The sequence below is a fragment of the Halalkalibacter okhensis genome (assembly GCF_000787375.1).
GTDB lineage: Bacteria > Bacillota > Bacilli > Bacillales > Bacillaceae_D > Halalkalibacter > Halalkalibacter okhensis.
Window position 1 is genome coordinate 57,672 of the sequence record NZ_JRJU01000010.1, and the last position, 57,671, is coordinate 115,342.

Below are 57,671 nucleotides of genomic sequence, written 5' to 3' on the forward strand. Positions count from 1 at the left end.
CACATGCATTTGTTACAGTCAACGACGTTCAAGACGTGATCGGAGAAGGATTTACGTTGGATGAAAATAAAAAACCACTACATCATTAAAAAAAGCCTGGAGCAAATGCTCCAAGCTTTTTAGTCATCACTATTCATACCAATATACATGAGAATGAATCGAACGAGTTCTAGTAGAGCCACAAGTGCCCCAGCAACATATGTTAATGCTGCAGCATTTAACACTTTACGTGTTTCACGCTCTTCATCATTACGAATCACACCGGTTGATACAATTTGTTCCATTGCACGGCTACTTGCGTTGAATTCAACTGGCAACGTTACAACTTGAAACAGTACAGCAGCTGCCATTGCAACAATACCAAGTAGAATGAAGCCTGAAGCTTGCATTAAAATCCCAGCCAGAATTAAAAAGAACGACGCGTTTGACCCAAAACTTGCTACCGGAACAAGAGCATGACGAAAACGTAAAAATGCATAGTTTTCAGCATCTTGGATTGCATGCCCGACTTCGTGAGCGGCAACAGCAGCGCCCGCAACCGATGTCCCAAAATAGTTGTCCGTTGAAAGTCGAACCACTTTAGAACGAGGATCGTAATGGTCCGTTAACGTACCACGCGTTTCTTCTACTCGTACATCATACAAGCCGTTATCATCTAATATCTTTCTAGCGACTTGTGCTCCTGTCATTCCAGAAGAAGCCTGGACTTGTGAGTACTTTTTGTACGCACTCTTCACTCTCATCTGTGCCCAAATAGGAATAATGAGAAGAAGAATAAAATAAACGATAAAACCCATCGAATGTACCACCCCTGTTGTTAGATCTTATCTAATATATTAAATTGAACATCAAACAAAGTCAAACAAAATGCCTATTAAAGCAGTGTTTCCAAGCATTTCTCACAATTTTGTCACAACCTTATTCTTTCACACGCACTTTTTGTTTTTCTGCTTTGTATTTTTTATATCCTACATATGAAAGAGACATCGTAATCATCCCGCCAATCGTAAACATCACCCACCATAGAGATGGGTCTGCACTATCTTCTTTAACACGGTTATAAAGATTGGTCCACTCTGCTTCCATTAATTCAATGTGTGGGACCACTTTATCTTTATCTAGACTTTCCGATCTCATACGTTCAAGAAAGGTCACTTGAGAATCAATTTTTTGTAAATCCTGTGGCTCAAGATTTATTAACAACGCCGGTCGTATCATTTTGTAATGACGTAAAAAGTCATTAAATCGATGTTGATACGCCTGATTCTCATCTGATTTAACAGCCTCTTTCATTTGTGCTAATGATTGCATGACTGATTTTTCCGTGTGTAACCAAAGAGGATGGTGCTCACTTGATAAGGCATCCACAGCTAGACGAAAGGCTGTTACTTTATAAATACGTTGGTCTAGGGCCATACCTGTAGCTGTTACCGCTTCAACAGCCTCTTCAAACGATCCAGTAACCGTTCGTAACGAAGTCATAGTTATTCCTTCTTGCTGAAAATCAACGTCTAAAAATGTAACTGAAAAATAATCCAACAATTGCTTAGCTTCTTCAAATTGTTCTTGTTTGACTAACTGAAGGATTTGGTCTGATGTGTGATTTAGCTCTTTCCATGTATGTAGCGATGTCGATTCATCCGCTTCAATACTCATAGGAAAACTTAAAACGAGTGCGGCAACCATTGCCATGATTACTTGACGCATGTTTGTCCCTCCTTCTTCTCCATAACATCCTATGACCAAATGGACAAGAGTAGACCAAGAAAGAGAGACAAACTATTATTTGATTTCAAGAGTGAATCGATTTTTTCTTACCCCCAACAGATAAACAACTGTAATTGAAAAAATACTCAGCCAAAATGTAAAATAACCTATTAAGTTTATGTCCGGCATTAGTCGAGCTGATACCCAAGGATGCATCATAAACACATAGTCGATTATGTCATTATGTAAAGTCCATACTGCGGCTACAATTAGATGCCAAGCCTTCATGCGGTAGTATGGAGCATATAAAACTGCTTGTATGGCCATACCTGCATGTGAGAAGATTAACAAATAGTTATTGAACGTTAACGTATCTCCCGCCCAACCACCTGCCAAATTCATGGCTACAGCCCAAATCCCATATTTAATTAACGTTACAGCTGCTAACGCTTCAACTATAGGCCAATTGCGGCCCAATAAAAACGCAATTAACACAAACACAAAAAATAAACTAGCCGTTGGACTATCTGGTACAAATAGCAGGAAATGGGCCGGGGTTATTTCAAGTTGAGATTGATACCAAAGATAACCCGCTATTGTCCCAGGTACGTTTATGAGCAATAAGACCACAATGACCCATTTTTGACCAAACAGTGAGAGTGCATGTTTCCCCATCTTTTCCCCACCTTTTAAAATTCGTAACTCACATTGTACAAAAAAAGCTGACTGTAACAGTCAGCTTTTTCATTTATTCATCTTCAGGATTACCGTGCGCTGAGATGTATTCAGCAAGAATTTCAAGCTCTTCATCGGTTCCTTCAAATAGACCAGCAGGCATTGCGCCAATACCGTTAGTAATAACTTCCATTACTTCTTCAGGAGATTTCTCCGTATCTAGAAGTGATGGACCACCCGCTCCACCGGTCATTGTGTCACCATGACAACCAATACATGAGTCATGAGAAGAGTAAATAGCGTATCCTTCTACGTCTGTATTAATGTCAGCTTCTTCTACAATTGCACCTTGCTCAGCAGCAGCTTCCCAGTCATGCTGGTCAACTGACTCCCAAGTTAAGTAAAAAACAGAAATAAAACCAAGTATCATCATACTTGTCGCAATCGGGCGTCTAAATGGACGACGCTCTTTCCCAGTATCTAACCAAGGTGCTAGCAAAAGTGCACCAAAAGCAATTCCAGGCATGACGATCGTACCGATGACATTAAAGTCACCTGATGCGTATTGATATTTTAGTAACTGATACAAAAATAAGAAATACCAGTCAGGTAACGGAATATATCCAGCGTCAGTCGGGTCAGCCATACGCTCAAGCGGTGCTGGGTGAGCAACCGTAATGAGGAGGTAACCCATTAAAAATACTGCACCAACCATCCACTCTTTAAGTAGGAAGTTCGGCCAGAACGCTTCTGTCTTACCTGGATATTCCGAATAATCCTTTGGAATATTGGGTTTGCGATTGTTTGCCTTGACACGAGAATCACCGACAAACTTCATCCCTTTACCACGTTCCATCTCGTTCCCTCCTTTTCAATTGTCAGCTTTTTAGCATAGTGTAAATTTTACAATGGTCCAGAAATACCTTGTTTACGGATCATATAGAAGTGAGCCGCAAGTAAACCAAGCAATGCTGCTGGTAAGAAGAAGACATGGATTGCAAAGAAACGCGCAAGAGTTGCCGCACCAATTATTTCACCGCCGGCAAGCAACGTTTTCGTAAATCCACCAACAATCGGTACACTTTCAGCAATTTGAAGTACAACCGCTGTTGCGAAGTATGCCTTCATATCCCAAGGTAATAAGTAACCCGTTACTCCTAATGCAAGCATAACAAAGAAAATAAGGACACCAACTACCCAGTTTAATTCACGAGGCTTCTTGTACGAACCCGTAAAGAAGACACGTAACGTGTGTAAAAACATCATAACAATAACTAAACTTGCGCCCCAGTGGTGCATACCACGAACGATTACACCGAAAGCGACTTCATTTTGTAAGTATGCCACTGATTGATAAGCGTTGACGATATCTGGTACGTAATACATCGTTAAAAACATTCCAGATAAAATCTGAATGACTGTAATAAAGAAGGTTAACCCTCCAAAACAGTACACGAACGCAGAGAAGTGGTGAGCCGGATTAACATGCTCTGGTACTTCATGATCGGCAATATCGCGCCACATTGGCGTAATATCGAGACGCTCATCAACATAGTCGTAAATTTTTTGAAGCATCGATTACGCCCCTCCTTATGTTCGCTGATTAATTTGACCTAAGTAAACTTTTCCATCTTCCACTACGACATCATACACATCTAGTGGACGTTGTGGAGGCGTACCCGGAAGGTTCATTCCTTCTTTGTCAAATCTCCCGAAATGACATGGACAAAAGAACTCATCCGGTTCTTGTGTTCCATACGCTACTGTACAACCTAAATGCGTACATGTTGGTGATAAAGCTGTTACCGTGTTATCACGTATGTAGATGTACGCTTCACGAGTTACTTCAGATTCATACCATGCATCAACTTGATTAAATGAAAACCTAAATTTTTGCGGCTCTTCCGTTAACTCGTCCACATCACATACTAACCTTAGGTCTGACTCTGCACCAGCCTTTAGCGCAGGATCAAGTGCAAATCGAGCCATTGGCATTAACATACCGGCTGCCATAAAACCACCAACACCTGTAAGTGTGTACGTTAAAAATTGTCGTCGTGAAACTCTGTGGTCTTTTTCACTCACTCGTTTTCCCCCCTTACACAATAAGGTAAACCCAATAATGGGCACAAAATAAGCACATATTATACTAGGACATACCCATGATAATACAACGCGAATGAATTCGCAACAATTTCCGCATTCTGGCACAAATTCGGCATAAATTTGAACACAACTATGCGGAAAGTATCATTGACTATCATAACAGATTCTGATACATAATCAAAACTCATTGAAAACTCACGAATGATCGAGTTTTCCATATTCATTCATCCATAAAAAACAAGCTTCTAAATACCCCTAAAGAGGTTAAATAAAAGCTTGGAATACATAAACAATATCGAATTACTTCGCTTGCCACTGGTTCGTTAATATAGGAATAAGCTGTTTCATTTGATCACTAATGACGTCTTTTTTATAATTCATGTCCATATGTTCAAGGGGAATCGTTGGCATCCATAATAACATTCCAACTAATTCTCCTTCAACCGTTTTCCACTCTCCATCAGAGGTCAAGTAAACAATATGATTGATTCCTCCTGCTCGCAGCTCTTCTTTCCACTCGCTTAGTCGAATGATTCGCTTATCAAAGCTTTCTGTTTTCAAATAAGTAAATGATGGGAATTGGACAACCCTCCCATGAAATTGTTTTTCAACTTCACTGGTAATTATTGAAATAAACTCGCCCATAGCGACCGTTTGTTTCACTTCTCTCTGCCAAGATAGGGGAATAAGCGGAATGATCGCTGTATCAACGTATTCTTTCGCTTGTAAATAAGTATCCATTTCAGTTGCTTGCCATTTCATATGTACACACCTTCCGTATTCAACACAAATTTCAAGGGTGACTTTTTAGCCATCCTCCCACAGTGTTTCGATCTCACTGCAGAGAAAGGAAAAATCACCCCAGGCCTCTATTTTTCTTCTAATTCCTTTAATTCTAGCACTAAATCATTAAATCGCTTTTGATCTTGTTCATCAAGTGCACGATCAATATCTAATAACAATTGTTCTTTTTTAAATGACTTTAAAGAACGGTCTAATAACCACTCTGCCTCTTTTTGAAAAGCGACTGCAAGTTCTATATTCTCAGGAATATGTGGGTTGTCTTCTAAAACAACTAAGTATGGTGGGTATTGCCTAGCTCCAGTAAAATGAAGTTCGATATAAATGTCCTCCGTCTGATTCAAACGAATATCGTGGAACGCTTTTTCTGCATCGGTTGTAATGTGCTTTTCTTTATGGAAAGAAAATGGGATGCTGTCCACTCCCTTTGCTGAGATAATTAAAGCTTTTGGAGTATGCGCAGCCTGTTCAACAAAATGTACTCTTTCCATTAACTCATCATCACTCATTAAATAATTTAGTAGCCATGCACACTCACGTCTCTTTAATTCAAACTGTTGCAAAAAGGTTTTAAGAAACTCCTTTTTATCTACAACTGGAATGATGTTGCCCACGCTTCACCCCTCCTTACATCGTTCTCATTTCATGACTATTCATTTGATGGATTGTATGATGTTAGTATTCGCTAAATTTTTTGATTTTCCTTTCCGAAAACGAAATTCCTATATATTTTCAAGAAGTTCAACAATATCGCCCCTTTCAGGTTGAAACTCAAGTACTTTTTTGAAATTCGTGATTGCTTGATCCCTCAAGCCATATTCGAGCAGAAAATAACCGTATTCTTCTAAGAAATCGACATCGTCTTGGAAAGATTCCTTAATTTCTTGATACCTCTCATATGCCTTTTCATAATCGTCCTGTTCTTTTAACGCGGTTGCTTCATACCAAGTATACAGTGAGTCCTCCTCACCATAGTCACGCATATGCTCCATAAGTTCGAGTAATTCTTCATATGATTCTGTATGCTTTAAGTAGGCAGCGAGTGTTTGGACCGCCTCGATATTGGACGGGTTAAGAGCAATCACTTTTCGCAAGAGCTTTTCACCTTCAACTGGGTTTTGTTTCTTAAAGCTTAATTTCCCTGCATGAATATAAAGAGATTCGTTAAACTCATCAACCTTCATTCCTTTTTCTAGCGTTTCAAATGCATCTTCAAGTTTCCCTTCCGCCTCATACGCTTTCGCCAAATATGGATAAAGGCTTGAATAATCCGGGTCTAATGCCATTAGTGCTTCTAATTGCTCGATCGCTAAAATCATATCACCTACTTGATAAGCCGTAAATCCATAGCCAAAAAGTGCATTAGGATCGAGGTGATTTTTTAATCCTGTTTCGTAGTATTTTAACGCATCTTCAAATTGGCCACTAGCACTATACGCATCGGCTAACAATAGTTCTACATGAATATTAGGTAATCTATCGCTTGCATGAACGGCTTTTTTCAAATAAGGAATGCTTTTTATGTAGTCCCCTCGTTCTAAATAAAATTCCCCTAGACCATAAGAAATAATCGTCTCATTAGGCGCAGCCTTTGCAGCAAGAAGTAATTTCTGTTCAGCCACTTCATCAAGAGATTGCATTTGATACAAATCAGCTAATAGAAGCTGTGCTTGTAAAAAGGCAGGGTCATTTTCTTTAATTTCTAACAGCAATTCAATTGCTTCATCTTCCTGATCCATGTCAATTAATAGTTCAGCTGCAAACGCATAAAGACTACCTTCATCAGGATAAAGCATTAACAATTCATCAATTATTTTCTTTGATTTTTCCACGTGCCCTAATTCATGATACAATTCTGCAATTTCATGCTTTAATTGGTGGTCAGCGTTTTTCTCCAGTTTTTCTAACTGCTCAAGTCCTTGTTCTACGCTGCCGCTTTCAATCGCACTAATTGCCTTTTCAAGTACATTCATTTTAAATCCCCCATCATCTAATTACCAGCATACGTACATACTTTCTACATTAATTAATTTATACCCTTTTAAAAAAAGAAGAAACCATCACTCAAATGAATGACGGTAATAAATCATTAAGATCATCACAAGTAATTTTCTTGTTGATACGCCTCAGCTGATACATCTTGTAAAGACAAAAACCTCCCTGGTCGGATCACGTCAATAAGACGCCCATATCCAGGCTTCAATGATATCGTTTCATATGTTTTAACAATTTCACCTTTTAAAACGACCACATCAGGTTCTTTTTCATAATAAACAATCCTGTCTCCTCGTGCAACTTTTTGATCGATGGATTGAATGTGGTCTTTCCGCTCATCACGAAACAAAAGATAATCAGCATCACTTCCTGCAAGCATTGTTCCTTTATTTGGATACAGCCCCATTTTTTGAAGCAAAGGTTTATTCCAACATGTAAGCACCTCTAATGGGTCTGTTGTGTGAATTTGAAAGTTCGAGCAATAAGCCATCCATTCCTTTAACAATGCAATCTCTAAGCGATCCGATGATGGAGCTATGACCGGAATGAGTACCGTTGGATAAGTTAATAATGTTTGGGATATATGTGTCCAAGGTATGGCTTTTAGCTGCTGAAATGACTGAATTTCCACTCTAACAAACGGAATACGGAACTGTTGACACACTCGAAGGACTGCAGGTCGCAATAATGAAATGGGAATCGTCATACCAACTACATAATCTAATGTACTACTTGCCATTTCATGCTTGGCTCGTTTAAAGACCGCCTCAATTTCTCGTGCATATTGGATTTTAGGAGCAACCGCCACAGCCGTGCAGCCTTTTTTAATAAGTAAGCTCTGTCTATTCTGATAGTCTTGAAAGTCCTTGGACTCAAGCAGTTTGTCATCATACATAACGCGTCCATTGGTCATCAAAATACCTGACATCGTAACCCTTTGTTTGTTCCATTTATCAAAAGAAGTTGTGACATAATTAATTTGACCGTTCTCAATTAAATACGAGCGTGTTTCATTTCGTTCTTCATCAATTTTAATAACCTTGTCTAATAAATACATCACCATTCCTCCTAAAATGACTTGTTATAGACAAGCTATGACTGAAAATGAAAAAAGAGAACAGAAACACCCTTTTTCTTTTGCAGGATCCAAAATCAGAATTTTTTATATTTGTATTGACATTGTGATAATTCTGTTTATAATAATAAGTAAGCGTATGGTTTCTCTCCACTCCTATCCATACAATTTTTAGCTTTTTGCTAAGGCCTCATTTGAAAACGCTTTCGTTTTCGGATGAGGATTTTTTTTGTTCTTTTGGATCTACGAAAAACACTCCCCTCCTAACTACCATTTAGGCTTTCACCCCCATTTCCTGAACCCCTTAACCTACTAAATCAAAGAAAAGGATGACGCATGCTTATTCATACGTCATCCTTACAATTCTACTATTTATCTTGCTGTAACTGTTTAATATGCTCAAAGAAGTTAGGATACGATACGGCAATGGCATCACTTCGGCCAATTTGAACATCTCCATCGGTGATAAGACCCGCAATCGCTAAGGCCATTCCGATTCGGTGATCTCCGAAACTACTCACTGATGTCCCCTTTAATGAGCTCGGACCCTCGATGATCATTCCATCATCTGTTGCTTGAATCTTGGCACCTAATTTAGAAAGTTCACTTACAACCGTGTCAATCCGATTTGTTTCTTTCACTTTTAATTCCTCAGCATCACGAATCACGGTTTTCCCTTCTGCTTGAGTTGCTAGTACGGCAATTACAGGGATTTCATCAATCAGTCTAGGGATCAGATCTCCACCTATCTCAATCCCCTTTAATGCCGATGTGGAAATGGTAATATCTGCAATCGGCTCTCCACCAACCACTCTTTCATTCTGAATAGTCATGGTCGCCCCCATATTTAGCAACACATCAATAATTCCTGAGCGTGTCGGATTCATACCAACGCCTTCAATGGTAATGTTACTATTTGGAACAATCGCAGCAGCAACTAAGAAAAAAGCCGCAGACGAAATATCTCCAGGTACAACGATGTGCTGAGCTTTTAACGATTGGCCTCCTTCAACAGAAACCGTTAATCCATCACGCTTTACTTCAACACCATATGCCTCAAGCATTCTTTCTGTATGGTCTCGAGATAAGGCCGGCTCTGAAACAGATGTAACACCTTCACTTTGCAACCCAGCGAGCAAAATGGCTGATTTTACTTGCGCACTTGCCACTTTGGATTGAAACTTGATTCCTTTTGTAGCCCCACCTCGAATAGAAAGAGGAGTATAATTCCCGTTCTGGCGCCCATCAATATCAGAACCCATAGAACGTAATGGCTCTGTTACACGAGCCATCGGCCGTTTTGCTATTGAATCGTCTCCAATAATAACAGAGTGAAAGGGTCTAGTTGCTAATATACCTAGCATTAAGCGCGTAGTCGTCCCAGAGTTCCCTACATCAAGTATTTCACTTGGTTCTGTAAGGCCATCCCAGCCTTTTCCTTCAATCGTCACTTTATCTTCTGTTTGTTCAATAGAAACACCTAACTTACGAAAACAAGAAATCGTACTTAAACAATCTTCTCCTGGCAAAAATCCCTCTACTGTTGTTGTTCCTTCTGCGATCGCCCCAAACATAACGGCACGATGGGAGATTGACTTATCTCCAGGAACTTGAATGGTTCCATTTAATCCTACTTGTGAATGTTTCACAATTGCAGTACTCATCTTTTTCCTCCTACCTATCTTTTCAATCCCGAAACTAAAGCGACCATTTTATAAAATATACGTATCATACATCTCTTGATGCAGATGTATTTGAGCTCGTTCTCGGTCTTCTTCAGAACGAAAACTAAGCCGAAGAACCCCCATTATATCTTCACGCGTTTCTAAAATACGAATATTCGTTAAACTTATTTGATTCTGAGCAAGTATACCTGTCACATCTGAAATCACACCAGGATGGTCAGGTACATCAACAAATAAATCATAAAAAGATGGGATTGCCCCTTTTTTCCGTACAGGTAATCCATCTCTAAAATCTTTTGCTTCTTGAAAATATGTAAATATAGCATCTCCACTTTCTTCTTCAATCATAGCCTTCACACATTCCATTTCACGACTCCATCCTTCAAGTAGTTGCAATAAACTATCCTTATTATGTAATAGGATATCTCTCCACATCGTAGGATTGGATGAAGCAATACGTGTAATATCCCTAAAACCTCCAGCAGCTAACCTCGAAACAAGCGGGTCTTCTCCCTCTATTTTTGCGATTTGGTGAACAAGGCTAGCCGCAATTACATGTGGAAAATGACTAATAGCTCCCGCTAAGCGGTCATGCTGGGAAGCTGTTAGTTCGATAAACGTTGCTTTCGTTCCTTTTAACCAATTTTGTAACTGGATAACGGCTCGTACATCCGTCCCTTCTGCTGAGGTCAAAATGTAAAAGGCGTTCTCAAATAAATGGGGTCTCGCTGCTTCTACACCACTTTTATGCGACCCAGCCATTGGGTGCCCACCGATAAAGGTGACTTGTTTTTGTTGTAAATGTTTAGCCTTATTAACAATACGTTCTTTCGTGCTCCCAACATCGGTGACAATCGCTCCAGCTTTTAATGGAAACTGTGCAATCTCTTGTACCAGTTGCTCTGTTTTTAAAACGGGTGTAGCAAAAATAATTAAGTCCGCTCCATCAACTCCTTCTCTTAATGAAGGTGTCGCTTCATCAATCACTTTTAATGATAACGCTACTTTTAATTGTTCACCTGAAATATCGTAGCCTCGAATGTGTACATCATGCTCTTTTCGAATAGCAAGTGCGATGGATCCACCAATGAGTCCAAGGCCTACGACAAATACCGTTCGCTTCATGCTGTGCTCCCTTCCCTGTGTTAAGAAAAAACGCCCTTTATAAATGAAGCAACTAAAAAAAGTACAAATAAACCTTTTCCATGCCGCGATTAACTAAAAATGGCAATCCTCTATGAGTAACCCCTGATAGCTGGCTTTTGGATGTGGAATACTTTTCATACCAATAGCAGCGGCTTTGTTCATTACTTCGAGGGCACTGAAAAAGAAAACGCTTTTCCAGTGCCCTCACCCATCATGAAAGACGATTTTCCTTCGACTTCTTATTGTCCAACTGGCTTTGAAGTCAACATCTCTTCTAACACAGTGAACAACTCTTTATTTTCTTCTTCAGTTCCAACTGAAATTCGGACGCACGTTGGAAAACCTAGCGCCTGACCTGATCGAACAATAAATCCTTTCTTTAGTAAAAAGTCAAAGATCTCATCACCCGGTCGGTTAAAATCAATTAAGATAAAATTCGTTTGCGATGGGTAATAGTTTAAGGCATGCTGCTTGCAAAACTGTTCAAACTGTTTCAAAGCTTCGGTATTTTTTTCAACACAACTGGATATAAAGGCATCATCTTCAAGTGCTGCAACTGCTGCCACATGAGCAAATGTCGTATTATTAAATGGTGGCCTTACAGGGTCAATAAGTGAAATTAACGATGGGTTAGCGACTCCATACCCAATCCGTAGTGCAGCTAGACCATAAGCCTTTGAAAACGTACGTAAGACCATTAAATTATCGTACTTTTCCAATAACGGTAATGTTTCTGGGTAGTCCTCTACTGTAACATATTCATAATAAGCTTCATCTGAAACAACAAGAACATGTGAAGGAACACGTTCTAAGAAGCTAACAAATGCTCTTTCATCAACATATGTACCAGAAGGATTATTTGGATTACACACCCAAACAATTCGAGTATTGTCATCAATCGCCTCTAACATCGCATCCAAATCATGAACACCATTTACTGAAGGTACTTCCCGAACTTCAGCACCTTCTATCGTTGCATTTAGCTTGTACTGCGAAAAGGTAGGATCGGCAGTGACCGTATTTGTTTCAGGACATAAAAATGCTCGGCAAAGAAATTGAATAACTTCATCTGACCCATTACCAAACACAAGTTGGTTCTCATTTACACCAATTTTAGCTGCTACCTTTTCTCTAATTACTGCTGCATATCCATCTGGATAAACCGCTGTTTGAGTTGCTGCTTCTTGAATCGCTTTTGCTGCATTCGGCGATGCACCATATGGGTTTTCATTTGATGCAAGCTTGACAACTTTCGCAAGCCCTAACTCTCTTTTGACTTCCTCAATTGGTTTACCAGGTTTGTAAGAAGGTAAGCCGTGTAATTGTGATTTTGCTTTCATAATAACACCTCATCCAATAAAAAATATGCATCTATCTATTATGTTACGACGAAATGAGCGAAGTGACAAACTTTTTTATTTCATAGAGAGCTGAGTTCCTTGTTTCCTTATTTTTTAATGCTTCTTCCCTCTCTCCAATAACCGCCACTAATGCACTACCTACAACAACACCATCAGCATGTTCTCTCATCACCTTCACTTGTTCGTTCGAAGATATGCCAAATCCAACAGCTGTAGGAATCTTACTTGCTTCACGTACCGTCTTTAAAAAATCATATACGCGTGGATCAAGTTCATTACGAACACCCGTAACCCCTAAAGATGAAACACAATATAAAAATCCTTTTGACCGTTCTGCAATTTTTAACATTCGTTGCTTAGAGGTAGGAGCAACGAGCGAAATGAATGACAAATGATGATCCTCACAAAGTTGAGCTAAATGCTCACTTTCTTCATATGGAAGATCAGGTACTAACAATCCGTCGATCCCTAACTCAGCTGCTTCATTAACAAATCTTTCTTCCCCATACTGTAATAATGGATTAAAATACGTAAAAATAATGACCGGGATCGTTAACCCACTTTTTCTCATTTGCGGTACTAGCTTTAAAGCTTTTTCTAAAGACATACCGCCTTTTAAAGCACGCTTTGATGCAGCTTGAATCGTAGGTCCGTCAGCCAAAGGATCCGAATACGGGATTCCTAGCTCTAAAATAGTAGCACCAGCTTCTTCTAATGCTAAAGCTATTTCAATTGTTGCTTCAGCTGAAGGATCTCCAGCTGTAATAAACGGGATAAACAATGATTGATTAGTACTTGTAGCAGCTTCCATTCGCTTATTCGCCATGTATATCACCTCTAAAACGCTTCATTAATGTGTGTACGTCTTTGTCACCTCTACCTGATAAACAAACGAGAAGTGAATCATCTAGCGTTAACTCTTTTGCACGCTCAAATGCTTTTGCTAATGCATGTGCCGATTCAATCGCTGGTATGATCCCCTCTTTCTCCGATAACAATTTTAATGCATCTAATGCTTGTTGATCACTAACAGCCTCATAAGAAACTCTTCCACTACTCGCTAAGTATGCATGTTCTGGACCTACACCTGGATAATCAAGCCCTGCAGAAATCGAATAGGGCTCCGTGATCTGTCCAGCTTCATCCTGTAATAAATACGTTAGGGAGCCGTGGATTACTCCTTTTCGGCCATGTGTCATTGTTGCAGCATGTTGATCTGTATCAACCCCCATTCCTGCTGCTTCCACACCGATTAGCTTAACAGGATCCTCTAGGAACGGATAAAACATCCCGATTGCGTTACTTCCTCCGCCGACACAAGCTACAATTTCCGACGGCAGTTGTCCTACTCTTTCAACAAACTGCTTTTTCGCTTCGTCTCCTATAATACGTTGAAAATCTCGAACCATCTTTGGGTAAGGATGTGGCCCCACGACCGAGCCAATTAAATAAAACGTGTCTTCGGCATTGGCCACCCAATAACGAATCGCTTCATTTGTTGCATCTTTTAATGTTTGACTGCCTGATGTTGCCGGTACGACTTCCGCTCCTAATAATTCCATTCGAAAAACGTTCAGAGCTTGTCGCTCCATATCTTCTGCACCCATAAACACTTTACATTCAAGTCCAAACTTAGCTGCAATCGTCGCTGAGGCAACCCCATGCTGCCCCGCTCCTGTTTCTGCCACGATTTTTGTCTTTCCCATTCTTTTGGCTAACAGTGCCTGACCCATCGCATTATTAAGCTTGTGCGCTCCCGTATGTAAGAGGTCTTCTCGTTTCAGATAAATTTTGGCTCCTCCTAAAGATTGACTCAAATTTTCCGCATAAGACAAAGCCGTCGGTCTACCAGCATATTCTTGTAAATGAGTAAGGTACTCTTTGGCAAACGAGTCATCTGCACTCGCTTCATCTAATGCCTGTTCTAGTTCTTCAATGACACTCATTAACGTTTCAGGGACATACTTCCCACCGAAATCACCGAAGCGCCCCCGTTTATCTGGGTACGTTGTTGTCATATTGCTTCACCCTTTCTTCTAGCTGCCTTATTAGGTCTCTTGATTTTTGTCCATTTTCTTCAATTCCACTCGATACGTCGACACCATCAGGGGAATATTGTAAAACTTCTTCCACATTCTCCGGACGAATGCCTCCAGCAATAAAGACCGGTACACCTTGACGCTTCCCTTCATCTAAATATTGAGGTATATAGTCCCAATCAAATGAGACTCCACTTCCTCCCCATTGACCTTGCACCTTACAATCAACGATATAACCTGAGACAACGCCTTGATAGCTCTCCATTCGTTTAATCGCATCTTGCTTATGATGGATCGCTTTCCATATCGGCAAATCAACTCGACTCTTTAACTCGCTTAGTTGCTCAACTGATTCATTGCCATGACATTGAATCACGTCAATAGGGAGATCCTTAATTGCAGCTATGATCGTTTCTATTGACTCATTAACAAAAAGAGCAACAAGTTTTTTATCATTGAAATTTCTATGTTCACTAAGCCACTCTTGTACTTGCTTTCTTACAACCTGCCTTTTGCTCTTAGCAAATACGAAACCTATATAATCAGCACTACTTGAAAGTGTCACCATCGTATCGTGTGCGGAATGATTCCCACATAATTTAAGAAGAGGCTGCAACGCTTTCTCCTCCAAACAATGCATGAATTCCTTTTTCAGGACTTTCCGCTCTCATTAATGATTCTCCTACTAGTACACCTGCTGCCCCTACGTTTTTAACACGTTCAATATCAGCACTTGTATGAATGCCGCTTTCGCTAACAAATAAACTACCATCAGGAATAAGTGTGGCCATTTCCTCCGTTTGTGTTAGCGATGTTTCAAATGTTTTTAGATTTCGATTGTTAACTCCGATAATTTCCGGAGCAAAACAAGAAAGGAGTTCAACTAATTCCTCTTTTGCATGAACTTCAACTAAACATTCAAGTCCAAGACTATAGGCGTAATCATATAATGCCTTTAACTCTTTAATCGGTACCGTTCCTACAATCAAAAGCATAGCATCAGCACCCATGTTCCGCGTCTCATCAACTTGCTTTTTATGAATGATAAAATCTTTTCTCATTACCGGAAGGGCAATTTCTTTTTTTATCGTAGAAAGATAATCGCGGTGACCTTTAAAATAAGTAACATCTGTTAAAACAGAAATCGCATCGGCTCCACCTTTTTCATACCCTTTTGCAACCTCCACTGGGTTGAAATTTTCACAAATGATCCCTTTAGAAGGAGACGCCTTTTTCACTTCGGCAATAAGACCTGTGGATCGATTTGAATTGCTTAATGCTTTATATAAAGAAAACTGAGGCACTTCTACATATTCGGGCAAGATTAATTGCTCAATTTCTTCACGCTTCGTTACTAATATTTTCTCAAGCATATTGCTGTTTCTCCTTTTGCAATGATTGATAATGACGATATACAACACCTGATTCAATTGCATGTTTAACTTGTTCTACACCTTGTTGGATAGACTGAACTTTATTGGTTGTATACAAAGCAGCAGCGGCATTGAATGTTACAATACCTGTAGCTGAATCGTTTGCTTCTGCCTTTAAGATCTTCTTAATTAACATCGCACTTTCATGTGGCGAGCGTACTTGAATCTCCTCTAATGTACCACGTTTTAAGCCAACGTCTTCAGGCGAAATTGTATAGATTAATTGATCGTCTCCATTGATTTCAATCACTTTTGATGTCGTAGTTATTGATAATTCGTCAAGACCTTCACCACCTGTAACAAGGAGCGTCTTTTTTGTCCCCAGCCTCACTAATGTTTCTGCAATTTTTTCGCAAATTCATGATCGTACACGCCAATTAGTTGGTGATTTGCTCCAGCTGGATTCGTAATCGGGCCAAGCAAATTAAAAATGGTGCGAAATCCTATTTCCTTTCTTGGTGTAAGTGCATGCTTCATGGATTGATGATAAAGTGGTGCAAACAAGAAACAAAGATTAGAATTTATTAGCGCATTTCTAGCTTCTTCTTTTGTATGCTGTGTTGGAATCAAGAGTTCTTCTAATACATCCGCACTTCCACTCTTGGAAGAAACGGCACGATTTCCATGCTTTGCAACGGGTACGCCCATGGCAGATAATACAATCGCAGAAGCTGTTGAGATATTAAACGTACTTAAATCATCTCCGCCTGTTCCGCAAGTATCAACTACAGAGATATCATTGGTATCTAAACGGAGGGCATGAGCACGCATCGCGCGAGCAAATCCAGTCATTTCATCAACGGTTTCACCGCGGAAACGCATGAGTGTTAAAAGGCTCGCAATTTGACTAGGTGTTGCAGCACCTTGCATGATCTCATTCATTGTTTGCTCGGCTTCTACTTCCGTCATTGTGTGTCCATTCATACATGAACGAAGAATGTCTTTAAGCATGAGTGGTTACCCCTTTCTCCCCAAACATTTTTTCGGCTAATTGTGCAGCTCGAATCAGTGCCTTTGCCTTATTTTGAGTTTCCTCGAACTCTTTTTCTGGAACAGAATCTGCAACGATTCCAGCTCCTGCTTGAATATAGGCTTTTTTATTTTTAATAACCATTGTTCTAATCGCAATACATGAATCGATGTTCCCGTCGTAACCAAGATAACCAATTGCCCCTGCATACACGCCCCTTTTCGTCGGTTCTAACTCCTGCAAAATTTCCATCGCTCGAATTTTTGGGGCTCCTGAAACGGTCCCTGCTGGAAAAGAGGCCATTAATGCTTCCAACGGTTGCGTCCCTTCTCTAAGTCGTCCAGTCACTTTTGAAACGATATGCATGACATGTGAGAATCGTTCAATTGCAAGCATGGTAGGCGTTTGAACAGTCCCATATTCTGCAATCCGACCGACATCATTTCGAGCTAAGTCAACTAACATATAATGTTCTGCGCGTTCTTTTTCGTCAGCTAATAACTCTTTAGCTAATTGCTGATCCTCTTCTTCATTTCGACCTCGTTTTCTTGTTCCTGCAATAGGATGAATTTCTACATGACCATCTTGCACTTGAACTAGTCTTTCTGGTGAACTCCCGACCACTTCCATCTCATCAAACTTTAAATAGAACAAATAAGGTGACGGATTAACCATTCTAAGAACACGGTACACTTCAAGCGCAGAAGCAGACACGTTCATTTCAAACCGCTGAGAAAGCACAGTTTGAAACACGTCCCCAGCTACAATATAATCTTTTATTTTCTCTACATCTGCTAAAAATGCTTCTTTTTCATAGTTAGAAGTAACATGTTCAAACGACACTTCTTCATCCGTATTAGGAATGTTTTTTAGCATTAATGCATTGACTGGTTGTTCTAATAATGAAGAGATCCGCTTAATTTCTGTTCTAGCGGCGTGATACGTATTAACTAATGATTCTTCTTGGGTTGGCCTTGCGTGAACTAATACGGATAATTCTTTATTTTGATGGTCATAGGCAATCAACGTTTGACAAAATAAAAATTGATAGTGAGCTAAACGATTGATTTCGCTACTTGTTGCAAGAGTCGGTTCAATTGTCTCGATGGCATCATAACTCATATACCCTACTCCACCACCGCGAAAAGGAATGGGAATATCTAATGGCTGCACATTAAGAAAAGTCATTGTTTCCTCAAATGCTTCTTGAAAGGATTGCTTTTCAAGAACGATATCACGATGTTTTGAATAGGTTCGATACACTCCATGTTCCTCAACTAATTCAAACATAGGATTTAATCCGATGAAAGAATATCTAGACCATGATGACTGTTCATCTCTACTCTCTAATAAAAATGAAACTTGATCTCCTAATTGATGAACAATTTGTACAGGCGTCAAACCATCAGCAAAAAATCGTTGAAAAACTGGAATGGTATTATAGGTTTCTGCTGCTTTTTCAAACTCTAAAAAAGTTGGGGTTATCATTTGCAATCACTCCTTAATGGGAATGAATGAAATGAGTGGGAGGGGCATGGGGTATAGCCAACTAACCTAAAGGGGTACTTTAGATTTGGCTACTTTTATAATATTAAAACCTCCTAAACAAACAGCGTTTAGGAGGTTTATAGATAGACGTATCCCTCAACTAAACTCAGCTCTCCTCAACTCAATCTCATTCTCTACTAATCTAAATATTCATTCTTTTTAAACTAAATTATAACTATACTAGGCTCGAAGAAATTCTATTTTCTTCATCTCATCTGCCCCTAGTCTAACCTTTTCCTAATCGTTCGTCAAGGCTAAATCAGGTCGAAGTTTTATTGCTTTACGCAAATAGGCATGTGCGATTTCTTCTTGAGCGATATCGGTATTGACTGTCATTAATACTCGAATACAAAGTGGCAAACTACCTGGAACAGGAATTTCCTGCGCACACACAACGGGTACATATGACCAACCATCAAATTCTCTTAATACTTTGGCCGGAAAGGCTGCTGTCACATCCTCTGTGACTGTAAAAAGGACTTGAGCTACACTATTTGGGTCAATGTGATTCGTTGTAATTAATACTTGAACAAGCTCCTTTGAAGCTTCAACAATCTCACTCTCCGTATTTGCTTCAATTGTAATAGCTCCACGTATTCCTCTAACCATTGTTTTCCACCTCCATCTGTTCAACTAGTAATTGTTCAATGATATTAGGTGGAACCTCGACTAATAGCGCCTCTTCAATCTCTCGTAGTAAAACCATTCGAATCGTTCCTGATTCTGCCTTCTTATCATTTTGCATTTTTGTCACGAGTCTAGAAACATTTAGTTTGTTTGAGATTCGCGTTTTATAGCCTAGTCGCTTGAACCATGCTTCATATTTTTTTACGTCTAAGTCTATTTCAAAGATCTTTTCACTAAGTTTTAAGGCAAAAATCATACCGATCGCAACAGCTTCACCATGAGTTACAACTCCGTAACCTGATTCCGCCTCAATCGCGTGGCCAAGAGTATGGCCAAAATTTAAATAAGCTCGCACACCAGACTCCAATTCATCTTCTGCAACTATATCAGCTTTAACAGCAAGAGACTTCTCTAACATTTGATTCACTAACTCTAGTGGAAGTTCCTCAAACGACGTAACTTCTGCTTGTAACCAGTTCAAAAATGAGTTATTACGAATAAACCCATGTTTAATGACTTCAGCAAACCCAGAACGCCATTCTTGCTCTGGTAACGAATAAAGAGCCTCCGTATCATAAAAGACCGCTTCTGGTTGATGGAAACTCCCAACCATATTTTTTCCCAGTGGGTGGTTAATAGCTACTTTGCCTCCAACACTACTGTCATGAGCAAGCAATGTAGTCGGAACTTGTACAAAACGGATACCGCGCATATATGTAGAAGCTACAAAGCCTGCTAAATCACCAACAACTCCACCGCCTAATGCGACGATAACCGATTTTCTATCTAGTCTACTTTCCAACGCTTTTGTCATAACCTGTTCGTAAACCTCAAATGACTTGGAAGCTTCTCCGCTTTTAATAACCGTTGTGTAAATAGGAAGCTTTTCATGAAAGCTCCCTACTATATCATCTAAATAAAGCGGAGCAACAGATGAATCCGTAATAATGAGTACAGATGAAATAGGACTTGTCAAAACGGATTCCATCATTTCGCCAATCTTTGAACGTAATCCGCCATCAATATACACTTTATACGTTTTTGACTTCACTTCAATTAGAACGTGATTCATTAAAACTCCCTCGCTTTTGCTTGGTGACGGTCTACATTTTCTAAAATCGTGCCCATTTGATCTTGTCCGAACGTTTCAAGCAACGCATTAGCAATTTCCCAAGCGATGACGGATTCAGCCACAACAGAAGCAGCTGGAACCGCACAACTATCAGAGCGCTCAATGCTCGCCTCGAATGGTTCTTTTGTGTCGATGTCAACACTTTGAAGAGGTTTATATAACGTAGGGATTGGTTTCATTACCCCACGCACAACAATTGGCATCCCAGTTGTCATTCCACCTTCTAATCCGCCTAAGCGATTTGTTTTTCGACTATAGCCTTTTTCCTCATCCCAGGTGATTTCATCATGCACTTGACTTCCTGGAAGATGTGCTGCTTCAAAACCAATTCCAATCTCGACACCTTTAAAAGCATTAATGCTCATAATTGCAGCCGCTAACTTTCCATCAAGCTTACGATCATAATGAACATGACTCCCCAATCCAATAGGGACATTTTCGACGACGACTTCCACAATCCCACCGATTGAATCGCCGTCTTTTTTGGCTGCATCAATTGCCTCCATCATTTTCACGCTAGCTTCTTCATCTAAACAACGCACCTGTGAGGCTTCTGAACGATTTTGTATATCTTCGACAGAATCATAGTGAACATTTTCTGCTTTCACTCCACCGATTTCAAGAACATGTCCCCCTACTTTTATCCCAAAAGCAGCAAGGATCTTCTTCGCTACAGCACCTGCAGCCACTCGCACAGTTGTTTCTCGAGCAGACGAGCGTTCTAATACATTCCGCATATCTCTGTGGCCATATTTTATCGCTCCATTTAGGTCAGCATGTCCTGGACGCGGTCGGGTTAATTTTCGTTTCACTTCTTTTTCTTCTTCTTCATTAAGTGGTTCTGCACCCATAATTTTTGTCCAATGTGTCCAATCTTTATTCTCAACTACTAAAGCGATAGGTGCACCTGTTGTTTTCCCGTGACGAACTCCACTTACAATTTGGACTTGGTCCTTTTCTATTTGCATCCTTCTGCCACGACCGTATCCTCCTTGTCTGCGGGCTAAATCTTCATTAATATCACTTGCGACCAACTCAAGTTGAGCTGGTACTCCTTCAATAATCGTCGTGAGTTGTGGACCATGTGACTCACCAGCTGTTAAATATCTCATCTCGACTCCTCCAATTTCAAAAACACTTTTCTCTTTATCGCTTTTATGCGTTAAATTATAACATAGTTTATAGAGTGCTGTCTCAAAAAATTTAGACAATTTCGTTATTATTTAGACATTTTATCAAACAAAGCTTCATTCGTCTAAGAAAATATTTATAGCTCTATTTTTAAAAAGTTATACTTTTTTATAAAAAAACGTATCTTCAGGTTCAAATTGATACAGTGTTGGATTAAAGATTTGCTCAGTACTACCAACAAATAATACACCACCTGGCCTTAGTGCTTGACTAAATTTATGGTAAAGTTCATGCTTTGCTTCCTCTGTAAAGTAAATCATAACATTACGACAAATGATTAAATCAAATTGATTAGCGAAGCGGTCAGCAAGTAAATTTTGCTGCTTAAATTCAACTGTTTTTTTTATTTCCGCTTTTACTTGATAGCCCATTGGTACTTTTTCAAAATACCTTGGTACCATCTCTGCCGGAACTTCTTTTAAAGAACGTTCTGGATACAACCCAAGTTTAGCGCGGTCAAGAATGGCACGATCTAAGTCCGTTGCTAATATGGATACATTGGTTAACGGCATAAACTTCGACATGATCATTGCTAACGTATACGGCTCTTCCCCTGTAGAACAGGCAGCACTCCAAAGCTTTAACCTTGAATGATTTTGTAACAATCGTGGAAGGATCTTCTTTTCGAGCACTTCCCATCTCTTTGCATTACGATAGAACTCAGATACGTTAATTGTCATGCGGTCAAGAAACTCGTTAAATAGATTCTCATCACCCGTCATCGCTTGGTAAAATGATTGAAAATCTGGATACCCTCTTTTGTTTCGTAAAGATTCCAATCGTCGTTTCATTTGCGCCTCTTTATACAAAGACAAATCGATCGCAGTTTTCTTTTTCACATGTAAAATAAATTGCTCATAGTCCTGATTCATATATGTAACCTCTCGTTAAGTAATGGCTTAATCATACGATGTATGACTGAAAAATGCTATGATAATTTATAAATTAAGACTAGCAAACAGATGATTTAAATTAAAAAGACTACCTATTTTTATTCACAAAAAAAGCTCATCCAATAGGACGAGCTTTCTACAGCGCTTACATTATACCCACTTATTAACTTCTTTTTCATAGTTATTAAGTTCTTGTTCATTAAAGAAAAGAGAAATTTCTCTTTCTGCACTAGCTTGTGAATCTGATCCATGGATCACATTCATCGATACTTGTACACCATAATCTCCACGAATGGTTCCAGGCGCAGCTTCAGCAGGATTTGTTTGACCCATCATCGAACGAGCCGTTGAAATCACATTCTCGCCTTCCCAGACCATAGCAAAAACAGGCCCTGATGTAATAAAGCTAACTAACTCTCCAAAGAAAGGACGTTCCTTATGTTCACCGTAGTGAGTTTCAGCCAATTCTTTTGAAAGCGTCATTAACTTTGCCCCTACTAAAGTAAAACCTTTCTTTTCAAAACGCGATACAATCTCACCAATTAAATTACGTTGCACACCATCTGGCTTAACCATTAAATATGTACGTTCCATTTGTTGATCGCTCCTTAGAGTATGTAATAAAACCACTATTAGTATAGCAAATATCTAGTACGCTCACAATATAACTTGTGAAATATTTCAAAGAAAACACTTCCATTTCCAATTCATTAAGGAAACCGCTAGATAAGAATCGTTAGTAAAAGGGCACTGCCAAAGATCCTGATCGACCTTTGACAGTGCCCTTTTATTAAAATTTACGTTTACCGATATAGGCAGCAATTTCTCTTAAGTATGTTTTTTCTTCCGTATCAGGTAATCTTTCTAAAGCTTGGTAGGCTTTTTCTAAGTATTGATCACTAATTGAGATTGAATATTCAATTCCCCCTGATTTCTTAATCGCTGTTAAGATCGGGGATACATCAATATCTTCAGGATAATTTGTAGCAAGCATCTCTTTAATCAGCTGTCTAATTTTTATATCATTATGCATCGCATAAAGAGCAGGTAATGTTACATTTCCTTGGCGCAAATCTCCACCAGCTGGCTTTCCTAATTGTTCTTCTGTCCCCACGAAATCTAATATATCATCAGTGATTTGAAAAGACATCCCAACATTGTAGCCAAATTGATACAGATTTCTTTGAATGTCTCTATCTGCATTAGCAGCAAGAGCTCCTAACTCACAACTAACGGCAATTAATAACGCTGTTTTTCGTTTAATTCGTCTCAAGTATACCCGAAAATGTTGTCCCCAATTGTACTGATCTTTAATTTGTTCAATTTCGCCTAGACACATTTCGACCATCGCATTCGATAAAATTTGATGGATTTGCGGGTTCGCAAAGAACGTTGATGTTTCTAAGGCTTTGCCAAAAATAAAATCTCCTGTATACATCGCTACACGATTATCCCATTGAGACTTAATGGTTTTTTTCCCACGCCTAAGTTCAGCATCGTCTATCACATCATCATGAACAAGTGAACCCATATGAATCAATTCAAGCGGGACAGCAATATGCTTTAACTTATTGATATCATATTGTCCAAATCTAGCTGCTAGCAAGACAAAAACAGGACGAATTCTTTTTCCACCTGCTCTAAGCAATTGTGTTGCAGCCTCTTGTAACACTTCATTCTTTGCTAAAACGGTCTCTTCAAGTTCTTTTTCAATAATATTAATATCTGATTGAAATTGCATATAAATTTCTGCTAGTTTCATGTCGTCCACCTTATATCGTAAGACGATGTCAAATCGTCCACTTAGTGTTCTTTCTTACTCACTTTTAACCTCATCCCAAATATGTAACTTTTTAATGGGCTGAGATAAATAATTCATTTGATAAAGAAGGTCAAAGTAATAAGACAATCCTTCTTGTTCCTTTTGACCAAAATCATTACAAAGCTTTTGAAAATAGTGATCCCAAAACACCTTATCGCCACCATGTGTTTTTAAAATATCAGCTATCATTGGCTGATAGTTTTTCGATTCACTTTCTAATTTGCTTTGCAAAAACGACCGATAAATAAGTCCTACTAAGCTAGGATGATCACGCAATGTTTCATTTCTCACCGCAAATACAGCGAACGTCATTGGCAACCCTGTTTGCTCATACCAAAGTTCGCCCAAATCATAATGATAAAGAGACGTTGTATACTCACGTCTTGCCACAATCGCGTCGTCACCAATTAAGAGACACGCATCATGGTCGTGTAACATACTTTTGACATTTGGATTCATCGTAGTATAGGAGATTTGCAACGAATGAAAGTGCTCCAAGACTATTTTTAAAAGATGGACAGAAGAAGCAGAGCTCCATGTTAAAGCCACTTTCTTCCCATTTAACTCATGTAATGGTACCTTCGAGAATAGAAAGATGGAATTAACCGCACCATATGAGGTAACAGACAAATTGGGAAGCAACGTATATCTTGTCGCATTTTCTGCATAAGCAAATGAAGAAATCCCACCAATATCAATTCGTCCCTTAGACATTTCGTTATTTAATTGTGCAGGAACTTGGGGAACAAATCGACAATTATGCTCAATAAGCTTCTGTTTATCTAAATGATAAAAAAACGGTAGAATATTTGTATAGGAAATCTCACCAATAACGACACTCATCTTTCTTCCCCCCAACGTGTAAATAACTCATGCTCTACACCTAAACTATCTAGTGCCTTGCCAACAAGAAAATTCACTAGATCATCCATTGTCTTTGGTAAATGATAAAACCCAGGCATTGCAGGCAAAATCTTAGCTCCAACTTTTGAAACTCGTAACATATTTTCTAAATGAAGCTGATTTAAAGGGGTTTCCCTTGGGACTAATACAAGTTTACGACCTTCTTTTAACATAACATCAGCCGTACGTTCTAGCAGATTCCCCGAAGCACCATGAGCAATCCCTGAAAGGGTCCCCATCGAACACGGAATGATGATCATTCCATCATTTTGGTAAGAACCACTAGCAATTGGCGCTCCATAATCATGCAAATGATGTGTGTGAAGTTCACCACCATATTTACCGAACAAATCTTGAATGACTCTATCTCGATCATCTATATTTAAAAGAAGTTCTTCTTGAAAAACACGCCACGCAGCTTCAGTTAATATTAAGTGTACTTTATATGATTCAGTTAAAAGCTGTTGAACTAAACGAACACCATAAATAGCTCCGCTGGCTCCTGTAATCCCGACCGTATAAATTCCTCTCATACTACTGCTTTCATTCATAGTAGTACATCTCCCATCGCAAAAACGAACATAACAATACTTAATATTCCGTTCATCGTGAAAAAGGCTACATCTAACTTGGACAGATCATCCTCTGAAACAAGAGAATGCTCATAAATCATAATCGCACCAGCTATAAGTACACCCATAAAATACAACCAACTAAGTTCAGTAAAGAAAAATAAGCCGAGAAAGCTTAGAAAACTAATAACATGCAGAAAACGAGCAATCTTTAATGCTCGTCCAATGCCAAAGCGGCTAGGAATAGAAAACAATCCATGTTCGCGATCATATTCTGCATCCTGAGTCGCGTAAATCACATCGAATCCAGCCGTCCATAAGGCAACCGCTAAAAACAAAAGAAGAGCCTCCCACGTTAATGTTCCTGTGGCACCAACCCATCCACCTAATGGAGCAATTCCGATTGTAACCCCTAGAACAATATGGCACATCCAAGTAAATCGTTTTGTGTACGAATAAATAACAAGAAAAAAGACAGCCACCGGTAGTAAATAAACGGCAAGCATATTTAGCTTAAAGGCTGCATAAAATAACAATCCGAATGAAATAATGATAAATAATAACACTTCTATTTTTGAAACTAACCCCGCAGGAATCGCTCTTGTTGCCGTCCTTGGGTTATGTTTATCTATCTGCTCATCAATCACTCTGTTCAATGACATAGCTGCACTTCTTGCCCCAACCATTGCTACTGTGATCCAAATCCATTGAGAGACCGTAGGCATTGTCCCATCAACAATATATGCACCCAACATTGCACCAAAAAAAGCAAATGGCAAAGCAAAAACGGTGTGCTCAAATTTAATCATTTCTAAGATGATTTTCAACTTTCTAATCACGAAATATCTGCTCCAATTCTGCTAGTTTCCAACTGATTTTTTCCCTAAATGCATTGCTGCTACTCCACCGGAGTAAGGTTTCACTTCTACATCTACAAAACCCGCCTCACGAAACATTTCTGCCAACTTATCGCGATTTGGAAATGACATAGTTGATTCTTGAAGCCACGAATACTCTTCATAACTCTTAGCAAATAGCTTTCCAAATAACGGCATAACTTGACGAAAATAAAAAAAGTATAACTGTTTAAATACGGGAATGGTTGGTTGAGACGTTTCTAAACAAACAACGGTTCCACCTGGCTTTACTACACGATGCATTTCTCGTAACACCTTCATGTAATTCGGAACATTTCTTAAACCGAAGCCAATCGTAACAAAATCAAAGCGATTATCTTCATACGGAAGGTCCATCGCATTGCCATGACGTAAGTTTACTTGAGCCAGCTTCTTTTCCTCTATCTTCTCTTGGCCAATTTTCAACATATTTTGACTGAAATCAAGCCCTTCTACATGTCCTTTTGGACCAACCTCTTCCCCTAAGGCAATGGCCCAATCTGCTGTTCCACAACAAACATCAAGTGCTTGATCGCCCTTTTGAACATTCATCCTTCTCATTGTATCCTTACGCCAAGCTTTATGACGTTGGAAGCTAATAACTGAGTTCATAATATCGTATTTTTTATAAATGGATTCAAAAACTTGATGGACTCGTTCTTCTTTCGTTTGTGTCATCTTGCTCACCCTTCTTCTGCTGCAATTTCTTGATATCGCGAATGCCCTAATAAATCATCGACGTGTTCAATAATAAAGTTCTCAAAAGTGTTAAGCTCTTTGCTATTTGTTAATAGCCTGTCTTTCACATCTTCTATCCTTCGTTCAACACTTTGAAGCTTATCTTCCCCAGGTGATCGCTCAGATAGAATCGCTTCTATGAGAACACTTTCTTTTCCATTTAACCATTCAGTTTTTTCACGAACAAGTTTTTTTAAATAAAAGAAATCTCTTATAACAGCTTTCCAGAACGGCTGTTCAAAATAATTTGCCATTTTTTGCATAAGGGCTGATTCAATTTGTGCCGTAGTTTGTTCCAGGTCATCATACTTCACATTTGTTAGATCATATAAATTCATTTTTGACTCATTAATTTCTTGAATAGATTGTCCATAGATCCGAATCATAGGAACATGCTTTTTTTCCGCTAGCAAAAAATAGAAAAGGCTAACATAGTAGTCACCTGCAAGTACGGTTAGCTGTCGGTTTTTTCGCAACTCGTCAGAAGTAACTGGATGAAGGGAGACCTCATCATGCATATCGAATGCAGCTTGAAGTAATAATGCTGAAATCGTGAACATTTTTGCTTCTGTATTTGGCAATCGCTCATTCATCATAGCTATTAAGAATCGAACCTTATCATCATCTATTTCTGGTTCAGGAACATACGATTGCAAATATAGATGCTCAGTTAAGCTATAAAAGCTCCTTTTGATTTCTTTAACTTTCTCATTAAACTTACTTTTGTTCATATAAAAATCCCCCAAATTCCGTCCTTCATTGTTGTAGTTGCCTATTTAAAAACCCCAATCATTATATCATAGGTTCTACAATAACCTATTATGTAAAAGTGTCATTCTTCCGTATCCATTGTTCCATGACTTGTTTGTATTATAGCCTTGCCTCGTACTTTTACAGCTGAGGTGTGTTCTGTAAATTGAGCGATCATCACTTCGCCTTTATCCAGTTTTTCAGAATGGTGAAACCGAGTATCCGATCCGCGTGTTAAACCAATCACATTCACACCGTTTTCTTTTGCTTTTATGACAAAAAATTCATTTTGATTACTCATCTCAACTCTCCTATTTTCACGTAATTCAATACTACCTATTCTAACATGATCTATCTTACCATGGATTAGAAATTTTCGCTTCTTGCTGCGCTAAAAAGTAAAGCCTCCAAGATGCTTATATTCAATAAGGTATACTGCCGATGTTAAACGATTTCAAATCAAGGCACTTCTAATAAATCTTAGCATAGACATGATTAATAAAGCAAAAAGAACCCCCTTTTTGAGGGGGCACTAAAGAAAGATTTGTTTCACCTTTTTCAGTGGCTTCGTTAGGGAGTTCTTTATGACATGGCATTTCACCTTTATAGGATAATGGCAATCAAACCACCAGAACCCTCATTAATAATGCGCTCTAATGTTTCTTTTAATTTATAGCGTGCATTTTCCGGCATTAGAGATAATTTTGCTGATATGCCTTCGCGAACAATCGAATTTAGAGATCTTCCGAATATATCTGAGTTCCAAATAGAAAGCGGGTTCTCTTCAAAATCCTGCATTAAGTAGCGTACGAGCTCCTCACTTTGCTTTTCTGTCCCGATAATTGGAGCGAACTCCGACTCAACATCGACTTTAATCATATGAATAGATGGAGCAACCGCTTTTAACCTAACTCCAAACCTTGAACCTTGGCGAATAATCTCTGGTTCATCAAGACTCATATCGGATAGAGCAGGAGCGGCAATTCCGTACCCCGTTTGTTTTACCATTCTAAGAGCATCAGCTACTTGATCGTACTCTTCTTTCGCATGAGCAAAGTCCTGCATTAATTGTAAGAGATGATCTTTGCCTCTAATCTCTACTCCAACCACTTCTTTTAATACTTGGTCATATAAATCATCTGGAGCATATAAGTCGATTTCAGCAATTCCTTGACCCATTTCAATTCCAGCTAAACGAGCATCGTCAATAAACTCATATTCAGTAAATTGACCGACAACGCGATCTACATCACGAAGCCTTTTAATATCTTTAACTGTCTCGCGGACAGATTCTTCATAGCTTTGACGTAACCAGTGATCTTCTCTTAATACCATAACCCAGCTAGGAAGATTCACATTCACCTCATGTACAGGGAACTCATACAATACCTCACGAAGCACATTATTAATATCTTGATCTGTCATGCTCTCAATACTCATTGCAAGACAAGGAATGTCATATTTTTCTGCAAGTTGCGTTCGAAGTTGCTCCGTGTCGGGATGATGTGGTCTGACACTGTTCACAACCATAATAAACGGCTTGCCAACTTCTTTCAATTCCTCTACGACACGTGCCTCTGATTCTAAATAATCTTGGCGTGGAATCTCACCAATGGACCCATCCGTTGTTACAACAACGCCTAAGGTTGAATGCTCCTGGATTACTTTTCTTGTTCCAATTTCAGCTGCTTCTTGAAAAGGAATAGGTTCCTCATACCATGGAGTGTTAATCATACGAGGCCCATGCTCATCCTCATATCCTTTTGCACCTGGTACTGCATAACCAACACAATCCACAAGACGAACATTTACATCCAACCCGTCGTCGACATGAATAGAGATGGCTTGATTTGGAACAAATTTAGGTTCTGTTGTCATAATGGTCTTTCCAGCTGCACTTTGCGGCAACTCATCTTGAGCTCTCGCTTTTTCTGATTCACTTTCAATATTCGGGAGAACGACTAGCTCCATAAATTTCTTAATGAATGTCGACTTCCCTGTCCGAACCGCACCTACAACTCCGAGATAAATATCGCCGTCAGTGCGTTCAGCAATATCCTTGAAAATATCAACCTTTTCCACGTGATCCCCTCCCGATCGAGTAAAAATTTGAGTCTCAACTACTTTCCGTAAACCTTTGACACTATCATATCTATGATGTTGTCCAAGGTTTATGACAACCTTTAATAGAAAGTAAGAAGATTCTCGTTTTTGGGCTACCGAGAAGGGGAAAACAAAAATGCCCCTTCCTCTGATATGTATATCAGCTTGGAAGGGGCTTTATGCCAATTAATTATAAAACTATAGCCCTGTTTTACTTTTCAGTGCCCTGTAAAACTATTGTTTTTATCTAAGCTGCATTGCATAAGTCGGTTCCCCATTTTCATCTAATACATAGGGAACACTTCGAAAAGGGACAAATGGTGTATGCTCGTATAATAACGACCTAATATCTTCGCCTTCTTCGAATGAATGATCATGCTCTTTAAGCATCATATTTAAATCGATTCGATAATCAATGATGATCTCACCATCATTTGTTAATAATAAAGGTAAATACGTATCATGATAAGGGCTTCTAATATGTGGTGGTTCATTGTAATTTAACGCTTCGTAATCAAGCTTAAAAAGACCTACATCAAGCATTTCCTCTATCGGAGCAAAACGATGCTTTCTCATATAATCATTTAATCGCTGTTGCAACTGCTGTATTTCTCGCTGTGATGTTAAATCTATTACTTTTATTCCTGGGTCCTCCTCTACGTTTACAAGGACATATTGAAATACGCCTCCATTCTCAAATGCAGTACCAGGTGGTTGTTGTAAATACCTTGGAACTAACTGATTAAAATCTATAATATACCTTTGATAAAGAGAGGTTGTTTCATCAAACGTACGTATAGGCAAGACACCCGTATCTGTTTGAAATTGTTCAACAGCATGCTGTACCGATTGCAATTGATCCGGATACGCAATCCGATTCTCAGCTCTTTGATCTTCTGGGAATAAGCAACCACTCAGAAGCACTAAGCTTATCAATAACATGACAAAAAAACATTTTTTCAATCTTTCCAACTCCTTTCTTATTTATAAAGTAGCCGTAGGCCCAACGATTACAATAAGAAAGACAATCCACCCTGAAATAAGCAAACATATAAACGAAAAGGCTAACACGAGTTTTTGAAGCCACCCTTTTAATTTTGCTCGACTAAAAATAGCTGTTCCTGCGGATACAAACATAAGCGCTAGCGCAAAAAAAGATATCCACATATTCATCATCGCTTGAGACACGATCTATCATCCTCCATATATCCTATTTGCCCATCACATTATAGCACAGCTTGTCCAAAATGTCGGTGACAGACTAAGGGCAAAAATTTTTTTATCGTTATAACACTGAATCCATTAATGTAAAAAAAGTTGGAGAAGTGGGGGCACACTTCTCCAACTTGACGAAACCCTTCGTCTAAAACACAGCCCTATAGTAATGTTCGTTCACTACAAGTATATGCATTAACCACTCATTTGCTTGTGGCTTTTGCCTACACAGGGTATTTATTTTTTATTGAACATTTTCGCAAGCGAAGCAAAGTCCATTGGCATATTATTCGTTGTAATAGCTTTGACAATTTGATCTTCTTTTTCTTTTGATACTGGTTTGTTTGCAAGCTTTGCAACTTGTGAAATTAGCTGTCTTACTGCCGCTTCATCTTTAAGATTTGTATTACTAACAGAATTAGCTAACTTTAGCAATTCGTCAGGTCTTACATTTGTCTTTTTTTGAATTTGGTCCATGAAAGATGAGTCATTATTTTGGAACATGATGCGCCCTCCCTCTTTCGTAATATCACAATATCATATGCGAGAAAGAGAAGAAGGTGCATAAGAGGCTTTAAAACCCAAAATCAAAAGGCACGAAAAAGGTGTTTCTTTTTCAGTGCCTTTCCTAACTATAAATCAATATTCAATTGCTCTACTTCATGCTTTTTCACTCTTCCCATAAGTCGTTCTGTTGCCTGTTCTGGTTTAAGCCCTTCAAATAAAACAGCATACAGTGCAGATGTGATCGGCATTTCAACTTGGAGTTTTTGTGACAACTCATAAGCTGCCTTTGTCGTTCTAATTCCTTCCACAACCATACCCATTGAGCTTAAAACTTCATCTAACGTCTTCCCTTGACCAATCATAAAACCTGCCCGAAAATTCCTAGAATGTACACTGGTACATGTAACAATAAGATCACCTAGACCGGAAAGCCCAGCAAATGTTAATGGACTCGCTCCTAGTTTCACACCAACACGAGCAATTTCAGCTAATCCACGAGTCATAATGGCAGCTTTTGTGTTATCTCCCATTCCAAGCCCATTTGTTAAACCACACACAAGTGCAATGGTGTTTTTAAGCGCGCCACCAATTTCAACTCCTACAAGGTCTGGATTTGTGTACACACGAAAATGTTGATTAATAAACAAGTCTTGAGCTAATTCTGAAGCCTCTGAACTTTTTGAAGATACAGTTACTGTTGTAGGCTGTCTTTGACTTACTTCTTCAGCATGACTTGGTCCAGATAATACCACAACATCTTTTAATAATTCAGAGTCTCCAAATTCTTCTTCAATCATTTCAGAAATTCGTTTATGGGTGCCAGGTTCAATTCCCTTACTAGCATGGATAATAGTAACAGGAGCTTTTAGTTCCTTTTTCATCTCTGTTATAGTCTCGCGAATAGCCTTTGTTGGCACGACTAAAAGAACAATTGTGACATCTTTTAACGTCTCCCGCAGTTCTTCATGCCCTGCTATTCGGTCAGAAAGAACAACATTTGGCAAGTATTTAGAATTTGTATGATGACGATTTATTTCTTCAATTTGTTCCTTACGTCTTGCCCAAATCTTAACTTCTAATTCATTATCAGCTAATACCATAGCTAAGGCTGTTCCCCAACTACCTGCACCAATTACAGCAACCTTAGTCAATCGACTCACTCCTTTTATGATTTCTGTCCGATTTTGCTTTCTGTGCCACCCAGCAATCGTTTTATATTCGTTCGATGCCTCCAAACAGATAGAAGCGCCACAACAATAGCTAGATAACCATAAATAACAGGATAACCATAATAATCAAGGAGAAAGAATGCAAAGATCGGTGTTAATATGACAAATAAAATCGAACCTAGTGAAACATATCTCGTTACTACAATACTTCCGATTGCAACGATACCAGCGAACAAAGCCGGAAAGAAGACAACCGTTGCTATTACTCCAATTGTTGTTGCTACCCCTTTACCACCTTTAAATCCATAATAAACGGGCCAATTATGACCTAGAATTGCCGCTAGACCAGCTAATGCTGGGAATAGACCGGTATCATCAGGTGCAAAAGTCACTCCAATCCATACTGCAACAATTCCTTTTAATACATCAAGAGCTAACACAAGCAACGCAGGTCCTAGTCCCAATACTCGCAATGTATTTGTTGCCCCTGCGTTTCCACTACCGTGTTGCCTGATGTCTACTTTTTTTATTTTTTTTGCAATAATATAACTAAAGCTTAACGATCCTAAAAGATAACCAATTAGAATAACAATGATAAGTCCAATTAAAAACATCATTCCATCCCCCGTTTCGTACACTCCTTCACCACCAAAGATGCTAATAAATAAAAGGGTTAGGTTACACTTTCCTTTTGCACCTATAAGCAGTGTTGGCTTCAAAAAGGGATCTTTCCCTTTTTGAAGAATTGTTACGCATTTTTCTTTCTAGCAAAAATTTTAATTGGGGTTCCCTCAAAATCAAATGTCGCTCTGAGGCGATTTTCTAGGAACCGTTCATAAGAAAAGTGCATTAATTCAGGTTCGTTTACGAAGAAGACAAATGTTGGCGGTTCTACAGCCACTTGAGTTACATAATTAATCTTAAGTCGCTTCCCTTTGTCTGTAGGCGTTGGATTCATTGCTACGGCATCCATAATCATGTCGTTAAGTACATTTGTCGGAACTCGTAGATGATGATTTTCAGATACTTTTTTGACCATAGGTAAAACCGTGTGAAGTCGCTGTTTTGTCTTAGCAGAAACAAACAAAATAGGTGCATATGTTAAAAACAGAAGCTCTTCTCTAAGTTTTGTTTCAAAATTCTTCATCGTTTTGTCATCTTTTGCTACAGCATCCCATTTATTCACAACAATAACTACTGCTCGCCCAGCTTCATGAGCATACCCTGCAATTTTTTTGTCTTGTTCGATTAACCCTTCCTCTGCATTGATAACAACTAGAACTACATTTGAACGTTCAATCGCTTTTAGGGAGCGTAGGACACTATATTTTTCAGTCGCCTCATACACCTTCCCTCGTTTTCTCATACCTGCTGTATCAATTAGAACATAGTCTTGATCATCTTGAGTGAACGGAGTATCAATGGCATCCCTTGTTGTACCTGGAATGTTACTTACGATGACCCGTTCCTCACCTAGCATTGCATTAACAATGGAAGACTTCCCTACATTAGGTCGTCCAATTAATGATATGCGAATCGTATCCTCATCATACGGATCTTCTTCTTCATCTGGAAAATGTTTAATAACATCGTCGAGTAAATCACCTAATCCTAATCCGTGAGATCCTGAAATCGGATAAGGGGTATCCATACCTAATGAATAGAACTCATATAATTCTTCTTGCATATCCGGATTGTCAATTTTATTTACTCCAAGAACGACAGGCTTGTCTGATCTAAATAATAGTTTCGCCACTTCTTGGTCCGCACCTGTAATCCCTTCTCGGCCATTGACAATAAAGATAATAACATCTGCTTCCTTAATAGCTAGTTCTGCCTGAGCTCGCATTTGAACTAATAATGGCTCATCCCCTAGTTCAATTCCACCTGTATCAATTAGATTGAATTCCCTGTTTAACCACTCACCCTTGCTATAAATACGATCACGTGTTACTCCAGGCATATCTTCTACAATTGCTACTCGTTCTCCTACTATACGATTAAAAATCGTTGACTTCCCTACATTAGGACGTCCGACTATTGCTACAACTGGCTTGGTCATAACGTCACAACCTTTCTATTTACTATGTAAAATCATCCATTTTTTCTTGCAACTTATTTATTTTACTTGATTTCTCCATTGTTGTCGACTTCTACTTTATGAACTTTGCTTCAACATTCCCGATTTCGGTTCTCTAATGACTACCTTTCCAAGGTAAGCAGAAACTTGCTTTAATCCCCAAACAACACTATAAAGACTTCCTACTACAGCAACTATATCAAAGAAGTAGAGACTACCAATACTATAGTCCATATAAAGGTGATGTTGCGTAACAAGACCCGTTAAAAGCTCTCCTTGAATCAGTCCAGAAAAGGCAAATAATAATCGATGCATAAATGTCGCAGCTAAGAAAAAGGAAATAATCGCCGTCATGATGCCAATCATCCAGCGACTATCAATGTATACGACAATTGGATCGAATATCATCATCATTTGAAAGCCCGCATATGCTGCTGCGATCGTAATGGAAGCTACATATGAATGAATCAAATTACATTTCTTTGCTTTATTTAGTTGCCAAAATAAATAGACGGAAAATAGAACATAAACCAAATAGACGGTTGTATTCGCAAAGACGAACGTTTTCGGTAGTAAAATAAAAAATAGTAGTAATGAGAACGCACTCCAAAACCTCGCTTTTGATTTTGACCAAAAAAAGGTGATTACGACCCAAAGTAACCAACCAAACCAATAAATAAACACACCTTCCATACTGTCACCTCCTTCCTTTTAAGTATCGACGAAGTGTAGTCGTTCTAACCATAAAATACATAGAAATAAAACATTGTGGGACATTAAAAACGATTTTTGATTCTTCATAAAAGGAGGGGGAAAATATGGGGAGAGATCGCCAAGAAAAGAAACTCAAAAAATCTGGCCGAGTTGAATCCGATCGAGACCAAAGTTTAGATTACGCAGGTTCTGCCAAAATGCAAAGTCCAAATCAAGCTAGACAAAAACAACGTCCCTAAGTAATCCGATAAAAACCCAATGATAAAAGTATGATTTCCACTTTTTTCATTGAGTTTTAAGCTATGAAGGAACCGTTGTTTTGTTTTAAGCCTGCTATGAGTGGGTTTCTCGTAGCAGGCGTGCAACTTGTAGAGCCATCTCTACTACCTCCCATTACTAACTGCACTTTTTCAGTGGGCACATGTAACACCTCCATTTTAATCCAATAAAAATCGGCAACCTATTAAGGATGCCGATTTTCATGGTATAAATTAGTTTCTATATTTCTTTAATTGATCTCCAATCATATCCCCAAGAGAGAATCCAGCTGAGTCTTCATCTTTTGAGGCTTCATAAGCTTGATAATCCGCGTCAGCAGACTCCTCTTCCTCTAATAAATCGCGAATACTTAAAGAAATTCGCTTTTCATCAATATTTACATCTAGTACTTTCACTTCAACCTTCTCACCTTCAGTTAATACTTCCGAAGGTGTGCCTATGTGGCGGTTCGCAATTTGTGAAATGTGAACTAACCCTTCTACTCCAGGAGCAAGTTCGATAAATGCACCAAATGAAACAAGACGCCTCACTACACCTTCAACGACATCACCTACTGAGACTTTTCCTGAATAGCTTTCCCATGGTCCAGGCAGCGTATCTTTAATAGATAATGAAACACGTTCACTATCTTCATCAACAGATAAGACCTTAACGTTGACTAGGTCACCTTCATTAACAACATCTGATGGCTTTTCAACCCGATGGTGTGCTAGCTGAGAAATATGTACTAAACCATCAACACCACCTACATCAACAAAAGCTCCAAAGTCTGTTAGGCGTTGAACTTTCCCTTCGACAACATCACCTGCTTTTAATGTTTGAAGAACATTACGCTTCTTCTCTTCTATTTCTTCATCTAAAACAGCACGTTGAGATAAAATTAGCTTGTTGTTTTCTTGATCAATCTCAGCTACTTTCAAGCGTAATGTACGACCTTTATAATCTGAAAAATCTTCAACAAAATGACGTTCTACTAAAGAAGCAGGAATGAATCCACGAACACCTACATCAACAACAAGTCCACCCTTTACTACGTCCGCTACTTCAACTTCAAGAATTTCACCAGACTCATATGCCTGTTGAAGCTCGTCCCATGCTTTCTCAGCTTGTACCGCTCGCTTGGAAAGGATTAGCTCATCATCCTCTAATTTTAGAACTTTTAATTCGAGCTCATCGTCAACTGAAAGAACATCACTAACTTTTTCTACATGCAAACTTGATAATTCACTGATTGGCACAATGCCATCTACTTTAAAACCTACATCGACAAACGCTTGTTTATCTTCGACTTTCGTCACTTTTCCTGATACGACATCCCCTACAGAAAAAGATCTCATTTCTGTTACTTCATTGTTCATTTCTTCGACCATTGACTTTTGCCTCCTTCAATCCCCGCAGTCTAGTAGCGGTACCTAACTATTATTTTAACTATCTTTCACGCTAGCGAAAGAAAAGTGATTACTATGAATTCATTTCGTGTTTTTCTATTAACTTTTTAATTTCAGCCATAATAACTGCAGTTGCTTCTTCAGCAGATGCCTTGTTCTCACGTAATCCACTAAAGTCAATTGGTGAACCGTACACCAACTTTAATGGCTTGAATCGTTGATAAGGACCAATAATGGCACAAGGAACAACAACTGCATCTGTCCGCAAGGCAAAAAAACCAGCACCTGCTAAACCTTTACTTAATTTACCATCTTTGCTTCTCGTTCCTTCTGGAAATAAGCCTATCATATTACCTTCTTTTAATATTTTCATGGCAGTACGAATCGCTTGCTTATCACTCATTCCTCTTCGAACAGGAAATGCACCTAACTTAGGGAGTAAACCTTTTAAAATTGGCTTTTCAAATAACTCTTGTTTTGCCATATAATGTAGCTGCCTTTTAATATAAGCTCCTAATAGAGGTGGATCAAAATTATGAATATGATTACAACAAAGAATGGTTGCACCCGCATCAGGAATGTTTTCTTTTCCGATCACTTCAACTTTATAAAAGGTTGAAAGAAAATTTCTGCTTACACTTTGACCAAATTGATAAATCCCCATCTTATCTTGCCCTCTCTTTTGCTAGCCCAATAATTACTTCGGCAACTTCTGGAATTGATAGTGTTGTTGAATCAATTTCAACTGCATCATCAGCCTTTTTTAAAGGAGCAAATACGCGTGTTGAATCCAATTGATCCCGGTGGGCAATCTCTTCTTTTAATTGATCAAGGTCAGCAGGCATTCCTTTTTCTTTTTGTTCTTCATATCGTCTTCGTGCTCGCTCTTCAACCGAAGCAGTTAAAAACACCTTAACTTCAGCATCTGGAAGAACATACGTACCAATGTCCCTTCCATCTAACACTGCTTCACCCTTTTCTGCAAGTCTTCTCTGACGTTCAACCATCTCTATCCGAACACCTTCATGACTGGAAACCAATGATACATTTGATGTAACATCTTTCAATCTAATGGCATCTGTCACATCTTCATTATTTAGTAAAACTCGAACACCAGTTTGTTCGTGTTGAAGGTGAATGGTTGTTTGACTTAAAATGTGTGTTAAAGCACCGCCATCTTGTAGATCGATCCCTTCTCGTAATGCCGCTAATGTAAGTGTACGATACATAGCACCAGTATCAATATAGAGATAATCAAGCTGTTCTGCGACTAATTTCGCGACTGTACTCTTTCCTGCACCAGCAGGTCCATCAATAGCAATATTCATCTTTTTGTTCATTAATTAATACACCTCATATACAATCAAACAATTGAAAGTGTTTACATGTTGCTTTTTTTCAATTGTTCTCTTCATAATCTTATCATATTCTTTTAGCATGGTCTAACTAAAGGTTGCGAATTATCAGTAATAAACCAGAAAAAATAGTAGGATCCCCTAGCGAAACTAGCTTCTTTCTGTTATTATCCATTTTTTCTTCGCAGTACTAGTTGTCTTTCGAAACAGTAGCGAACAACCATTTGTTGATCGCGTTCTTCTATATCTAAAAACTGTAAGGACGCACGTCGCCTCGCTTCCGCTCTTGGCCTAAACAGGCGGACAATCTTACATAATGCTCTTACATAAACACTTTCACCTGATTGCATATGCAAGATAATATAAATATGTGTCTCTCCTTTTTCAGGAAACATTTGTCCTTCGGGAATGCTAATCGCACAACCTCCCCCGCTTAAATCAAGTGTTACCGTTGTAAAGGGGGAAAACTCATCATTTAATGAATGTACAGCCGTATCAACTGACGTTTCTACGCGCACATAATTTCGTCTTTGTATTCTCATATACTTTTCTTTTCCAGGATCTTTAATAAAAAGGACCGGAATTTTCCCTTTCATCCTCCCAATAATTTCCGTATCAAACGAATACAAACCTGAATCATCATCAGCGCTAAAATACGCTCGGAATTCCGTACCATCAAAAAAGAAACTAGGTTTCCCTGTCTCCTCGTTAATTGGGTAATCAATTACAAACACTCCTTCATTTCGATCAACTAAGCGACATTTATAACGGAGCATTCTCTTTTCATTATTTTTTATCTCTTGTAACTCCAAGAAGATGGTAGAACCAACTTTTATCAATCTCCTAACTCCCCCCCAATTACATAAACTCTCTCTATTATCTCATGAATAATCAAAAAGAAGAAGCATGAGATGCTCCTTCCTTTCTTCTTCTATCTTTTTTTCACGAAAAATCATACACTGGTTCAGATTGATTTAGTCGATCCACTTTCTCTTCTTCGCCATCCTCTGCATTTATAAATAACCGATACGTTTGGTCTTCGATTACGCCAAAGTATTCATAACAAAGAACTTCTTGTCCAAGGTCATTCTCAATAACAGCTAGATGATCTTCCATAACATCTAAACGTGGATTCAAGCGTTCCCTTGCTTCTTCGTTTGTTAGTTCTGGGTCAGGTATATCACGATCTTTGTGATGGATTAAATAGCTTTTCGCTTCATATCCAAGTACATCCCCGTCATCAAGAGCCACTTCGAGTCGAATCAAATCGGTGTAAACACGCGTATTATTCTCAAGATGAACAAACTCAAGCATAGCAATAGAATCATATTGTCTACTATCAACAAGCTGCATGCTGTCTTTTCCGTGTTTTTCAAGGTATTCTTCCGCGATGTTAACCGCTTCATTTAAACTTATGTTTTGCTCTTCAATTTGTCGGTCTTGCAAGAACCAGATTGGTTCTCCACCATTGATACTCATATCCATGTAATAATTTGTTTCATGATCAGGGTCATCAGCAACAATTGTATAAGCTGGGTACTCTAAGCCGTCCCCTGTATCAGCAACATGCACGGGTGTATTTTCATCGACTTGTAAATAATCTCGTGCAATTTCTTCCGCTTCTTCTTTCGTGACTGGTTCCCCATCTAACGCTTCTTTTAATTCACCATTAAGGTCATCAATAGAAGCTAATCCTGCTCCCCACTCTGTTTCACTGTAACTTTGGATCGATTTGTTCATCACTTCTAGATTGTTTACTACCATGTTACTTAATGGCTCTTGCGTTGCGCGCATTTCTTCTTCAATATCAATCCATTGGTCGCCACTATCAAGCATCATTGCTTGTGATTTACGAACTTCTTCCCGTATCTCTTTCGAGTATTCATACAACTTTTGCAACGTTTCATATTCTTTATCTGTTAACGGTTCTTTTTCTAGATCGCGAATCGATGTTCGATAACTAAATCTTCCTAACTTAAATAAAAACTCTTCCGTTTTTCCGAGATCTACAGAACTTAATGGTAATTGACCAATATTCTCTTGAGCTAAACTTACTACTCTCCACACATCTGCTAGCGCTGGCGTTAGCTGTCGCCTTGAGTTCATCGCAAGTGTCGCGCCTAACTGATCTTCAATTTGGTCAATATGAAAGGCAAGTTCATGGAATGCCCTCTGGTAATTGTTCTCAGCAGTCACTTTTAAAATCTGCTTATCTTCACGTTCCTGAAAGCCCCAAATACCTGTTGCCACAACAGCGACGGCTAATAGACCTATAACAATATTACGTACCATAATTAATCACCTCCAAAAATTAATGACAGAATATATGCTTTCCAATTCGTTTAATTTGTGGTCTCGTCCAAATCCAACCAGATGTTGCAGTATCAGGATTAAAATAATACATTGCATTCCCTGATGGATCCTGTCCATTAATGGCATCAAGTACCGCACGACGAGCAGTCTCATTTGGCTCCATATAAATCTGGCCATCTGCTACAGCTGTAAACGCACGCGGTTCAAATATGACACCTGATGCTGTATTAGGGAATGTTGGGCTATTGATACGGTTAATAATGACCGCAGCTACCGCCACTTGACCAACATAAGGTTCACCACGTGCCTCTCCATATACTGCTTGGGCCATAATACGAATATCATTCTCTGAATACCCAGCTGGTACATTTGTTGCTTTTTGGATATTGGTTTCATTATCCTGTTCTTCTGGCTCTTCAGCATAAGGTACTGGCTCTTCAGGTGCAGATGGCTCTGGTTGTGGTTGCCCTTCTCCTGCTCCTGGCTGCGGCTGCTGTGGTTGCCCTTCCCCTGCTCCTGGCTGTGGCTGCTGTGGCTGCCCCTCTCCTGCTCCTGGCTGTGGTTGTTGCGGTTGTCCTTCTCCTGCTCCTGGCTGTGGTTGTTGTGGCTGCCCTTCTCCCGCCCCTGGTTGTGGTTGTTGCGGTTGTCCTTCATCAGCTCTTTGTTGCTGCTTTGCACCATCTTTACTCCCTTTTGGTCCTTTTTGTATTTCCTTCGGTGTACCACCATAGTGAGTAAATTTCCGACCTTCATTTAGTGCTTTTTTGACAAATTCTTCGTTGTAGTTCGTTGCTCGCTCTAACATATCTTTCATTTGTGGTCCTACTAATCCATCAACTTCTAGACCAAATTCGTTCTGAAAATTACGTACTGCCCAATAAGTACCCCATCCGTACACACCATCAATCGTTCCCGTATAAAATCCGTTGTACTGAAGTCTTGCTTGTAATTCAACAACATCATCACCGGTTGCGCCCCTTTGAATTACTTGATCAGTAAATGCATGTGTAGGTGACGTATTCACAAGTAACCCAAAACAAATGAATGTCATGATTAGTGGAATCTTGAATGAAAACAGATTACGTTTCATGTTGTAGACCTCCTTGTGTTCGTGGTATCTGTTTCATGACATGGTCATGATTGATATGGATAGTGTTTGTTTTCAACCTAGTTTTATACAATTTCTTAACAAATTCTTACCAATCTTCCTCTTAACCCCCTCTAACTAAACCTAAGAAAATGGCTTCTTGAGTTTTATAACAAAAGAAAAGCCGATGAGAATTATCTCTCATCAGCTTAAAATCACACTATGCTAATACATTAAAATAACGGCCTTCAGGATGGGCAAATACCATTGCTGTAACGGAAGCTTCTGGCTCCATCATATGACCTTCTGTTAATTGGATCCCTATTTTTTCAGGTTGTAATAGTTTAAATAACTTTTCTTGATCTTCGAGGTTTGGACAAGCTGGATAACCAAATGATACACGAACCCCTTGATACTTCGCAGCAAAACGTTCGTCCATCGTCATATCAGCTGAATCTGGAAACCCCATTCTGTCTCGCATTTGTTGATGTAGTCTCTCAGCAAAACCTTCCGCTATCTCTAATGCAGCCGCCTGAATGAGATGACTATATAGATAATCACCATCTCGCTTAGCTTGGTCAGCTAATTCACGTACGCCATGCCCTGCAGTAACAGCAAGAAACCCAACGTAATCCATTTCTCCACTTGCAACAGGTCGTAAATAGTCCGCTAAACAAAGGAATGGCTTATGACTTTGACGTGGAAATGTAAATCGTTCAATTTCTGTTTTCCGATCTTTTGGATCATAAATGATAATATCATTTCCATCAGATTGAGCAGGGAAAAATTCATACATCCCATGAGCCTGAATGACTTGATTTTTCTTTGCTTGATCCAAGAATTCATCCACTCGTTCTTTCAATACAACAGCTCTTTCATCTTTTTCTGCGAGCAATCTACTTACTTTTCCTTGGAGGCCAAGATGACGACCTAAGAGCATTTGCATATTAATATACGGTTCTAAATGAGAGAGCTTATAGTCACGTAAAATGTGTGGCTCCAAATCAGTAGGTGTAAAAATAGGTCCGTCTCTTTTAACATTAGATTGAACAAACTCATTTACTGGCCGATCTTGCACTGGTGTTCGCTCAACCGGACGGACCGCATCTTTTTTCGCTCTTGCTTCCGCTAATTCAGTGGCAAGCCGTTCACGTTCATCGGGTTTTGCTAATCGATTAGCAATTTCTAGCCCATTCATCGCATCTTTAGCATAGAGAACGAGACCATCATATTCTGCTGCAATTTTTGTATCCGTAAACTTCCTTGTCAGTGCCGCCCCCCCTACAAGGATCGGGATGGAGATATCCTGCTGACGTAAATCTTGTGCAGTTAACACCATTTGCTGTGCTGATTTTACTAACAGACCAGATAAGCCAACAGCATCCGGACTTTCTTTTTTTATCGCTTCAATTAATTCATTCGACGTTACTTTAATTCCTAAGTTCACAATTTTAAATCCATTATTCCCTAAGATAATTTCAACTAAATTCTTACCAATATCATGAACATCACCTTTTACAGTTGCAAGAAGTATTTTCCCTTTTCCATTGTCATTTTCTTTCTGTTCCATATGCGGCTCAAGATGAGCAACAGATGCTTTCATGACTTCTGCACTTTGTAGGACTTCTGCAACGATCAATTCATTATTGTTGAACAACCTGCCGACTTCGTCCATTCCAGTCATTAGAGGGCCATTTATAATGTCTAATGGATCGGCGTATGCTGCTAGCGCTTGATCCAAATCTTCTATTAGCCCTTCCTTCGTTCCTTCAACAATATAGGAGGCTAACCGTTCTTCTAGGGTTAAATTTGATGTATCCACTTTTTTCTCGGCTTTTTTCCCACGATAAAAGGCGGTAAATTCAGCCAGGGTTTCATCAGTTGTTTCAAACAATAACTTGCTAGCCATTTCTTTCTCCTCTTCAGAAATGGAAGCATACCTCTCTAATTTTTCCGTATTTACAATCGCATAATCAAGTCCTGCTTGCGTACAATGATATAAATATACCGCGTTTAACACTTCACGACCTACTGGAGGTAACCCAAAAGAAACATTACTTACTCCTAGAATTGTCAAACACTTAGGAAGAGCTTCTTTTATAAGCCTAATTCCTTCAACGGTAGCATTTGCTGAGCCAATGTACTGTTCATCACCGGTACCAACAGGGAAAACAAGTGGATCAAAAATAATATCCTCTGGTTTTAATCCGTATTTATGAACTAGTAAGTCATGAGAACGCTTCGCCACTTCTAACTTCTTCTCAGCTGTAACAGCCATACCTTCCTCATCAATTGTTCCAACAACAACAGCCGCACCGTATTTTTTTACAATCGGAATAACGGCCTCGAATCGCTCTTCGCCATCTTCTAGGTTAATTGAATTAATTATGGCTTTTCCTTGTGAATAGGTTAATGCCTTTTCAATAACCTTTTCATCTGTGGAGTCAATCATTAATGGAACTTTAACTTTATTGACAAGAAATTGAAGGAAGTTTTCCATATCTTCTAATTCATCACGATCCGGGTCTGCTAGACAGGCATCAATAACGTGCGCACCCTTTTTCACTTGCGCCCTTGCAATTTCTGAAGCTTCTTCAAACTTCCCTTCAGCAATTAAACGCTTGAACTTTCTAGATCCAATAACATTGGTTCTTTCTCCAACAAATAACGGACGCATACTATCATCATAAATGAGTGGTTCAATCCCTGAAACGGCATGTGGATGTGATTTATGAAACGTTCTTGGCTCAAAGTCTTTTGTTGCCTCTACCATTGCACGTATATGATCTGGTGTTGTACCGCAACAGCCTCCAACGACATTTAACCAACCTTTTTCTGCAAACCCACGTAACTTCGTTGCTAGGGATTCAGGAGACTCATGGTAATGTCCTTCTTCATCAGGTAAGCCAGCATTTGGGTAACAACTCACGTACGTCGTTGCTAGTTCAGATAACGAACGAATGTGATCTCGCATAAATTCAGGTCCTGTCGCACAATTCAAGCCAACAACAGCTGGATTCATATGCTCTAATGACAAATAAAATGCTTCAATGTTTTGACCAGCTAATGTGGTTCCCATTGGTTCAATTGTACCCGAGATAAAAATTGGCAACTTTTTATTCAGTTCTTCAAACGCACGTTCAATTCCTAAATAACCTGCTTTAACATTTCGCATATCTTGGCTTGTTTCAAGCAGCATAATATCTGCTCCACCACGGATAATCCCACGTGCTTGCTCATGATATGACTCAACGAGTTTGTCAAACGTCACACCACCAGTTACAGAGAGAGATTTCGTCGTTGGGCCCATTGCACCCGCAACAAATCGCGGCCACTCAGGTGTTGAAAATTCATTTGCTACTTTTTTTGCAATGGATGTTGCCAACCGACTTAATTCCTCTGCTTTATAACCAAGATCATAATCATCTAAAACGATATCCGATGAGCCAAATGTGTTCGTTTCAATGATGTCGGCTCCAGCTTCTAAATAAGCACGATGAATGTTTTCTATAACATGTGGAGCTGTTTCATTTAAATATTCATTACACCCTTCGTATTCTTCACCACCGAAATCCTCAGCTGTTAAATCAGCTTGTTGCAACATCGTCCCCATTGCACCATCTAGGATTAGAATTTTCTTTTCTAGCTGTTGTTCAAACAAAGACTTAACCATATGTCCGTCCTTTCTATTTCCGCATACTTCTTCAGTTCACTTACTTCCTTGAGTAATTGGTTTCCGTGCTTCAATATATTTCGTTAACTCAACTGTCATCTCATATCGCATAAACGGTGTAATTAAATAAATTCCATTAAAATATTGCAAAGCTGCGTCAATAAGAGATCTCGCAATTTGGATCCCTTCAGTTGCAGAGGCTATTTTATCTTCACCGCACGCAGCCATCGCAGCTCGAATGTCATCGGTCAATTTAATACCTGGCACCTCATTATGAAGGAATTCAGCGTTTCTTGTACCTGTTAATGGCATTATTCCGATATAGATAGGTTCTTTTATATGTTTCGTCTCATTTGCTAATGATTCGATTTGTTCTATACTGTAGATCGGTTGAGTCATGAAGTAATCCGCGCCACTTTCAATCTTCTTTTCCATTCGCTTTACAGCTTTATCTAAATGTCTCACATTTGGATTAAACGCTGCTCCGACAGAAAAGTTTGCTTTCTGACCTAGTTCTTTTCCAGAAAAAGAGATCCCTTCATTTAGCTGCTTGATAAATGAAATAAGTTGAAAAGAACTTACATCATAAACGGATGTTGCCCCTGGAAAATCACCTATTTTCGTCGGATCTCCAGTTATCGCCAATACATCATCAATACCTAATGCATTTAGCCCCATTAAATGGGACTGCAATCCAATCAAGTTTCTATCTCGGCAAGTAATATGAACCAGGGGTCTTGCACCGATCTGCTCCTTGATCATCGCACCAAGAGCTAAGTTATCAACACGCGGGGAGGCAAGCGAGTTATCGGCCATTGTAACAGCATCCACTCCAGCTTCCTTAAGTGCTTTTGCCCCTTTCATAAAACGGTTTGTATTTAACTTTTTAGGCGGATCTAATTCAACTATTACAGACTTTCGCTCTTTAACCATTTCCGGAAGCGGTTTTTCTTTTCGAGGTATTTCAATTGATTCCCGCATGAATCCAACTAAAGGTTTTACTGTTTTACTTGTAATTGGCTCCGTATAATCTCTCACTTTGACAAATGCACTGATATGCGCAGGAGTCGTACCACAACACCCACCTAATAAGCGAACACCCTGCTTAATAAATTTTTCTCCCATATCTTGAAAATAATCAGCGTTCGATTGATAAAACACACGTCCGTCACGATAATCCGGCAAGCTTGCATTCGGATACGCAGATAAAAACCCCTTTTTCGGTAACTGTATCGTTTCAAAAGAACGGAGCATATGAAATGGTCCTGTTCGACAATTGAGTCCAACTACATCTGCTCCTACTTCGGTCAATTGTTCAAACGCTTTATAAACAGGGATGCCCCCATTCATAACACCTACTTCTCCAAGAGACAAATTTGCAACGATCGGCAAATTGGTTAATTTTCTTGCAAGATTAGCAGCCATTTTGGCCTCTTCCAAATCATAAAATGTCTCTAATAATAGTCCATCTACTCCTTCAGCTAACAGCTCATCCATTTGCTCTGTGAAGGCCGCTTCAATTTCACTAAGGCTCCACTCCTCTAATTGAAACCTCCTAATTCCGCCGACTGTCCCTAACACAAATGTATTCCCACTAGCAGCTTCTTTCGCTAGACGGACGCCCGAACGATTGATCGACCGGACCTCTTTATCAAGTCCGTACTTTTCTAGCTTTAGTCTGTTTGCTGCGTATGTATTGGATTGTATTACATCAGCACCAGCTAGGACGTATTGATGATGGGCTTTACGTATGACCTCTGGATTTTTTACATTTACCTCTTCAAAGCACTGATCAATCCCTTGCTCATATAGCAACGTCCCCATTGCGCCGTCCCCAATCAATACTTTTTTTGCAAGTTGGTCTAAAAAGCTCATTCACTCTCCCTCTCTTTCACATAGCGAAAAGCTTGGTCAAGATCTGCAATTAAATCTTCTGCCCTTTCAATACCAACAGAAAAACGCAATAAACGATTGCAAACGCCATTTGCGATTCGAATATCTTCAGGAATGTCCATATGTGTTTGCGTAGCGGGGTACGTCATCAAACTCTCAACACCGCCCAAACTCTCAGCAAAAGAGACCAGCTTTAGTTGTTGTAGAAATGGATTAACCCACTCTTCCTTAAGGATTCGAAACGAAATCATTCCACCCTTACCAGGATAAAGTACTTCTAATACTCCTTCCTGGCTTTCTAAATAATTTACAATTGCTTTTGCGTTTTCTTGATGTTTATCCATGCGTAAAGCGAGTGTTTTCATCCCTCTAATTAATTGATATGAATCGAAAGCAGACAAAATGGCTCCGATCCCATTATGGTAATAACTAATTCGGTCACAAAGCTCTGCTCCTTTTGCCGCGATGAGACCAGCAATTACATCGTTATGACCACCTAAATATTTGGACGCGCTATGTATGACAATATCAGCACCATCTACAAGTGGCTGTTGCAAGAGTGGAGTATAAAATGTATTATCAACAATTAATAAAATTCCGTATTTTTTGGCTATTTTAGCTAGTTCAACAATCGAAGCTTCCTGCATTAACGGATTCGTAGGTGTCTCAATAAATAAAGCTTTTGTTCGATCCGTAATACAACTTTCAAAATACTCAAGGTTACGCGGGTCAGCAAAAGAAAAAGTCAAACCCCAACGATTCCACCCTTGTTCAAATAAGCGATAGGTTCCACCGTATAAGTCTTGTGAGGCTAAGATTTCATCTCCCTGCTCAAATAGAGACAGGACGGTTTGAATAGCTGCCATCCCCGAACTACAAGCAAAGCCTCGATCCCCTTCTTCCAACTCCGCTATCGCTTTTTCTACCACTTCCCTTGTTGGATTGCCTGTTCTTGCATAATCATAGCCTGTAGACTCCCCAATTCCCGTGTGCCTATAAGCAGTTGAAAAATACACAGGTGTATTTATAGTTCCTGTTGGATTATCGGAACGATTTCCAATTTGTACTAAGATTGTCTCAAGTTTCTCACGGTTCATTTAAAAGCCCTCCATTATTCTATCTAAAATCTAAAAAACCACCTTCAAATAAATAAGAAGAAGGTGGTTGTGTTATCAATCGCCTCTTCTTATCTTCCAAGTCATTGACTTGTTGGAATTAGCACCTGACCTACTTCGGCTGGTTGCTGAGACATCGTCGGGCCATTCCCTCCGTCTCTCTTGATAAGAAAATCAATTATTCATATAATTCATTTAATCAAAATTACAACATATTTCGAACTTTTGCAAGAGATTTTTTCGAATATATGTTGTAATGTTTTCGAAAATTGCAACAAACGATAATGTCCTTAATTTATTCTAATGATGCATCAATGTTCAGATTTTCTTCATTTCCGCATACACAGCGCTTGAAGCCTGTTTCATATTCACCTTTTTCATTTCTACTTCCGCGTAAAATATATTTTTCACTACAAACCGGACAACGAATCACAATCCGATAACGTCCTTCAGCCATATTGATCACCCTTTACTTAATTTAATTCGACGTGCTATACGTCCAATTGATGAGCTCGCTTCACCTTTTTTAACGCTACCCACCAAAGGAAAAACATAAACGGAATTAACGCTACTAAGAAATAAATTCCGAAAGAAAGCAAAATAAAATCATAGACGCCGTGTAAGATAATAGGCAAACTTAACGACATCGTCAAATGCTTTACCCTATTTTCTTCTTCTACTTTAGCCCTTCCAAGGTAATAGCCCATAATAACCCCATATAATGCGTGACTAGATACCGGTAATAAAGCTCGGCCAAAAGCAGTTTCTAGTCCATTAGCAACTAAATAAAAAACATTTTCTAGCGTCGCAAAACCTAGTGAAAGTGAGGCTCCATAAACGATTCCATCATAGCGTCTCGCAAAGGTAGCATGTTGATACGCAAAAATCCAAAGTAGAAACCATTTAAAAAATTCCTCAACAAACCCATACAAAAAAAAGGCTTGCGTAAACGGATGAGTAAAGTATCCTTCCGCTGTAAATGCATATTGCAATACCATGACAGGAAACACAAGTAATACACCAATTAAAAACGTACGAAAAACAAGTGCAATTGTATTTGTACTGTAATGATTACGTAAATAAAAATAAGATAATAATGCCATTCCTGGAGCGATTGCTGCTGTAATAAGTGCAAACAATTTGCCAATCCTTTCCCCTTGCGTTACGAATTAATACTCAAACCAAAGCTTATATGATAATATTATATAATTATGCAATACATTGTGAAATCGGGGTGACCTTTTTGAAAAAGATTCTTGTTTTACATACTGGTGGCACTATCGCCATGCAAGAAAATGAACATGGTGCAGTCCAACCAAACGTAATAAATCCATTATATTCCACTATTGAATCGCTATCAACCATTGCCTCAGTGATTGTAGATGATTACTTAAATTTACCTTCTCCTCACATGACGCCTTCTTTGATGATTGATTTAGCCAGACGGTTAAAAGAGCGAGTTAAAGAAGATCAATTAGATGGAATTGTTGTCACACATGGGACAGACACACTTGAAGAAACAGCGTATTTACTCGACCTCATTCTTGATTGGGACATTCCCGTGATTATTACAGGGGCGATGCGTTCTAGTAATGAGCTTGGGGCTGATGGACCACATAATTTAATTGCCTCAGTTAGAGTAGCAGCAAGCGACGATGCAAAAGGCAAAGGAGTTCTAGTTGTCTTAAATGACGAAATTCACACAGCAAAAAATGTCACAAAAACGCATTCAAGTAATATCGCTACTTTTCAAAGTCCACAATACGGACCAATTGGCATTGTTACTAAACGTGGGGTATTCTTCCACCATACGTTATCAAAACGCGATTGCCATCCCGTTACACAACTAACAAAAAAAGTAGCTCTATTAAAAACGTATGCAGGGATGGATGATACGATCATAGAAGCTGTCGCCGCTACCCATATCGACGGTTTAGTTATTGAAGCATTCGGACAAGGAAATGTCCCTCCAACAATTATGCCTGCACTTAAGACATTGATCGCCCGCAACATTCCAGTGGTACTTGTGTCTCGTTGTTTTAATGGTGTCGTCCAAGACACTTATGCATACGAAGGTGGCGGTCGTACATTAAAAGAAATCGGTGTTATTTTTACAAATGGTCTAAACGGTCAAAAGGCAAGACTAAAACTTATGGCTGTTCTAGAACAATCGGCCGATCACTCCATAATCCAAGAACTTTTTTATAAATAATCTTACTTTTTTAAATCTGATACCTTTTAAAGAACCATAAAAAAAAGCTGGACTCTAACGTAGCTTTAAGAGTCCAGCTTTTTCTTTCTCTTGATTGAATTAGCTATTTGTCCCCCGTGAAAACGACCATTTTCAATGAAGATTTCATTGGCATTATTTCCAGCAGCGATGACTCCAGCAATATATAACCCTTCTACATTTGTTTCCATAGATTCAGGGTCAAAATGTGGCCGTCCGCTTGTCGGATCAACAAGAACACCCATTGCTCTTAAAAATGAATGATCTGGATGGTAACCAGTCATGGCAAAGACAAATTGAGCAGGTACTCTTTTAACGTATTCTCCCACTTGATAAATAACTTCATCTCGGGTAATTTCGATAACTTCCGCATTAAACACCAAATTTATTTTTTCATGGCGGACAAGTGCATCAAATTCTGGTAAAATCCAAGGCTTTACGCTAGTAGAATATTCACTTCCACGATATAAATTCGTTACTCTAGCTCCTGCTTTCTCTAACTCTAGTGCTGCATCTACAGCAGAGTTCTTTCCTCCGATTACAACAACGTCCATATCAAAGTAAGGATGGGCTTCCTTGAAATAATGAAGAACGTGACTTTGCTCTTCACCTGGTATGTTCATCATATTCGGAGAATCATAATAACCTGTAGCAATTATGACATGCTCCGCTACATATTCTTTCTTTGATGTTTTTATGTAAAAATGCCCTTCTTTTTGCTTTTGAACGGTTTCCACTTGTTCATATGCTCGGACCCGTACCTCTTTTCTCTTAACTACTTCACGATAATAAACGAGTGCTTGATTTCGTCTCGGTTTACGTTCTTCAATCACAAACGGCACTTCACCTATTTCAAGCTTTTCACTCGTACTAAAAAACGTTTGGTGAGTCGGGTACCTGGAAATAGCACTAACGACATTATCTTTCTCAATCACAAGTGGATTGAACCCTTGGTCCATGCAAGCAATAGCTGCTGCAAGTCCACAAGGTCCACCACCTACAATAACGATTTCTTCTCTTTCCATACGATCACCTTCTCTTTATAAATCAAATAGGGAAACTCTCAAAAAGTCCTTTCTCTAAAGAACGCATGACCTTTCTGAGTCTCCCTTTCACCTTTTATTTAATTAGACCCATCCACGGAATCTTGATGCTTCAGCCATTTTACGTACGCCGATCATGTAAGCTGCTAACCGCATATCTACCTTCCGAGTCCTAGCTAAGTTATAAATATTGTTAAAAGAGCCAACCATAACGGCCTCTAATTTTCCTTCTACTTCTTCTTCTGTCCAATAATAACCTTGATTATTTTGTACCCATTCAAAATAAGAAACCGTTACACCACCAGCACTAGCAAGCACATCTGGAACAAGCAGTACATCTCTTTCTGATAGAATACGTGTCGCTTCCATTGTCGTTGGACCATTTGCAGCTTCTACAACAATCGCTGCTTTAATTCGGTCTGCATTTGCTTCTGTAATTTGATTTTCAATGGCAGCCGGTACTAATATATCACAATCCAATTCAAGTAATTCCTGGTTGGAAATGGTATCTTTAAAAAGTTTTGTGACCGTACCAAAACTGTCACGACGATCCAATAAATAATCAATATCTAAACCATCAGCATCATAAAGACCTCCATAAGCATCTGAGATCCCTACAACTAATGCACCTGCATCATGCATAAATTTTGCAAGAAAGCTTCCCGCATTTCCAAAGCCTTGAATGACAACACGTGCTCCTTCTAATTCAATTCCTTTTTTCTTAGCCGCTTCACGAATACAGATTGTAACTCCTTTAGCTGTTGCCGACTCCCTGCCATGTGAGCCTCCAAGTACAAGTGGCTTCCCTGTAATAAAACCAGGTGAGTCAAACTCGCGAATGCGACTATATTCATCCAACATCCAAGCCATAATTTGAGAGTTAGTAAAGACATCAGGTGCAGGAATATCCTTGGTAGGGCCAACGATTTGACTAATTGCCCGTACATATCCACGACTAATGCGTTCTAGTTCGCGAAAGGACATTTCTCGTGGGTCACAAATAATTCCGCCCTTTCCACCACCATATGGAAGATCGACAATCCCGGCTTTTAAACTCATCCAAATAGAAAGAGCTTTCACCTCTTTTTCTGTTACACTTGGATGAAATCTAACCCCACCTTTCGTTGGACCCACTGAATCATTGTGCTGAGCTCTGAAACCTGTGAAGATTTTCGTTGACCCATCATCCATTCGAACAGGAATTCTAACGGTTAGCATACGAATTGGTTCTTTCATCAATTCATACATTTCTTCTGGATAACCAAGCTTGTCCAACGCTTTTTTTATGACACTTTGTGTCGATGCAAGCACGTCTAATTGTTCTGCTTGCTTTTTATTTTCTGTCATTCCTTTTTCACCTCAATAATGGAATTAAAGCTTCGACCACTTCTTACTATAATGAAACAGCCTTAACTTTTCCAGCTAAAATGCAACTTTTCTTGAAAGATTTCATAATTTGTTTCCTTTTCATAAAAAAAGAACTGACAACGAATTTTATCAGTTCTTTGTATTAATAAATGTTCCGTAAAGTTCCTTAATAGAGTCATATTTAATGAGTCGTTTTCCATATTCATTAACAACATATGAAGAAACCGTTGACGGGTTTCCAAACTCAGAAAGTAAGGCAACAAACGTTTCTTCATCAACAAAATCGACATCAAACTCTTCAAATTTAATGAAATATTGATTCTTATATGAATAAAGTGATCCTCCCTGTATACCAAAAGGGAAAAGTCTTGAAGATAGAGCGATCACATCCTCAATATCAGCAAATTCATAAAAGATATCTTCCGTCTCATCAAGAGTTACTTGCATTTCTATATATCCTTCTTCAAATCCCTCTTCATCAAAATCTTCATCTGATGTACTTTTCGAGACGATTATGACCATTCCTTGCGCAGGCATAGCATATACTTCAACAGCAATAGGTCCATCTACTTTAAAACCCAGTTCATCATCCGCCTCTAAAATCATGTCACGAAACAAATCATGAACTTTCGGCAAATCTTGCCATAAGTCTTCTTTCGTTAATCCTCTTTCACGCATATCATCAAAAGTAAGGAATGCTTTGAATTTGTTTGTATTTAAACGCTCAAGACGCATTTGAAACCCTCCTTTTTACGAACACCTATCCCCATTGTTCATTCGTCAAAATCGTCTTACTACACAATATGAGAAAACAGAAAAGAAGGTTCGATACACATGACTATTATTTATGATTTTACAAGTTATTTTTCAACCAATTTTCCCAGTCCTCTTGTGTATTCCCAATGAGAGTATTTCCGTATGTAGATCTTTGCTCTATTCCAAGCTGATCAAAAGCCGCCCCACCAGCTCCAATTTTTAAATGAGGGAACCGTGTTTGTAGCTCATCAATCACCATTAATGTAGACTCAAGGTTTTGAACCATAGTACACGAAGTAAAAAACAAATCAGCTCCTACCTCACGAATAACTATTTCAAGGTCAGATTCCGGAATTCCTGCCCCTAAATACACCACTTCAAAACCTTTACGTCTTAAGAATAGCGTATATATAAGTAGGCCTAACTCATGGTGCTCATTTGGACCACAAACACAAACGACGTTTGGTTTAAATGCATCAATTGGCATTCCATGAAAGATCATCCCAATTCGCGTGCGTAAAAAAGAAGTGACAAAATGTTCATGCGCTACTGTAATTTCATTATTTTCCCACATGCTCCCTACTTTAACAAGTAATGCACCTAGAATGTCAATTGTTACTTTATCGATACTAAATAAACTAAATGCTTGATTTAATAATTGATTCGCCTTGTTTTCCTGAAAAGTTAAAAGGGACCGTAAAATGTCATCACTTAGCCGCATTGAATAATCTTTTTCATACATCGTGTCAACAGGTTCCATCGTAGCGTAATTTTTTTCAAAAAGATCAACAGCTTGTCCAATTGTAAAGCCATTATTAACTTTGTCTAATAACCATTTTAAAATAGCGACATGTTCATCTGAATAAAGCCTATGCCCTGCTGTATTTCGAACCGGCTCAATTATGTGATAGCGCCTTTCCCACGCACGTAACGTCCCTGCTTGGATTCCAAGCATTTTTGAGATCGCCTTGATGTTATATTTCCCTTCTTTCGAAGCCATATTCTTTCCTCCTAGATCCACAAACACATTACGTTCTATAATAAGCACCACATTCGTCCTAATTATCCATTTAGTATAGCGAAAACATACTTTTGTGTAAAACAAAAATAGGATGTACAAAAGGAAATTGCTACCTACTTGTACATCCTTTCTCTTTATAAGCATACGTACTTGCTCACTCACTCTTTAACGTAAGTAGATGAGTTTCACAAGGTGCTCCCAGTCTTAATGGCAGACCTGTTGTGCCGTACCCGTTGCTTATTAACTGTTTACAAGATGCCCTTTCAATCCATTGCCCTTTTTGAGCAATCCCCCATCCAAAAATACGAATCTGTCCACCATGAGTATGACCGCTCAATATTAACGAATATGGATGATCAGGTTTCAACATTTCGCTCACCTCTGGAAAGTGACAAATTAAGATGGAAAATTTATCTTTAGGAATGTCATAAAGAGTTAACGGTATATCTTGTTCGACGTCATCAACACTAGCAATAATCAATTCACCATCCATCTTTTGTATGAATTTCTTGTTATTACTTAACTCCATGATGCCATGCGCCTCAAATATCTTTCGCAAATTGTCAATGCCGACTTCTTCATCATTATTTCCCCAAATAAATAGACAAGGGGCAACCTTGGATAAACTCTGAAGATTCTTCTCTATTCGTTTAAGTGGAACTCCCTTTTCACATAAGTCTCCCCCAATAATAATCATATCTGTTTCTTTTTCTATCTTTTGTAAAAGAGATTCCGGAATAACCCTTCTATGAATATCACTAATAAAGAAAAGACGATAACCGTCAAACGCTTTTGGTAACGTTTTAAAAACAATGGTTTCCTCTATTACTCTATTTCTCTTTGCTTCAATTGCCATATAAAGCAAGAAAATAAATAGTAGTCCCCCTCCAACATAAATCATGGAAATCCTCTCTTTTCTTAAAAAGATTCTTTACTTTCTCATTAAAATTTCTGTTACCTAATCCCAACATCCATAATACCATACCATAAAGCCAAGCCTAAGACGATAAAGGCTCCGATGCCATTATATAAAAACAAATGAATCCAAGAAAGACAAGCAGCAATCACAAAGAACATCCTCGGCATATGAAAAGGAACAGAATAACTTGTCTTCCATATAATAACGACATCTCTAACAAATAAAGAATATGCAAGAAACCCAGAAATAAATAGGATAATTGCAACCAAAAGTTTGAATGGTGAGAACAATATTTCTCCAAGAAAGGATGATACGGCCCATATTGGAACATTTGGAAATAAACTTAACGAAACCAACACCCCACCATATGCTATAAGAAGCAGCAGTACTCTCTTATAAATCCATATCGCAAGCATCCATTCACCCCCTGTCTTACACTATATGCACAAAGCTTCTAATGAGACGACTTAATGAGTTCAAAATGAAATAAATCCAAACCAATAAGAAGCCAATTAAAAAAGACTCATCAGGAAAATACCCATGAGTCTTGTATCGTAAATTCATTTCTAAGAAGATAACTCTTGCGTTTCTTTTTGCGATTCCTTGCGATTTAAATAATTAAGTGCTACTTTCCCTAAGCATTTGGCAGCAATAAGCATAGCTTCTTCATCAAAATCAAATTTCGGATGATGATGAGGATAAATGATTCCTTCTTGTACATTACCTGCCCCCGTGAAAAAGAAGGTTCCCGGCACGTGTTGAAGATAATAAGCAAAATCCTCACCACCCATAACAGGATCCATTTCTTGTACGACGAGATTTTGGACAATTCCAGTTGCCGTATGAACAAAATGAGTTGTCTCTTCTCGATCATTTATAACAGCTGGATACCCTTTTTTGTAATCTAATGTATAATCTGCCCCCATGGCATCACAAATACCTTTTGTTATTTGTTCAATACGAGTAATAATTAGCTCTTGAACCGCTTCATCAAATGTTCGAACCGTTCCAACAATGGTTGCCGAATCTGCAATGACATTGAAGGCTCCACCTGCGTGAAACGAACCAATACTAACGACAGCTGATTTTAATGGATCTACATTTCGACTAACAATGTGCTGCAGCGCACTAACGATACTCGATGCTACGGCAATAGAATCAACTGTTTCATGTGGACTTGCACCATGACCTCCACGCCCTTTAATTACGAGATCAAATCGATCAGCAGCAGCCATTATAGGACCTTGTCGATACCCAATTTGTCCGAGCGGCATCGTAGACCAAAGGTGCGTTCCAAATATCGCATCAACCCCATTTAAGCAACCGTCCTTAATCATTTCAATTGCGCCTCCTGGGGCAAGCTCTTCTGCAAATTGGT

At 38.9% G+C, this 57,671-nt stretch carries 59 protein-coding genes, 1 pseudogene and 1 riboswitch (2 of these 61 cut by a window edge); of the genes and pseudogenes, 3 read left to right on the forward strand and 57 right to left on the reverse strand.

What is annotated here, in order from left to right; all coding sequences use genetic code 11:
- A protein-coding gene (locus LQ50_RS09305; RefSeq protein WP_034628463.1) for a YitT family protein crosses the window boundary here: on the forward strand, positions 1–89 show its final stretch. Its footprint begins 784 nt before the window's first position; the window shows 89 of its 873 coding nt (coding positions 785–873); its start codon lies beyond the left edge, outside the window; its stop codon occupies positions 87–89.
- A 30-nt stretch (positions 90–119) separates the two neighbouring features.
- On the opposite strand, the gene LQ50_RS09310 is transcribed toward LQ50_RS09305, so the two are convergent.
- The 39 genes and pseudogenes from LQ50_RS09310 to LQ50_RS09505 all read right to left on the reverse strand — a co-directional run bounded on the left by LQ50_RS09310 (position 120) and on the right by LQ50_RS09505 (position 35,832).
- Positions 120–797 (reverse strand): zinc metallopeptidase, encoded by a 678-nt coding sequence (locus tag LQ50_RS09310; protein WP_034628464.1) that lies wholly within the window; start codon positions 795–797, stop codon positions 120–122.
- Positions 798–918: 121 nt separating this feature from the next.
- On the reverse strand, positions 919–1,707 hold the full coding sequence (gene ypjB, locus LQ50_RS09315; protein WP_034628466.1) for a sporulation protein YpjB: 789 nt from the start codon (positions 1,705–1,707) through the stop codon (positions 919–921).
- A gap of 75 nt (positions 1,708–1,782) precedes the next feature.
- On the reverse strand, positions 1,783–2,382 hold the full coding sequence (gene lhaT, locus LQ50_RS09320) for a lipoprotein heptaprenylglyceryl N-acetyltransferase LhaT (protein WP_034628469.1): 600 nt from the start codon (positions 2,380–2,382) through the stop codon (positions 1,783–1,785).
- Positions 2,383–2,455: 73 nt separating this feature from the next.
- Positions 2,456–3,238 (reverse strand): menaquinol-cytochrome c reductase cytochrome b/c subunit, encoded by a 783-nt coding sequence (locus LQ50_RS09325; protein WP_034628472.1) that lies wholly within the window; start codon positions 3,236–3,238, stop codon positions 2,456–2,458.
- A gap of 47 nt (positions 3,239–3,285) precedes the next feature.
- The gene (gene qcrB, locus LQ50_RS09330; RefSeq protein ID WP_034628475.1) at positions 3,286–3,957 is read right to left on the reverse strand and encodes a menaquinol-cytochrome c reductase cytochrome b subunit; all 672 of its coding nucleotides are present in this window, start codon (positions 3,955–3,957) and stop codon (positions 3,286–3,288) included.
- Positions 3,958–3,972: 15 nt separating this feature from the next.
- Positions 3,973–4,467 carry a QcrA and Rieske domain-containing protein gene (locus tag LQ50_RS09335; RefSeq protein WP_034628478.1) on the reverse strand — a complete coding sequence of 165 codons (495 nt, stop codon included), beginning with the start codon at positions 4,465–4,467 and terminating at the stop codon, positions 3,973–3,975.
- 321 nt (positions 4,468–4,788) lie between these two features.
- A complete protein-coding gene (locus tag LQ50_RS09345; RefSeq protein WP_034628483.1) occupies positions 4,789–5,250 on the reverse strand; it encodes a YpiF family protein in 462 nt (153 codons plus the stop codon).
- Positions 5,251–5,357: 107 nt separating this feature from the next.
- Complete coding sequence (locus LQ50_RS09350; protein WP_034628485.1) at positions 5,358–5,903, reverse strand: ReoY family proteolytic degradation factor; 546 nt, start codon at positions 5,901–5,903, stop codon at positions 5,358–5,360.
- Between the two features lie 108 nt (positions 5,904–6,011).
- The gene (locus tag LQ50_RS09355) at positions 6,012–7,262 is read right to left on the reverse strand and encodes a tetratricopeptide repeat protein (protein WP_034628487.1); all 1,251 of its coding nucleotides are present in this window, start codon (positions 7,260–7,262) and stop codon (positions 6,012–6,014) included.
- A 125-nt stretch (positions 7,263–7,387) separates the two neighbouring features.
- Positions 7,388–8,341: a hypothetical protein gene (locus LQ50_RS09360; RefSeq protein ID WP_034628490.1), complete on the reverse strand. Its 954-nt coding sequence runs from the start codon at positions 8,339–8,341 to the stop codon at positions 7,388–7,390.
- A gap of 386 nt (positions 8,342–8,727) precedes the next feature.
- Positions 8,728–10,023 carry a 3-phosphoshikimate 1-carboxyvinyltransferase gene (aroA, locus tag LQ50_RS09365; RefSeq protein ID WP_034628492.1) on the reverse strand — a complete coding sequence of 432 codons (1,296 nt, stop codon included), beginning with the start codon at positions 10,021–10,023 and terminating at the stop codon, positions 8,728–8,730.
- Between the two features lie 48 nt (positions 10,024–10,071).
- Positions 10,072–11,169 (reverse strand): prephenate dehydrogenase, encoded by a 1,098-nt coding sequence (locus LQ50_RS09370; protein ID WP_034628496.1) that lies wholly within the window; start codon positions 11,167–11,169, stop codon positions 10,072–10,074.
- A gap of 260 nt (positions 11,170–11,429) precedes the next feature.
- Positions 11,430–12,530: a histidinol-phosphate transaminase gene (gene hisC, locus LQ50_RS09375; protein ID WP_034628499.1), complete on the reverse strand. Its 1,101-nt coding sequence runs from the start codon at positions 12,528–12,530 to the stop codon at positions 11,430–11,432.
- Between the two features lie 43 nt (positions 12,531–12,573).
- Positions 12,574–13,377: a tryptophan synthase subunit alpha gene (gene trpA / locus LQ50_RS09380; RefSeq protein ID WP_237563681.1), complete on the reverse strand. Its 804-nt coding sequence runs from the start codon at positions 13,375–13,377 to the stop codon at positions 12,574–12,576.
- Positions 13,367–14,569: a tryptophan synthase subunit beta gene (gene trpB / locus LQ50_RS09385; RefSeq protein WP_034628501.1), complete on the reverse strand. Its 1,203-nt coding sequence runs from the start codon at positions 14,567–14,569 to the stop codon at positions 13,367–13,369. Before trpB ends, trpA begins: the two co-directional genes overlap by 11 nt.
- Positions 14,547–15,206, reverse strand: coding sequence for a phosphoribosylanthranilate isomerase (locus tag LQ50_RS09390; RefSeq protein ID WP_034628503.1), 660 nt, complete (start codon positions 15,204–15,206; stop codon positions 14,547–14,549). Before LQ50_RS09390 ends, trpB begins: the two co-directional genes overlap by 23 nt.
- Positions 15,190–15,963 carry an indole-3-glycerol phosphate synthase TrpC gene (trpC, locus tag LQ50_RS09395; protein ID WP_034628506.1) on the reverse strand — a complete coding sequence of 258 codons (774 nt, stop codon included), beginning with the start codon at positions 15,961–15,963 and terminating at the stop codon, positions 15,190–15,192. Before trpC ends, LQ50_RS09390 begins: the two co-directional genes overlap by 17 nt.
- Positions 15,956–16,974: pseudogene (gene trpD, locus LQ50_RS09400) on the reverse strand (anthranilate phosphoribosyltransferase). The gene trpC and the pseudogene trpD overlap by 8 nt, the downstream one beginning before the upstream one ends.
- Positions 16,967–18,481 carry an anthranilate synthase component I gene (gene trpE / locus LQ50_RS09405; protein ID WP_084138700.1) on the reverse strand — a complete coding sequence of 505 codons (1,515 nt, stop codon included), beginning with the start codon at positions 18,479–18,481 and terminating at the stop codon, positions 16,967–16,969. Before trpE ends, trpD begins: the two are co-directional and overlap by 8 nt.
- A 297-nt stretch (positions 18,482–18,778) precedes the next feature.
- Positions 18,779–19,150, reverse strand: coding sequence for a chorismate mutase (aroH, locus tag LQ50_RS09410; RefSeq protein ID WP_034628509.1), 372 nt, complete (start codon positions 19,148–19,150; stop codon positions 18,779–18,781).
- Positions 19,143–20,240, reverse strand: coding sequence for a 3-dehydroquinate synthase (aroB, locus tag LQ50_RS09415; protein WP_034628511.1), 1,098 nt, complete (start codon positions 20,238–20,240; stop codon positions 19,143–19,145). The genes aroH and aroB overlap by 8 nt, the downstream gene beginning before the upstream one ends.
- The gene (aroC, locus tag LQ50_RS09420; protein WP_034628513.1) at positions 20,240–21,412 is read right to left on the reverse strand and encodes a chorismate synthase; all 1,173 of its coding nucleotides are present in this window, start codon (positions 21,410–21,412) and stop codon (positions 20,240–20,242) included. Before aroC ends, aroB begins: the two co-directional genes overlap by 1 nt.
- 177 nt (positions 21,413–21,589) lie before the next feature.
- Positions 21,590–22,363, reverse strand: a complete 774-nt coding sequence (locus tag LQ50_RS09425) for a CheR family methyltransferase (RefSeq protein WP_034628515.1) — start codon at positions 22,361–22,363, stop codon at positions 21,590–21,592.
- Between the two features lie 171 nt (positions 22,364–22,534).
- On the reverse strand, positions 22,535–22,978 hold the full coding sequence (gene ndk / locus LQ50_RS09430; RefSeq protein WP_034628517.1) for a nucleoside-diphosphate kinase: 444 nt from the start codon (positions 22,976–22,978) through the stop codon (positions 22,535–22,537).
- A gap of 196 nt (positions 22,979–23,174) precedes the next feature.
- Positions 23,175–24,146, reverse strand: coding sequence for a heptaprenyl diphosphate synthase component II (gene hepT, locus LQ50_RS09435; protein ID WP_034628519.1), 972 nt, complete (start codon positions 24,144–24,146; stop codon positions 23,175–23,177).
- Between the two features lie 54 nt (positions 24,147–24,200).
- Complete coding sequence (locus tag LQ50_RS09440) at positions 24,201–25,049, reverse strand: menaquinone biosynthesis protein (protein WP_034628520.1); 849 nt, start codon at positions 25,047–25,049, stop codon at positions 24,201–24,203.
- Positions 25,046–25,660 (reverse strand): UbiX family flavin prenyltransferase, encoded by a 615-nt coding sequence (locus tag LQ50_RS09445; protein ID WP_052144675.1) that lies wholly within the window; start codon positions 25,658–25,660, stop codon positions 25,046–25,048. Before LQ50_RS09445 ends, LQ50_RS09440 begins: the two co-directional genes overlap by 4 nt.
- On the reverse strand, positions 25,657–26,520 hold the full coding sequence (locus tag LQ50_RS09450) for a UbiA-like polyprenyltransferase (RefSeq protein ID WP_034628523.1): 864 nt from the start codon (positions 26,518–26,520) through the stop codon (positions 25,657–25,659). The genes LQ50_RS09445 and LQ50_RS09450 overlap by 4 nt, the downstream gene beginning before the upstream one ends.
- Before the next feature lie 21 nt (positions 26,521–26,541).
- The gene (menG, locus tag LQ50_RS09455) at positions 26,542–27,255 is read right to left on the reverse strand and encodes a demethylmenaquinone methyltransferase (RefSeq protein ID WP_034628526.1); all 714 of its coding nucleotides are present in this window, start codon (positions 27,253–27,255) and stop codon (positions 26,542–26,544) included.
- A 5-nt stretch (positions 27,256–27,260) separates the two neighbouring features.
- A complete protein-coding gene (locus tag LQ50_RS09460) occupies positions 27,261–28,046 on the reverse strand; it encodes a heptaprenyl diphosphate synthase component 1 (RefSeq protein ID WP_034628529.1) in 786 nt (261 codons plus the stop codon).
- A gap of 101 nt (positions 28,047–28,147) precedes the next feature.
- Positions 28,148–28,366: a trp RNA-binding attenuation protein MtrB gene (gene mtrB, locus LQ50_RS09465; protein ID WP_034628532.1), complete on the reverse strand. Its 219-nt coding sequence runs from the start codon at positions 28,364–28,366 to the stop codon at positions 28,148–28,150.
- 302 nt (positions 28,367–28,668) lie between these two features.
- Entirely contained in the window at positions 28,669–30,147 is a 1,479-nt protein-coding gene (spoIVA, locus tag LQ50_RS09470) for a stage IV sporulation protein A (RefSeq protein ID WP_034628534.1), read from the reverse strand.
- A gap of 264 nt (positions 30,148–30,411) precedes the next feature.
- Positions 30,412–31,131, reverse strand: coding sequence for a YphF family lipoprotein (locus LQ50_RS09475; protein WP_237563682.1), 720 nt, complete (start codon positions 31,129–31,131; stop codon positions 30,412–30,414).
- A gap of 21 nt (positions 31,132–31,152) precedes the next feature.
- Complete coding sequence (locus LQ50_RS09480) at positions 31,153–31,356, reverse strand: DUF2768 domain-containing protein (RefSeq protein ID WP_034628536.1); 204 nt, start codon at positions 31,354–31,356, stop codon at positions 31,153–31,155.
- 264 nt (positions 31,357–31,620) lie between these two features.
- Positions 31,621–31,887, reverse strand: coding sequence for a stage VI sporulation protein F (locus LQ50_RS09485; RefSeq protein WP_034628539.1), 267 nt, complete (start codon positions 31,885–31,887; stop codon positions 31,621–31,623).
- Positions 31,888–32,015: 128 nt separating this feature from the next.
- A complete protein-coding gene (locus LQ50_RS09490) occupies positions 32,016–33,041 on the reverse strand; it encodes an NAD(P)H-dependent glycerol-3-phosphate dehydrogenase (protein WP_034628541.1) in 1,026 nt (341 codons plus the stop codon).
- Between the two features lie 14 nt (positions 33,042–33,055).
- Positions 33,056–33,673 carry a glycerol-3-phosphate 1-O-acyltransferase PlsY gene (gene plsY / locus LQ50_RS09495; RefSeq protein ID WP_034628642.1) on the reverse strand — a complete coding sequence of 206 codons (618 nt, stop codon included), beginning with the start codon at positions 33,671–33,673 and terminating at the stop codon, positions 33,056–33,058.
- Positions 33,674–33,807: 134 nt separating this feature from the next.
- Positions 33,808–35,121: a ribosome biogenesis GTPase Der gene (gene der / locus LQ50_RS09500; protein WP_034628544.1), complete on the reverse strand. Its 1,314-nt coding sequence runs from the start codon at positions 35,119–35,121 to the stop codon at positions 33,808–33,810.
- Positions 35,122–35,217: 96 nt separating this feature from the next.
- On the reverse strand, positions 35,218–35,832 hold the full coding sequence (locus LQ50_RS09505) for a YphA family membrane protein (RefSeq protein WP_034628546.1): 615 nt from the start codon (positions 35,830–35,832) through the stop codon (positions 35,218–35,220).
- A 125-nt stretch (positions 35,833–35,957) separates the two neighbouring features.
- Here LQ50_RS09505 and LQ50_RS24635 point away from each other — a divergent pair, with 125 nt between their 5' ends.
- Entirely contained in the window at positions 35,958–36,092 is a 135-nt protein-coding gene (locus tag LQ50_RS24635; protein ID WP_070808130.1) for a YpzI family protein, read from the forward strand.
- A 252-nt stretch (positions 36,093–36,344) separates the two neighbouring features.
- Here LQ50_RS24635 and rpsA read toward each other — a convergent pair whose 3' ends face one another.
- The 11 genes from rpsA to prsW all read right to left on the reverse strand — a co-directional run bounded on the left by rpsA (position 36,345) and on the right by prsW (position 50,095).
- Entirely contained in the window at positions 36,345–37,502 is a 1,158-nt protein-coding gene (rpsA, locus tag LQ50_RS09510; protein ID WP_034628550.1) for a 30S ribosomal protein S1, read from the reverse strand.
- Positions 37,503–37,593: 91 nt separating this feature from the next.
- Positions 37,594–38,184 carry a lysophospholipid acyltransferase family protein gene (locus LQ50_RS09515; RefSeq protein ID WP_034628552.1) on the reverse strand — a complete coding sequence of 197 codons (591 nt, stop codon included), beginning with the start codon at positions 38,182–38,184 and terminating at the stop codon, positions 37,594–37,596.
- A gap of 1 nt (position 38,185) precedes the next feature.
- Positions 38,186–38,860 (reverse strand): (d)CMP kinase, encoded by a 675-nt coding sequence (cmk, locus tag LQ50_RS09520; RefSeq protein WP_034628554.1) that lies wholly within the window; start codon positions 38,858–38,860, stop codon positions 38,186–38,188.
- Between the two features lie 182 nt (positions 38,861–39,042).
- Complete coding sequence (locus tag LQ50_RS09525; RefSeq protein WP_034628557.1) at positions 39,043–39,714, reverse strand: flagellar brake protein; 672 nt, start codon at positions 39,712–39,714, stop codon at positions 39,043–39,045.
- 103 nt (positions 39,715–39,817) lie between these two features.
- Entirely contained in the window at positions 39,818–41,167 is a 1,350-nt protein-coding gene (gene ypeB / locus LQ50_RS09530; protein ID WP_034628559.1) for a germination protein YpeB, read from the reverse strand.
- Positions 41,168–41,186: 19 nt separating this feature from the next.
- Positions 41,187–42,278, reverse strand: coding sequence for a cell wall hydrolase (locus LQ50_RS09535; RefSeq protein WP_034628561.1), 1,092 nt, complete (start codon positions 42,276–42,278; stop codon positions 41,187–41,189).
- A 217-nt stretch (positions 42,279–42,495) separates the two neighbouring features.
- Positions 42,496–45,948 (reverse strand): methionine synthase, encoded by a 3,453-nt coding sequence (gene metH, locus LQ50_RS09540; protein ID WP_034628563.1) that lies wholly within the window; start codon positions 45,946–45,948, stop codon positions 42,496–42,498.
- A gap of 36 nt (positions 45,949–45,984) precedes the next feature.
- Positions 45,985–47,823 (reverse strand): bifunctional homocysteine S-methyltransferase/methylenetetrahydrofolate reductase, encoded by a 1,839-nt coding sequence (locus tag LQ50_RS09545; RefSeq protein WP_034628564.1) that lies wholly within the window; start codon positions 47,821–47,823, stop codon positions 45,985–45,987.
- Entirely contained in the window at positions 47,820–48,938 is a 1,119-nt protein-coding gene (locus LQ50_RS09550; RefSeq protein ID WP_034628565.1) for a methionine biosynthesis PLP-dependent protein, read from the reverse strand. Before LQ50_RS09550 ends, LQ50_RS09545 begins: the two co-directional genes overlap by 4 nt.
- An 86-nt stretch (positions 48,939–49,024) precedes the next feature.
- Positions 49,025–49,128: riboswitch (SAM riboswitch) on the reverse strand.
- 123 nt (positions 49,129–49,251) lie between these two features.
- A complete protein-coding gene (locus LQ50_RS25750; RefSeq protein WP_202595368.1) occupies positions 49,252–49,413 on the reverse strand; it encodes a hypothetical protein in 162 nt (53 codons plus the stop codon).
- Positions 49,414–49,447: 34 nt separating this feature from the next.
- A complete protein-coding gene (prsW, locus tag LQ50_RS09555) occupies positions 49,448–50,095 on the reverse strand; it encodes a glutamic-type intramembrane protease PrsW (RefSeq protein WP_034628566.1) in 648 nt (215 codons plus the stop codon).
- 104 nt (positions 50,096–50,199) lie between these two features.
- Between prsW and LQ50_RS09560 the strand changes: the two genes are divergently transcribed.
- Positions 50,200–51,168: an asparaginase gene (locus LQ50_RS09560; protein ID WP_034628568.1), complete on the forward strand. Its 969-nt coding sequence runs from the start codon at positions 50,200–50,202 to the stop codon at positions 51,166–51,168.
- A gap of 65 nt (positions 51,169–51,233) precedes the next feature.
- Here LQ50_RS09560 and LQ50_RS09565 read toward each other — a convergent pair whose 3' ends face one another.
- The 7 genes from LQ50_RS09565 to LQ50_RS09595 form a co-directional block, all read right to left on the reverse strand.
- Complete coding sequence (locus LQ50_RS09565; RefSeq protein ID WP_034628569.1) at positions 51,234–52,211, reverse strand: YpdA family putative bacillithiol disulfide reductase; 978 nt, start codon at positions 52,209–52,211, stop codon at positions 51,234–51,236.
- 102 nt (positions 52,212–52,313) lie between these two features.
- Positions 52,314–53,576 (reverse strand): Glu/Leu/Phe/Val family dehydrogenase, encoded by a 1,263-nt coding sequence (locus LQ50_RS09570; protein WP_034628571.1) that lies wholly within the window; start codon positions 53,574–53,576, stop codon positions 52,314–52,316.
- A 150-nt stretch (positions 53,577–53,726) separates the two neighbouring features.
- Positions 53,727–54,332 carry a genetic competence negative regulator gene (locus LQ50_RS09575; protein WP_034628573.1) on the reverse strand — a complete coding sequence of 202 codons (606 nt, stop codon included), beginning with the start codon at positions 54,330–54,332 and terminating at the stop codon, positions 53,727–53,729.
- A 118-nt stretch (positions 54,333–54,450) separates the two neighbouring features.
- Positions 54,451–55,353 (reverse strand): MerR family transcriptional regulator, encoded by a 903-nt coding sequence (locus LQ50_RS09580; RefSeq protein ID WP_034628575.1) that lies wholly within the window; start codon positions 55,351–55,353, stop codon positions 54,451–54,453.
- A 175-nt stretch (positions 55,354–55,528) separates the two neighbouring features.
- Positions 55,529–56,275, reverse strand: coding sequence for a metallophosphoesterase (locus LQ50_RS09585; protein WP_034628577.1), 747 nt, complete (start codon positions 56,273–56,275; stop codon positions 55,529–55,531).
- Between the two features lie 53 nt (positions 56,276–56,328).
- On the reverse strand, positions 56,329–56,709 hold the full coding sequence (locus LQ50_RS09590) for a hypothetical protein (protein WP_034628579.1): 381 nt from the start codon (positions 56,707–56,709) through the stop codon (positions 56,329–56,331).
- Positions 56,710–56,859: 150 nt separating this feature from the next.
- Positions 56,860–57,671, reverse strand: the 3' portion of a protein-coding gene (locus tag LQ50_RS09595; protein ID WP_034628581.1) for a M20 family metallopeptidase. 400 nt of this gene lie beyond the right edge of the window; the window shows 812 of its 1,212 coding nt (coding positions 401–1,212); its start codon lies off the right edge, out of view; it ends in the stop codon at positions 56,860–56,862.

Bases quoted from the DNA above. Each gene is read 5' to 3' on its own strand.
- LQ50_RS09310 (WP_034628464.1), bottom strand. From the start codon at position 797: ATGGGTTTTATCGTTTATTTTATTCTTCTTCTCATTATTCCTATTTGG.
- ypjB (WP_034628466.1), bottom strand. From the start codon at position 1,707: ATGCGTCAAGTAATCATGGCAATGGTTGCCGCACTCGTTTTAAGTTTT.
- lhaT (WP_034628469.1), bottom strand. From the start codon at position 2,382: ATGGGGAAACATGCACTCTCACTGTTTGGTCAAAAATGGGTCATTGTG.
- LQ50_RS09325 (WP_034628472.1), bottom strand. From the start codon at position 3,238: ATGGAACGTGGTAAAGGGATGAAGTTTGTCGGTGATTCTCGTGTCAAG.
- qcrB (WP_034628475.1), bottom strand. From the start codon at position 3,957: ATGCTTCAAAAAATTTACGACTATGTTGATGAGCGTCTCGATATTACG.
- LQ50_RS09345 (WP_034628483.1), bottom strand. From the start codon at position 5,250: ATGAAATGGCAAGCAACTGAAATGGATACTTATTTACAAGCGAAAGAA.
- LQ50_RS09355 (WP_034628487.1), bottom strand. From the start codon at position 7,262: ATGAATGTACTTGAAAAGGCAATTAGTGCGATTGAAAGCGGCAGCGTA.
- LQ50_RS09360 (WP_034628490.1), bottom strand. From the start codon at position 8,341: ATGTATTTATTAGACAAGGTTATTAAAATTGATGAAGAACGAAATGAA.
- aroA (WP_034628492.1), bottom strand. From the start codon at position 10,023: ATGAGTACTGCAATTGTGAAACATTCACAAGTAGGATTAAATGGAACC.
- LQ50_RS09370 (WP_034628496.1), bottom strand. From the start codon at position 11,169: ATGAAGCGAACGGTATTTGTCGTAGGCCTTGGACTCATTGGTGGATCC.
- hisC (WP_034628499.1), bottom strand. From the start codon at position 12,530: ATGAAAGCAAAATCACAATTACACGGCTTACCTTCTTACAAACCTGGT.
- trpA (WP_237563681.1), bottom strand. From the start codon at position 13,377: ATGGCGAATAAGCGAATGGAAGCTGCTACAAGTACTAATCAATCATTG.
- trpB (WP_034628501.1), bottom strand. From the start codon at position 14,569: ATGACAACAACGTACCCAGATAAACGGGGGCGCTTCGGTGATTTCGGT.
- trpC (WP_034628506.1), bottom strand. From the start codon at position 15,963: ATGCTTGAGAAAATATTAGTAACGAAGCGTGAAGAAATTGAGCAATTA.
- trpE (WP_084138700.1), bottom strand. From the start codon at position 18,481: ATGATAACCCCAACTTTTTTAGAGTTTGAAAAAGCAGCAGAAACCTAT.
- aroH (WP_034628509.1), bottom strand. From the start codon at position 19,150: ATGGTTAGAGGAATACGTGGAGCTATTACAATTGAAGCAAATACGGAG.
- aroB (WP_034628511.1), bottom strand. From the start codon at position 20,240: ATGAATCACGTTCTAATTGAAGTGAAGTCAAAAACGTATAAAGTGTAT.
- aroC (WP_034628513.1), bottom strand. From the start codon at position 21,412: ATGAGATATTTAACAGCTGGTGAGTCACATGGTCCACAACTCACGACG.
- LQ50_RS09425 (WP_034628515.1), bottom strand. From the start codon at position 22,363: ATGAATCAGGACTATGAGCAATTTATTTTACATGTGAAAAAGAAAACT.
- ndk (WP_034628517.1), bottom strand. From the start codon at position 22,978: ATGGAACGTACATATTTAATGGTTAAGCCAGATGGTGTGCAACGTAAT.
- hepT (WP_034628519.1), bottom strand. From the start codon at position 24,146: ATGAAACTAGCAGAAATTTATATGCAATTTCAATCAGATATTAATATT.
- LQ50_RS09440 (WP_034628520.1), bottom strand. From the start codon at position 25,049: ATGAGTGTCGTTATTGGTGAGATTTCCTATACAAATATTCTACCGTTT.
- LQ50_RS09445 (WP_052144675.1), bottom strand. From the start codon at position 25,660: ATGAATGAAAGCAGTAGTATGAGAGGAATTTATACGGTCGGGATTACA.
- menG (WP_034628526.1), bottom strand. From the start codon at position 27,255: ATGACACAAACGAAAGAAGAACGAGTCCATCAAGTTTTTGAATCCATT.
- LQ50_RS09460 (WP_034628529.1), bottom strand. From the start codon at position 28,046: ATGAACAAAAGTAAGTTTAATGAGAAAGTTAAAGAAATCAAAAGGAGC.
- mtrB (WP_034628532.1), bottom strand. From the start codon at position 28,366: ATGAGTAATCAAAATGAATTTTTTGTCATAAAAGCAAAAGAAAACGGT.
- LQ50_RS09485 (WP_034628539.1), bottom strand. From the start codon at position 31,887: ATGTTCCAAAATAATGACTCATCTTTCATGGACCAAATTCAAAAAAAG.
- plsY (WP_034628642.1), bottom strand. From the start codon at position 33,673: ATGTTTTTAATTGGACTTATCATTGTTATTCTAATTGGTTATCTTTTA.
- der (WP_034628544.1), bottom strand. From the start codon at position 35,121: ATGACCAAGCCAGTTGTAGCAATAGTCGGACGTCCTAATGTAGGGAAG.
- LQ50_RS09505 (WP_034628546.1), bottom strand. From the start codon at position 35,832: ATGGAAGGTGTGTTTATTTATTGGTTTGGTTGGTTACTTTGGGTCGTA.
- LQ50_RS24635 (WP_070808130.1), top strand. From the start codon at position 35,958: ATGGGGAGAGATCGCCAAGAAAAGAAACTCAAAAAATCTGGCCGAGTT.
- rpsA (WP_034628550.1), bottom strand. From the start codon at position 37,502: ATGGTCGAAGAAATGAACAATGAAGTAACAGAAATGAGATCTTTTTCT.
- LQ50_RS09515 (WP_034628552.1), bottom strand. From the start codon at position 38,184: ATGGGGATTTATCAATTTGGTCAAAGTGTAAGCAGAAATTTTCTTTCA.
- cmk (WP_034628554.1), bottom strand. From the start codon at position 38,860: ATGAACAAAAAGATGAATATTGCTATTGATGGACCTGCTGGTGCAGGA.
- ypeB (WP_034628559.1), bottom strand. From the start codon at position 41,167: ATGGTACGTAATATTGTTATAGGTCTATTAGCCGTCGCTGTTGTGGCA.
- LQ50_RS09535 (WP_034628561.1), bottom strand. From the start codon at position 42,278: ATGAAACGTAATCTGTTTTCATTCAAGATTCCACTAATCATGACATTC.
- metH (WP_034628563.1), bottom strand. From the start codon at position 45,948: ATGGTTAAGTCTTTGTTTGAACAACAGCTAGAAAAGAAAATTCTAATC.
- LQ50_RS09545 (WP_034628564.1), bottom strand. From the start codon at position 47,823: ATGAGCTTTTTAGACCAACTTGCAAAAAAAGTATTGATTGGGGACGGC.
- LQ50_RS09550 (WP_034628565.1), bottom strand. From the start codon at position 48,938: ATGAACCGTGAGAAACTTGAGACAATCTTAGTACAAATTGGAAATCGT.
- LQ50_RS25750 (WP_202595368.1), bottom strand. From the start codon at position 49,413: ATGGCTGAAGGACGTTATCGGATTGTGATTCGTTGTCCGGTTTGTAGT.
- LQ50_RS09565 (WP_034628569.1), bottom strand. From the start codon at position 52,211: ATGGAAAGAGAAGAAATCGTTATTGTAGGTGGTGGACCTTGTGGACTT.
- LQ50_RS09570 (WP_034628571.1), bottom strand. From the start codon at position 53,576: ATGACAGAAAATAAAAAGCAAGCAGAACAATTAGACGTGCTTGCATCG.
- LQ50_RS09575 (WP_034628573.1), bottom strand. From the start codon at position 54,332: ATGCGTCTTGAGCGTTTAAATACAAACAAATTCAAAGCATTCCTTACT.
- LQ50_RS09580 (WP_034628575.1), bottom strand. From the start codon at position 55,353: ATGGCTTCGAAAGAAGGGAAATATAACATCAAGGCGATCTCAAAAATG.
- LQ50_RS09585 (WP_034628577.1), bottom strand. From the start codon at position 56,275: ATGATTTATGTTGGAGGGGGACTACTATTTATTTTCTTGCTTTATATG.
- LQ50_RS09590 (WP_034628579.1), bottom strand. From the start codon at position 56,709: ATGCTTGCGATATGGATTTATAAGAGAGTACTGCTGCTTCTTATAGCA.